Genomic DNA, 56,394 nt, shown 5'->3' with positions numbered 1-56,394 from the left:
CGGGGCCAGGCCACTGTCCCTGGCGTGGCGCAACCAGCCCCGCCAGCGGCGCCAGCCTCCCGCACGCTGGGGGCATACCAGATGTCCTTGAGCGCATCCTTGAGCACGTAGACCGTGGCCAGTGGCTGGTTGGCCTTGAGGATTTCCTGCAACTGCACGGCTTGCTCATCCTTGAGGTTTTCGCGATTGCGCAGCAGCAACCACCGACTCTGCTTGATCACCTTGCGTGCCACTTTGTCCTGGCGTAGCGCGTTGGACTGATCGACCCGGATGCGATTGATCACCTCCCTGCCATAGCGGGCCACCATGTGGAACAGGTCGTAGACCACTTCGGCACGAGGACAATGCTGTTTTACTTCCAGATCGAAGGCGGTGTTCATGTCCATCGCCACGGCCTCGATCTGCTGGCAGCGCTCACCGAGCAGTTCGAAGAACGGTCGAATCGCTTCGCGGCTGTTGCCATGCCCGACCCACAGCACGCGCGCCCGCTCCGCATCCATGATCACGGTGGCGTAGCGATGCCTTTACTCACCCATCACCAGGCGGCGAACCTCACCCGGCTCGAAAGCATCGACTGCGGCCTCTAGACGACGTTGGTCGAGCTATCTGAGCGTGTGCCAATGCAGGCCAACAAGACGACTGACGTGGCTGATGGGCAGTATTTGCAGCAAAGCCTCGAGCCAGATGCGCAAGCGCTGGGTCAAGCGCGACGCCGGCTCCAGCCAGTCGATCCGCTCGGTCACCCGACCACAGCGCAGGCAGTCGACGCGGCGTACCGGTAGTTGGAGTAGACTCGCTGGTCGAACAGATCGCGATCCCGCACCTGGCAAATCCGCCGCTCGTGGATTAATGGACTGGCCTGACCACAGCGCCCGCATATGGGGACAGAGCTGGCGTGAGGCTTGAGCTCGATCAGCAGGGTGTCGCTGGCAGATGAGCGGCAGGCGATGACGTCGTAGCCTGGCCAGAAAGCAGCAAGATCAATAGGATGCACGGCGACAGCAGGGGGTGGGGGTTGGTTCGTTTGACGACTGCCAATCTACCCGCTTCCCTGACGGTCAATCCGCTCTTCCCCTAGAGTCTGCGAAGAACCCCCAAAAAAAGCCCGCCAAGTGAAGGCGGGCTTTTTATGAAGCGTTTTGTTCACACTTCAACACCAACCGGCGCTGGTGCTTGAATATGGTGGGTCGTGTAGGATTCGAACCTACGACCAATTGGTTAAAAGCCAACTGCTCTACCGACTGAGCTAACGACCCAAAATTTGGTCGGGGTAGGGGGATTCGAACTCCCGACATCTTGCTCCCAAAGCAAGCGCGCTACCGGACTGCGCTATACCCCGTTTGAAAGTTGGCTCCGCGACCTGGACTCGAACCAGGGACCCAATGATTAACAGTCATTTGCTCTACCGACTGAGCTATCGCGGAACGACGAACCTTTCAATCTCTTCCACTTCGCTTCCGGCTTCACCGGAATCCCGTATCAGAGGCGCGCCATTTTACGTATATCGAAACGCCTGTCAACACTCTGATCCAAAAAGTTTTTCTTCGCTTTGCAGGGCCCGGGCTGATTGCTATATCTGCTTGGAAAAACACGAGTGATCCACCGCGGGTGTAAACGGAACGATCACGCACAGGATGGCCATGAGCAACAAGGACACCCCACCGCCCTCCCCGATCGCCAGCCGGGTCATCCAGCCCCGCTTCGGCGAGTTGGTCCAGGGCTGCCGCCAATTGGCGATGAATCACATCGCCGAGCTTCTGGGCAATGTCTTCGCCCAGGTGGACGACACACTCTTCGAGTGCGCGGAAAAAGCCGAGAACAATCAGGTCCAGGCGCTGTTCTTCGACGCCATGCGCGAAGTCCGTCGTGAGCGGCCGAACCTCGAACGTTTCTACCACCAGCGTATCGCCCAGAGCCTGAGCGACTTTCTCGAAGGCAAGCTACCCACCGCCGAGCCGCTGGAAGAGCTGGACATGGACCAGCTGACCCTGGTCGGTAACGACGAATATGAAGAGACGCTCCTGGTGACCAATATGGTCAACCAGGTACGCGCCCACTGTGCCCAGTTGCTGTTCGCCCTCGATCAACGCCTGGCGCTGCTCAACAACGGCAGCAAGCTGGGCGAGGACCGCAATCCCTTCGGCCCGCAGGCCGTTGCCCAGGCATTCCGCGACACCCTGGCACGCAGCGCTTTCCCACTACGCATCAAGACCATCCTGTATGTCCTGTTCGATCAGCAGGTCATGCAGCATCTTCAGCCGCTCTATGAACAGCTGAACAAGCGGCTGGCCGATGGCGGCGTCCTGCCGAACCTCAAGTACCGCCCGCAGGGGCAGCGCTCGGCGTCTGCACCGCCGCCTCGCTCCGTGATGGAGGAGAAAGACGCAGGGGCGACGAACGGCATTCCATTGGCTCCCCCCACCTATGCCACCGGCGACCTGCCGGAGATGCCGCCCGGAGACCGCAATGCGCTGTTCGGCGGCCTCGCCGTGCTGCTTGCCGAGCGCCGTCGACGCGGAGACAAGGCCACCCTGTTCGGCAACACCCAGAGCATTGTCAGCTTCGGTCCGAGCTCCGCCACGACGACCTACAGCGCCAACGAACTGCTGGAAGCATTGAATCGCCTGCAGCGCGAATCCGCCCAGGAACTGGCCCAGCGCCTGCGCCAGCCGCAACCGGTCGATGCACTGAAAGCCGACCTGCAACGCCAGCTGGAAGCCGGCAGCGCCCAGCCCAGGAACACTCGCCTGACCGACCAGGAGGCCGACGTAATCGACCTGGTGGGCATGGTCTTCGACTTCATCCTCGATGACGAGAACCTGCCTGACAGCTGCAAGACCACGCTTTCCCACCTGCACACGCCCTTCCTCAAGGTGGCGCTGCTGGACAAGCAACTGTTCACCCAGCACCACCATCCCGCTCGCAAGCTGCTCAACGCCATGGCCCAGGCCGGCGTGCTCTACGGCGGAGAGGGCGAGGAGCGCGCACTGCTGGCAAAGATGCACTGGGTGGTCGAGCGGGTGATCCAGGATTTCGTCGGCGACCTGTCGCTGTTCGACACCCTGCTGGGCGACTTCAACGAATACGTCACCAACCTGCGGCAGAAGGTCGAGTTGCGCGAGCGCCGGGCCATGGAAGCCGCGCGCGGCCGTGACCGCCTCCTGGCCGCCCGAGAACAGGCGCTGGACGCTGTTACCAAGGTGACCCACGAGCGCGAACTGCCGGAGCTGGTGCGTAATTTCCTCGAAATGAGCTGGTGTGATGCTCTTACCTTCATCGTCCTGCGTAGCGGTGAGCACAGCGACGAATGGAGGCGTGCCTGCGAGGTAGCCGAGCAGTTGGCCTGGAGCGTGACACCGCTGGATGCCGACGGTCGCGATCATCTGCAAGCGATCCGCCTGGCCCTGCTGGAAGACCTGCGCAAGGGGCTGGAGGTGCTGGGCGGCTACCACGAAGACGGAATCCGCCGGCTACTGCAGGACCTGGTCGCCTGCCAGCACGCGATTCAGGCACAGAAACCGCAGATCGCCGCGCAACTCAAGCAGGAACTGCCGGAAAGCCCGCTGGGCGCCATGCTTGGCGCCGAAGGGCACACGCTGGTCAAACCCGATAGCGAGGCACTCTCCGAGCGCGTGCGGGTATTGATGAAAGAGCTGAGCCAGCTGGAGTTCGGCACCTGGTTCGAGTTCAGCGACACCACTCCGGCTCGCCGGCTCAAGCTTTCGTGGTTCAGCCCGACCACGCGCAACTATATGTTCGTCGACCACACCGGGCAGCGAGTGGCGGTCAAACCGATAGTGCAGTTGGCCCAGGAGATGGAAGCGGGCAAGGTCCGCCTGGTACCGACGGAACAGTCCGCCCCGCTGATGGATCGCGCCTTGAATGCGATCTACCGGGTCCTGCAACGCTTTACCTCCGGGCGCAGCCCGGCACAGACCTGAGGAAGCAGTCGATGGGAGAACGTCGCCAGCACAGCCGGCAGCAGACCGGGCTGACCGTGGAAGTCTTCGACCGCCATACCGGGCGCAGCCTGGGTCGACTCGCCGACCTCTCTGCCGAAGGATTCATGCTTTGTGGCGTGGACGTCCCGGAGGCCGATTCCGTCTGGGATTGCCAGCTCGTACCGGCACCGCCGCTGGACGAGATCGGCGAAATCCATCTGGGCGCGGACTGCCTGTGGAGCCGAGCCGGCACCGACGGCCAATTGGGCTGGGCGGGTTTCCACATCATCGATATCGCCGAGGACCAGGCCGAACTGGTCGAGCAGTTGTTGCTCATGCTCGGTGGCGACCGCGAGCCTGGCTAGAAACTCACCCGTACCTGTAGGTACGAGCGTGCTCGCTATCCGTCGGCCAAGCAGCGTGGATGTTCGCGAGCACGCTCGCTCCTATAAAGAGCCATGAAAAAGCCCGCCGATGGGCGGGCTTTTTCGTGGAGCGGGGATCAGGAGAAGACTATCTCGTCGTTCTCGACCTTGGCATGGATCTTCGCGCCAGGGTTGAACCTGCCGGCCAGGATCAACTGCGCCAGCGGGTTCTCGATCCAGCGCTGGATCGCACGCTTGAGCGGCCGCGCGCCATACACCGGGTCGAAGCCGACGGCGATCAGCTTGTCCATCGCCTCGTCGCTCAGCTCCAGGCTCAGCTCGCGCTCGGCCAGGCGTTTGCGCAGGCGGCCCATCTGGATCCGCGCAATGCCGGCGATCTGCTCGCGGGCCAAGGGTTCGAAGACCACTACTTCGTCAATCCGGTTGATGAATTCCGGTCGGAAGTGTGAATTCACCGCGCCCATGACCGCAGCATGCTGGGCCTCACGATCGCCGACCAGCTCCTGGATCTGCGCCGACCCCAGGTTCGAGGTCATCACCACCACGGTGTTGCGGAAGTCCACGGTACGGCCGTGGCTGTCGGTCAGACGACCATCCTCCAGCACCTGCAGCAGCACGTTGAAGACGTCCGGATGGGCCTTCTCGACTTCGTCGAGCAGTACCACCGAGTACGGTTTGCGGCGCACAGCCTCGGTCAGGTAACCGCCTTCTTCATAACCCACGTAGCCCGGCGGTGCACCGATCAGGCGAGCCACGGAGTGCTTCTCCATGAACTCGGACATGTCGATGCGCACCAGCGCTTCCTCGGTGTCGAAGAGGAATTCGGCCAGGGCCTTGCACAGCTCGGTCTTGCCCACCCCGGTCGGGCCGAGGAAGAGGAACGAGCCGCTCGGGCGGTTCGGGTCAGCCAAGCCCGCACGGGAACGGCGCACGGCGTTGGAGACGGCCACCACGGCCTCGTGCTGGCCGATGACGCGCTTGTGCAGCTCGTCTTCCATGCGCAGCAGTTTCTCGCGCTCGCCTTCGAGCATCTTGGAGACCGGAATGCCGGTCCACTTGGCGACGACCTCGGCAATTTCCTCGTCGGTCACCTTGTTGCGCAGTAGTTGCTTCTCGGTCTGGCCGTGCTGGTCGACCATCTGCAGGCTGCGCTCCAGGTCCGGAATGGTCTGGTACTGGATGCGCGCCATGGTTTCCAGGTCGCCCTTGCGGCGGGCGGTTTCCATTTCCTGCTTGGCCTGCTCGATCTTCTGCTGGATCTGCGCGGAACCCTGAACCTCGGCTTTCTCCGATTTCCAGATTTCCTCAAGATCAGCGTACTCGCGCTCGAGCTTGGCGATGTCTTCTTCGAGCTTGGCGAGGCGCTTCTTGGTGGCCTCGTCATCCTCTTTTTTCAGTGCCTCGCGCTCGATCTTCAGCTGGATCAGGCGACGATCCAGGCGATCGAGTTCCTCCGGCTTGGAGTCGATCTCCATGCGGATGCGGCTCGCAGCCTCGTCGATCAGGTCGATAGCCTTGTCCGGCAGCTGACGGTCGGTGATGTAGCGGTGGCTGAGCTTGGCCGCGGCGATGATCGCGCCATCGGTGATGGTGACGCCGTGATGCACCTCGTAGCGCTCTTTCAGGCCACGCAGGATGGCGATGGTGTCTTCCTCGCTCGGCTCATCCACCAGCACTTTCTGGAAGCGGCGCTCCAGCGCGGCGTCCTTCTCGATGTACTGGCGGTACTCGTCCAGGGTGGTGGCGCCCACGCAGTGCAACTCGCCACGGGCCAGGGCCGGCTTGAGCATGTTGCCGGCGTCCATGGCGCCCTCGGCCTTGCCAGCGCCGACCATGGTGTGCAGTTCGTCGATGAACAGGATGATCCGGCCTTCCTGCTTGGACAGCTCGTTGAGCACGGCTTTCAGGCGCTCCTCGAACTCGCCGCGGAACTTGGCACCGGCGATCAGCGCGCCCATGTCCAGCGCAAGCAGGCGCTTGTCTTTCAGGCCGTCGGGCACTTCGCCGTTGACGATGCGCTGGGCCAGGCCTTCGACAATGGCGGTCTTGCCGACACCGGGTTCGCCGATCAGCACGGGGTTGTTCTTGGTGCGGCGCTGCAGGACCTGGATGGTCCGACGGATCTCGTCGTCACGGCCGATCACCGGGTCGAGCTTACCGTCCTCGGCGCGCTTGGTCATGTCGACGGTGTACTTGTCCAGCGCCTGACGCGACTCTTCGACGTTGGGGTCGTTCACTGCCTCGCCGCCGCGCAGGTTGGTCACGGCGTTTTCCAGGGCCTTCTTGGAGACGCCCTGGCTGGTCAGCAGCTTGCCGAGCCTGGTGCTGTCGTCCATGGCGGCCAGCAGCACGAGTTCGCTGGAGATAAACTGGTCGCCCTTCTGCTGAGCCAGGCGGTCGGCCTGGTTGAGCAGGCGCGCCAGATCCTGCGACAGGTTCACGTCGCCGGTGGGGTTCTGGATCTTCGGCAGCGTGTCCATCTCCTTATTAAGAGAGGAGCGCAGCGCGGGAATGTCGAAGCCGACCTGCATCAGCAGGGGCTTGATGGAGCCGCCCTGCTGATCGATCAGCGCGGACAGCAGGTGCACCGGCTCGATGGCCGGGTGGTCATGTCCAACAGCCAGGGACTGGGCATCGGAGAGTGCAAGCTGGAGCTTGCTGGTCAAACGGTCGATTCGCATGAGGGTCGTCCTTCCTTTCTAGAGCGGGCCGGAGCGATGGATGCCCCTGGTCACGACTAACCCGCCGGGATGCCAGATAGATAAGGTCGATTTTGGTCGGTTCAAGCCATTTGGCCATGACACCCGTCAGTTCGTGTCTTCGGAAGGCCCTCCGGAGCGGAGTTGAACCTGTAGGAGCGAGCTTGCTCGCGAACCTCGCCTGACACAAAGGTATCCAGCGGTTCGCGAGCGGGCTCGCGCCTACAAACGGGCAGTCAGGCCAGCCAGATCAGGCTGGCCAGGCGGCCGGTGCGCGAACTGCGGCGGTAGGAATAGAAGCGCTCGGTGTCGGTGAAGGTGCAGAAATCGCCGCCATAGACGGCGGTCACGCCTTTCGCTGCGAGGCGGATACGCGCCAGTTCATAGATGTCCGCCATGAACTTGCCGGCATTGGCGCTGGGCAGGAAGGCGCGCTCGGCTTCGGTATGCTCGGCCAGGAAGGCTTCGCGAACCTCCGGACCGACTTCGAAGGCCTGCGGACCGATCGACGGCCCCAACCAGACCAGCAATTGCGAAGGCTCAACGCCCATGGCATCCACGGTCACCTCCAGTACGCCACCGACCAGCCCACGCCAACCGGCATGTGCTGCGGCGACGCGAGTGCCGGCTCGGTCGCAGAACAAGGCAGGCAAACAGTCGGCGGTCATGATGGTGCAGGCGACGTCAGGGGTATAGCTCCAGCTGGCATCCGCGGTGGCGACGACGGACGGATCAGCCTCGACCACCTCGATGCCATGCACCTGGCTCAGCCAGGCCGGCTGGCAACCCAGCTCGGCAGTCAGGCGACGGCGATTCTCGGCCACGGCCGCCGGAACGTCACCGACATGGTCACCGAGGTTGAAGCTGTCGAAAGGCTCGACGCTGACACCGCCGGCGCGGGTCGTCACGCAGGCACGAACATTTGCCGGTGCCGGCCAGTCGGGCGTCAGCCATGAAGTCATACGAAGGACTCGTTGTCCTGACGCAGCAGGCTCAGCAGCCAGGTGAAATCGTCCGGCAGTGGCGACTCCCATTTCATCCGCACGCTGGTGGCCGGGTGATCCAGCTCCAGGAAACGCGCGTGCAGGGCCTGGCGCGGGAAGTCGCGCAGGGACTCGATGAGGGTCGGGCTGGCACCCGGCGGAATGCGGAAACGCCCGCCGTAGGTGGGATCCCCCACCAGCGGATGGCCGATGTGCGTCATATGGACGCGGATCTGGTGCGTACGGCCGGTTTCCAGCTTCACCCGGGTATGGGTGTGCGCGCGGAAGCGCTCCAGCACGCGGTAATGGCTGATGGCGACCTTGCCGGTCTCGATCACCGCCATCTTCTGCCGTTGCACACCATGACGACCGATGGGCGCGTCGACGGTGCCCCCGGCGACGATGACGCCGGTAACGATGGCTTCGTAGATGCGACTGACCGAGCGCGCCTGCAACTGCGCAACCAGGTTGGTATGGGCCTCCAGGGTCTTGGCTACCACCATCAGGCCGGTGGTGTCCTTGTCCAGGCGGTGCACGATGCCGGCGCGCGGCACATTGGCCAGGTGCGGCACGTGGTGCAGCAGCGCATTGAGCAAAGTGCCGTCCTGGTGGCCCGCGGCGGGGTGAACCACCAGGCCGGTCGGCTTGTCGATGACCAGGATGTGATCGTCTTCATAAACGATGTCCAGCTCGATGTCCTGGGCGACCCATTCACCCTGGGCCTCCAGCTCGACATCCAGTTCCAGGCGCGAGCCGGCATGGACAATGTCGCGCGGACGCAGCACGGCGCCGTCGACCTTGAGACGGCCGTCCTTGATCCAGCCAGCCAGGCGGGAGCGGGAGTGGTCGGAGAAGAGCTGGGCGGCGACCTGGTCGAGACGCTGACCACCGAGGTCGAACGGCACTTCTGCCGCGAGTTGGATCATATTGGACATGACTGGACACGAAGGGCGCGCGGCCTTTTGGTTCGGCTGTGCGCTGTGGTTAAATACGGGGCCTTTGTCCCAGGGGTATCCCTGGGGCGCCAATCATAACAGACGGTTGCGGCCGCGACAGCCGACCGTCCAGGGACGCAAGCCGCCATGCAAGTGAAACACCTGCTGCTGATCGCCACCCTCGCCTTCGTTACCGCCTGCTCCTCCAAGGGCGAGAAGGTGGATGAGAACCTGAGCGAAAGCCAGCTGTACCAGCAGGCCCAGGAAGACCTCAATAACAAGAGCTACACCAACGCCGTCGCCAAGCTGAAGGCGCTGGAGTCCCGCTATCCGTTCGGCCGCTATGCCGAGCAGGCCCAGTTGGAACTGATCTACGCCAACTACAAGAACATGGAGCCCGAGGCTGCCCGCGCGTCCGCCGAGCGCTTCATCCGCCTGCACCCGCAGCATCCGAACGTCGACTACGCCTACTACCTCAAGGGCCTGGCCTCCTTCGACCAGGACCGCGGCCTGCTGGCGCGCTTCCTGCCGCTGGACATGACCAAACGTGACCCGGGCGCCGCTCGCGACTCGTTCAACGAGTTCGCCCAACTGGTCAGCCGCTACCCGAACAGCCGCTACGCCCCGGACGCCAAGGCGCGCATGATCTACCTGCGCAACCTGCTGGCGGCCTACGAAGTACACGTCGGCCACTACTACCTCAAGCGCCAGGCTTACGTCGCCGCCGCCAACCGCGGCCGCTACGTGGTCGAGAACTTCCAGGAAACCCCGGCCGTCGGCGATGGCCTGGCGATCATGGTCGAGGCGTACCAGCGCCTGGGCCTGAACGACCTGGCCGATTCCAGCCTGGAAACCCTGAAGGCGAACTACCCGGACAACCCCAGCCTCAAGGATGGCCAGTTCGTTCCGCGTGAAGACGAAGCCGACAACCGCTCCTGGCTGGCCAAGGCCACCCTGGGCCTGATCGAGACCAATGATGCCCCGCCGCACATGGAAACCCAGGCATCCAAGGACGTGATCAAGCAGTACGAAGACGCCGAACAGCAGATCCCCGCGGAGCTCAAGCCCGAGAACCAGAGCGACGTGGAAGAGGAACAGCACGAGTCCGAAGGCAACTCCGGCAGCAGCAACCGTTCCTGGTTCAGCTACATGACCTTCGGTATCTTCGACTGATACCGTCAGGTTCGACGAAAAAGGGAGGCTTCGGCCTCCCTTTTTTCATCCTGGAAAGATTCAAGGGTCTTTTACCCCTGATCGGCGGAGCGCACACGGGCTCACTGTGCGGCGCCGCGAGGCTTGGATAAACTGCCGCTCTTTATGCACAAGGGATTGCCATGACCCGTCTGCTGTTCTGGATCGCCCTCTTCGCCTTTGGTTGGTGGCTGTGGCGCAAGGCCACCCGACCGGCGCGCCCCGTCGAGAAGCCCAAGGGCGACGACCCCGCCGCGCCGATGGTCCGCTGCGCACAGTGCGGCGTGCACGTGCCGCAGAGCCACGCCCTGCAGGATGAGAGCAAGTGGTACTGCAGCCGCGCGCACCTCGAACAGGACCGCACCGACCGTGGTCGCTGAAGGGATCTCCCTTACGGGCCAGGGCCTGCGTGTCCTGCGCCTGTACCACCTGTATCGCCTGACCATCGGCCTGGTACTGGTACTGCTGATCTCCAGCAGCCTGGATGATGAACTGCTCAAGCTGGCCCACCCCGAGCTTTTCCATGTCGGCTGCTGGGTCTACCTGATCCTCAACATCCTGATCGCCGTGCTGATGCCGACACCGCGCCAGCTGCTGCCGCTGTTCATCCTGGCAGCGCTGGACATACTCCTGCTCAGCGCGCTGTTCTATACCGCCGGCGGCATCCCCAGCGGCATCGGCAACCTGATGGTGGTCGCCGTGGCCATTGCCAACATCCTGCTGCGCGGGCGCATCGGCCTGCTGATCGCCGCTATCGCCGCCATCAACCTGATCTACCTGACCTTCTACCTGAGCCTCAGCCAGGTCACCGCCCTCAACCACTACGTGCAGGCCGGCGGCCTGGGCGCCCTGAGCTTCGCCTCGGCCCTGCTGATCCAGGCCCTGGCCCGGCGCCAGCAGATCGTCGAGAACATCGCCGAGCAGCGTGCCACCACGGTAGCCAACCTCGAAGAGCTCAACGCGCTGATCCTGCAGCGCATGCGCACCGGTATCCTGGTACTGGGCGATCGTCACCGCGTGCTGCTGGCCAACCAGAGCGCCACTACGCTGCTGGGCGGCCACGACCTGCCCGGCCACTCACTGGCCGAGTACAGCCCGCAGTTGGTCTCCAGCCTGCAGCAATGGCAGCAGAACCCCGCCCTGCGCCCGCCAAGCCTGCAACCCATGGAGTCCGGCCTGACCGTACAGCCCAGCTTCATCCCGCTGCGTCGGGGCAACGAACAGCACATCCTGATGTTCCTCGAGGACATTTCGCAGATCGCCCAGCAGGCCCAGCAGCTCAAGCTCGCCGCGCTTGGCCGGCTGACTGCCGGCATCGCCCATGAAATCCGCAATCCGCTGGGCGCGATCAGCCATGCCGCCCAGTTGCTGCTGGAATCGGAAGAAATGGACAAGCCCGACCGGCGCCTGGCGCAGATTATCCAGGACCAGTCGCGGCGCATGAACCTGGTCATCGAGAACGTTCTGCAGCTGTCGCGCCGACGCCAGTCCGAACCGCAGCTGCTCGACCTGAAATACTGGCTGCACCGCTACGCTGGCGAGATGCGCGAAGGCCTGCGCGAGGGACAGCAGATCCACGTGGAGACCGGCCAGGGCACCGTGCAGACGCGCATGGACCCGCATCAGTTGACGCAGGTACTGACCAACCTCGTGCAGAATGGGTTACGGTACAGCACCCAGAAGAACGGCACCGGCCAGGTCTGGCTGCGCCTGTACCGCGACAGCGAGACCGACTTGCCCGTGCTGGAAGTGCTCGACGACGGTCCCGGCATCAGCGCCGAACAGCGGGGGAAACTGTTCGAGCCGTTCTTCACCACCGAAAGCAAGGGCACAGGCCTTGGCCTGTATATCTCCCGCGAGCTGTGCGAAAGCAATCAGGCTCGACTGGACTACAAGACGCGTGACGAAGGCGGCAGCTGCTTCCGCATCACCTTCGCCCACCCGCGCAAACAAAGCTAAGAAGACGCAAAGAACATGAGCCGTCAAAAAGCCCTGATCGTCGACGACGAACCCGACATTCGCGAGCTGCTGGAAATCACCCTCGGCCGCATGAAGCTGGACACCCGCAGCGCCCGCAACGTCAAGGAAGCCCGCGATTTCCTAGCGCGCGAGCCGTTCGACTTCTGCCTCACCGACATGCGCCTGCCCGACGGCACCGGCCTGGACCTGGTGCAATACATCCAGCAACGCCATCCGCAGATGCCGGTGGCGATGATCACCGCCTTCGGCAGCCTGGATACCGCGGTGCAGGCGCTCAAGGCCGGCGCCTTCGACTTCCTGACCAAGCCTGTGGACCTCGCCCGTCTGCGTGAGCTGGTGAACTCCGCCCTGCGCCTGCGCTCGCCGGAAGCCGAGGAAGCCCCGGTGGACAGCCGCCTGCTCGGTGATTCCCCACCCATGCGCACCCTGCGTAACCAGGTGGCCAAGCTGGCCCGCAGCCAGGCGCCGGTTTATATCAGCGGCGAATCCGGCAGCGGCAAGGAACTGGTAGCCCGGTTGATCCACGAGCAAGGCCCGCGGGAGGTCCAGACCTTCGTGCCGGTCAACTGCGGCGCCATTCCGTCAGAGCTGATGGAAAGCGAGTTCTTCGGCCACAAGAAAGGCAGCTTCACCGGCGCCGTGGAAGACAAACTGGGCCTGTTCCAGGCCGCGAACGGCGGCACCCTGTTCCTCGACGAGGTGGCCGACCTGCCACTGCCGATGCAGGTCAAGCTGCTGCGCGTCATCCAGGAAAAGGCCGTGCGCGCCGTGGGCGGCCAGCAGGAAGTCGCGGTAGACGTGCGCATCCTCTGCGCGACGCACAAGGACCTGGCCGCCGAAGTGGCCGCCGGGCGCTTCCGCCAGGACCTCTACTATCGCCTGAACGTCATCGAACTGCGGGTTCCGCCCCTGCGCGAGCGTCGTGAAGACATCCCGCTGCTGACCGATCGCGTACTCAAGCGCCTCGCCGGCGACAGCGGATTGACGGCCGCCTCGGTCAGCGCCGATGCCCTGGAGAAGCTCAAGAGCTACCGTTTCCCGGGCAACGTGCGGGAGCTTGAGAACATGCTCGAGCGCGCCTACACGCTTTGCGAAGACGACGTCATCCAGCCCCACGACCTGCGTCTGGCCGAGACCAGCTCCCCGGACGGCGCTGGCGAAGCCAGCCTGGCGCAGATCGACAACCTTGAGGATTACCTCGAGGACATCGAACGCAAGCTGATCATGCAAGCCCTGGAAGAGACTCGCTGGAACCGCACTGCGGCGGCGCAACGCCTGGGCCTGACCTTCCGTTCCATGCGCTATCGCCTGAAGAAACTGGGGATCGACTGATCCCCAGCCCAGCCGCCCCTAGACGATGGGCGTCGCCACCAGGCGCCCTTCCGGCGCGTACGGCGCCGCCTCGATGATCGGCGAGCGCTTCTGCATCAGGTCCGCCAGCAACTGGCAGGACGCCGGCGCCAGCACCAGGCCATTGCGATAGTGACCGGTGTTCAGCCACAGGCCCTGATGGCCGGGCACCTCGCCAATAAAGGGAATGCCCTGCGGCGAGCCCGGACGCAGCCCGGCCCAGTGATTCACCGGCTCCCTGCCCGCCAGCGCGGGGATCAGCTCCTCAGCAGAGGCGCGCAGGCTGCTCAAGGCCTCACCCGTCGGAGTCTTGTCGAAACCGGCATGCTCGAGCGTGCTGCCCACCAGGATGTGCCCATCGCGGCGCGGAATCGCGTAGCGACCTTTGGCCAGCACCATGCTGGAGAGGAAGTCCGGGACGCAGCGGTAAAGGATCATCTGCCCCTTCACCGGCTCCACCGGCAGCTGCAGGCCCAGCTTCGCCAACAACTCGCCGCTCCAGGCACCGGCCGCCAGCACCACTGAATCGGCAATGAAATCGCCCTGCTCAGTGCGCACGCCGTTCACACGCTCGCCCTCGCGCAGGAAGCCGGTCACCTCGACCTGCTCACGCACGCTGACGTTCGGAAGTCGCAGCAGCGCCTCGCGCAGCGACTTGGCCAGGCGCGGATTGCGCACGTTGGCTACCCCAGACATGTATACGGCACGCTCGAAGCCCTGACCCAGCACTGGGACGGCGTCATGCACGGCGCCGATGTCCACTTCCGCAAGCGGGCGACCATGGGCCTTGGCCCAAGCCAGAGCTTCGGCCTGGTCATCGAGGTCCAGCCAGTAGAGGCCCGTGACATGTACTTCCGGGTCGAGCCCGGTATCGCTGAGCAGTCGGTCACTCAGCCGCGGGTAGAAGTCCTGCGACCAGTGGGCCAGGTTGGCGACTGCCGCGCTGTAGCGCCACGGATAAAGCGGCGAGACGATGCCACCGCCAGCCCAGGACGCTTCGCGCCCGGTCTCGCCCTTCTCCAGCAGCACCACCTCGGCACCTGCCTGCCCCAGAGTCCAGGCAGTCAGCATCCCGACTACCCCACCGCCCACCACGATCATGTCCGGCATACCACGCCCCACATCACTGGAAAATCAACGGCCCATCGCCGGCCGCACACTATACCGGGCCTGGAACGTTGGCGGAGCAAGACGGAAGTCGATGCGGCATCGGACCGCTCCTACACCCTTCATCCAACTCGTCGACAGGCACGCCGCCATCCGGGGCCGATACTTCCCGCATCTCAACGACCCGGAAGCAAATCATGACCAGGGAACGGGGCTTTACCCTTGTCGAACTGCTGTGCGCTCTCGCAATACTCGCCATCGTACTGTCCGTCGCCGCCCCGTCCTTGAGCGAACTCCTGCGCGACCAGCGAGTGAGCGTCGCCACCCAGGAACTCCGCAATGCCCTGGACTTTGCCCGCGAATCAGCGGTGCACCGCGGACAATCGATCAGCGTCAGCGCAGACAACGGCGACTGGGCCTCCGGCTGGGAGGTCTTCGTCGACACCGGCAACCTTGGTACGCACAACTCCCAGCAACCGCCCCTTGCCGCTCACGGCTCACTGCGCGGCATCGACATCCGCACCGACAGCACTTCACGCCGCTACATACACTTCACCCCACGCGGTAATGCGATCCAGCCCAACGGCGCCTTTCACTCCGGCACGCTGACCCTCTGCGGCGAGGGCCGAACGAGCTATCGGGTCGTCTTCAACAAGGCCGGGCGCATTCGCACCGAGCCTGGGAGCACCGAAGACTTCTGCCCTCGCTGACCGAGTTCTCAGCCCCTGAGCGACGGGGTTCACAGAACCCGGGACCGCATGACCGAACGTCCCCCTAATACGAACGGTCATCCACAGAAAACAGACATTTCCCACGCGACTAGGCAGCATTGCTGCTATCGAAAATGTGAGGAATGCGCCTATGTCGCGCCCCAAGGAGCAAGCCGGGCTTACGCTGGTGGAACTGGTCACCGTGATCGCGATCATCGCGATCCTCGCCTCAATTGCCTTCCCGAGCTTCCAGCACACGCTCGCGAGCAACCGGGTGACGACCACGTCCAACAACCTGCTCGGTCTGCTGCAACTCGCCCGCAGCGAAGCGATGACCATGGGCAGAACGGTGACTGTCTGCCCCAGCACCGACCAGAGCACCTGTACTCAGGGTGCTACCTGGAACAACGGCATGATCGCCCTGCGTAACGGCAGCAGCACGCCGGTACGGGTAGTGCCGGATATCAGCAACGGCACCGCGATCAGCGCCAGCAGTGGATCGAACAGCGTCAGCAGCCTGACCTTCAATGCCAACGGCACCATCAGCTCCGCTACATCCTTCGGCATCTGCAACAGCAGCGGAAACGTTGCGCGGCAGATCAACGTCAACCTGCTCGGCCATGCCGCCATCGTAGCGGGGCAATGCCCATGAAACGCCAATCCTCCGGTTTCACCCTGCTCGAAGTGATGATCGCGATGATGATTCTCGCCATCGGCCTGCTCGGAATGGCCAGCCTGATGGTGACCAGCCTGCAGAACAACCAGAGCGCTTACGCCCGCGCTCAGGCCACCGTACTGGCTTACGACATCGTCGAGCGCATGCGCGCCAATCGCTCCAAAGCCGAGGCAGACAGCTCCCCTTACGCACTGGCCAGCGGCAGCCCGAGCGACGCCGCCAGGGACTGCCAGCAAAACGGCTGTACGCCTGCGCAGATGGCCGCCTGGGACATGGCGCAATGGTGGGCCGACCTGCAAAGCAGCATTCCCGGAGCAACCGCCACGGTCAAACAGATCTCCGGGCGCAGCTACGAAATCAATCTGAGCTGGCAGGAAACCTCACTGACCCACAACACCAACAACACGCCCGATACGCTGAACTACAAGCTGAGAACCGACCTATGACGTATGCGTATCGACAGCCCGCAGCGCTTCGCCAGCGGGGCTTTTCGCTTGTCGAACTGATGGTGGCAATCGTCCTCGCCAGCCTACTGGTACTGGGCGTGACCCAGCTGTACTCGAACTCGGCAGCGACCGACCGCACCAACTCCGCCCTCGCTCGAGTTCAAGAGAGCGGCCGCACTGTACTGGAACTGATCCGCCAGGATACCTGGCGCGCCGGGTTCGAGGGCTGCGTCAACCCGCTCACACTGATCAAGGTCGGCAACATTACTTTCCCGGACGATGTGGTGCTCGCTCAATCAAACCCACTGGGCGTGACCCTGCGCTACGCCTCACGCGACAGCACGGCCACCAGCTTCCCGCAGAGGGACTGCGACAACTCTCAGTTGTATCTGCACGACGTCACCTATGCCAACTGCTCCGGCAGCCAGGGTGGCATCTGCGTCACCAGCAACGGCGGCACTGCCGCACAGCTCACCAGCGACGTGACCATCAGCGCCATTCGCTACGGCATTCCGAACAAGGCCGGCACTACGATCATCTGGCAGGCAAGCCCGACCCCGGACGATCTCGCCCGAGCGACCTCGCTCCAGGTGTCGGTTCGTGCGACCGATACCCAGCAGAACATCACCCGTGATTTCAGCACCACCGTCCAGATCAGGAACCGCTCGCAATGACTTCCCGCGAACCGCAACGAGGCATGGCCCTGCTGGTCAGCCTGATGCTTCTGCTGCTGTTGACGGTGATCGCCATCAGCGCCGCCAACATGTCCTCCATACAACAGCGCATGGCGATCAACAGCCAGAACCAGAACGTCGCCTTCCAGGCGTCGGAGAGCGGTCTGGCGGCATGGATCGACAAATACGTGAAGACCGGCATCACGCTGGATACGCGCACGGCCCCCGCAACGCTGAAAGATGCGGACAACAACGTTGTAGCCAAATACGCCGTGTCCTCGTCCGACCCGATCATCCTGCCTCCAGGTGCGGGCAGCTCCATCGGCACCGAAAACCCCGAGTTCCGCACCTACCCCATCACCAGCCTTGCTGTCGCCTGTGGCAGTGACGCCAATACCTGCACCCCCGCTACGGACAATGGGTATGCACGCGCGCGTCACATGCAAGGTTACGAACAACGTCGGGTCAAGTAACAGGAGCGCCCATGAACAGAATCCCGAAAATCCGCGCCCTGCTGACCGGCATGCTCGCCACCGGCCTGATGTCGTCGGCGACCCTGAGCTATGCCGACGACACTGAAATCTTCTTCGGCGGCCCGGCCATCGACAGCGGCATCCGTCCCAACGTGCTCTTCGTGCTGGATAACTCCGGCTCCATGGCCTGGCGGACCGACAGCAACGACAACCCTTCGGGCGGCCAGTCCTCACGGATGACCATCCTCAAGGGCGCTTTCTCCGACATCATCCAGAGCGTAAAAGGCATCAACGCCGGCGTGATGGTGCTGAACTCGCGTACCGAATACGACGGCACGCGCATGGTGTTTCCGGTGGAGAACATCGACGACATCATGCCCAGCTCGGTTACCCAGGTGGCCAACGCCCCTGAGCTGCTCGACAGCGTGGGGGACGGTACCGAACGCACCGACGTGAGCAGCGCACCGGTGCTGGACGACCCCAGCCTGGTGATGGGCTACGTGGGAGTCAATATCGACACCCCCGGGCTGAAGGATGTACCGCTCACCGGCTCCAACGCGTTCTTCAGCAGCACTGCGTATAACACCGCACCGGCTGCGGCGGATTACGCCTGCAACGTCGCAGCGACCGCCAATCGCACGAACTGCAAAGCGGTCACCAGCATGAACGTGCGCAACTCCACTGCGGGCATGACGGCATTGCTGCTGATCAAGGGTGTCAACTTGCCTCCGAATGCGACGATTCAGAGCGCCGTTCTGCAGTTGACCCCCACCAACAGCAACACCGGCACGCCGCCGCAGCTGAGCATTCGCGCCCAGCGCAGCAAGACGCCTGCAGACCTCAACGACGATCAGAAACTTGGCAGCAACCGAACCTTCAGCACCACTGCCTCCAGGATCACCGCAACCACCTGGCGAAATGGCACCAGCGTTCAGTTCAACGTCCTGCCGCTGATCAACGACATTTTGACGACGAACCCGGTAGCCGACCCTATCGGCGACGTACTGCTAGCCTTCCGTGCCAGCCAGAACAGCGACTACACATTCTGTGCCTCTGGCTGCCCGACCGCTTCAGCGCCGCGCCTGATCATCAACTACACCACGCCGACCACCCAGACACAGACCCGTGTCGGCGCAATGCGCTTCGAGAACGTCTCGATTCCCCAGGGCGCTAACGTCACCTCGGCGCGCCTGGACTTCGTCCCGGCCTCGTCCAGCAGCCAGGCCGTGACCTTCCAGGTCAAGGCGCAACTGAGCAGCGACGCACCGGTGCTGAGCACCGGCGAGCACTTCGCCAACCGCACCAAGACCACTGCGCTGACGAACTGGCAGGCGCCGGAATGGATCACCGAAAACCCTCCCGTGTATGTAGACGGTCCCGATGTAACCGGCCAGGTGCAGGAGGTCGTGAACCAGACAGGCTGGTGCGGCAATAACGCGATGGCCTTCTTCCTCACTCCGAGCACTGGAACGGGTTCGCGCACCGCCTACAGCTATGATGGCGGCGCCGGCCTGCAGCCGCGCCTGACCATCTCCTATACCGGTGGTACCAGCGGTTGCCTCAACCCGATTCTCGAAGCCCGTGTCACCGACCAGAAGAACGACGCCTACGAAAGCCGTACTGGCAGCATGAACCTGGCCGGTAACAGCCTCACGCTGAACCGCGCCTACGTCGGCGCGCGCTACGAGGGCCTGGCGCTCAATCGCAATGCCAACATCCTGGATGCCCAGGTGATCATGACCCCGGCCTCCTCCTCCAACTCGCCCAACGCCTCGACCACCATCAGCTTCGAGGCGGCGGACAACTCGGCGGCGTTCACCTCCGACACCAGCAACCTGAGCAACCGCAATCGCACCAGCACCGCCACCTGCACCATCAACAATGCCGGCGGCGGCTGGACTGCCAATACTCCGTACATTTGCCGCGACGCAGCGATCAAGACCTCACTGCAAGCAGTGGTAAACCGCAGCGGCTGGCAACCGGGCAATGCCGTCACTCTGTTGCTCAACCAGGGCTCGGATACCAACCTGAGCGTGCGTGCCTATGAGACCAACCCATCGCAGTCGATCAAGCTGCGCATCAAGGTGGCCAACGGTGGACTCGGGGTCAGCACCAACACAGTACGTAATCACCTCGATGCCCTGGTGCAGAACATGACGGCCAAGGACGGTACGCCGATCGTGCCGACCTACCTTGAGGCTACACAGTATCTGCGGGGCGACCGCAGCGGCTATAGCTCGCCGATGACCAGCGCCTGCCAGGCCACCCACATAGTGATACTCACCGACGGCCAGGCCAACAACAACACCAACGACGCCAAGAACGCGATTGGCAGCCTGATCGGCAAGAGCTGCACCGGCGATGCCAGCGACGATGGCGAACGCTGCGCCCGGTCCCTGGCCGGCTGGCTGTCCGCCAATGACCAGTCCGCATTCGACGGTGATAACTATTTCATCACCCACACCGTCGGTTTCGCCCTGGATGCCAGCGGAGGCACGGCCAGTACCAACATCAAGAATTTCCTGCGCGACGTAGCCAGCAACGGCAAGGGGTCGTTCTATACGGCCACCGACGCGGCCCAGCTGTCGGCGGCATTCAATGCCATCATCCAGCAGGTATTGGCCACCGACACCACCTTCGTCAGCGTCAGCGCCCCGGTGAACTCCTTCAACCGTGCGGACAACAAGGACGAGCTGTACTACTCGCTGTTCAAACCCTCGGAAAACGACCGCTGGGCGGGCAACGTCAAGCGCTACCGCTTCGCCACTCCCGAAGGCGATACCTCCGTCGCACAGATCGTCGACGCCGACGGCACTCCGGCGATCGATGCCAACACTGGCTTCTTCCGTAACACGGCACGCAGCTACTGGAGCAACCCGGCCGACGGCAACAACACCGCTGCCGGCGGTGCTGCTGCGCTGCTGACCGACCCGAGCAGCCGCAAGCTGTACACCTATACCGGCTCCACACTGACGTCCGCGGTCACCCTGAGTACCGGCAACAACAGCCTGCTCAGCACCGCGAACACCACTTTGACCGCGGACATGCTCGGTGCGGCCGATGCCACCGAACGTACCAACCTCATCAACTACATCCGCGGCACCAACCCGGCGGACAGTACCGTTCGCAAAGCCATGGGCGATCCCCTGCACTCCTCTCCCCGCCTCGCGACCTGGGGTTGCAATACCTCTGTGGCCAGCGATGGAAGCTGCAGCGATGCAGACCAGAGCGTGGTGGTTTCCTCCAACGAAGGTTACCTGCACGTCATCAATTCGAAGACCGGCGTCGAGCAGATGGCCTTCATGCCCAAGGCTCTGCTGGGCAACATCAAGGCGCTGTACAACAACGCCCGCTCCACCAGCCAGAAGCCCCGCCCCTATGGCCTCGACAACACCGTCACCCTGTGGGTCAACGACGCCAACAACAACGGCGTGATCTACGGCGGCAAGAACCTGCTAACCGGCGAAACCATCAGCGGTCTGAACGACGGCGAATTCGTCTATGCCTACGTGACCATGGGGCGCGGTGGCCGCGACATCTACGCTCTGGATATCACCGACCGGAGCGCACCGCGCCTGATGTGGCAGATCCTCGGCGGCACCACCAGCGGCTTCAGCAAGCTCGGCCAGACCTGGTCGGCCCCGGTGAAGACGCAGATCCAGGTGGGCACGGCCAGCGACAGCAATCCGCCCACGGATGTGCTGATCTTCGCTGGCGGTTATGACGTCGACCAGGACAACGCCAGCGTCCGCACTACCGACGATCAGGGCAATGCACTGTACATCGTCAATGCCAAGACCGGCGCGCTGATCTGGTCGGCCAGCAATGACAGTTCGGCCACCAAGGTCCTGAACAAGATGAACTACAGCATGCCGGGGCGCGTGCGGGTCCTCGATCTGCAGAAGAACACCCAGGGCGCACTGATCTCGGACAGCCAGCAGTTGGCCGACCAGATCTTCATCGGCGACCTCGGCGGTCAGGTCTGGCGTTTCTACATCAATAACGGCAGCAGCGGCGCCAACCTGGTCACTCCGGGCGGGAACAGCGGCGACGGCGTCTTCGCCAACATCGTCCCGGCCGACACCACCAGTGAAACGACCGCCGATCGCAAGGCCAAGCTGCGCCGCTTCTACAACGAAGTGGACGTCGCCCTGCTCAACGACAGCGGCACCCTGGCGCTCGCGGTGAACGTGGGCTCCGGCTATCGAGGCCACCCGCTGGACAAGAGCGCCCAGGACCGTTTCTACTCGTTCCGCACCCAGAACATAACCAAGCCGGCCAGTGGCAACGAAGGCACTATCACCGAGAGCGACCTGTACGACGCCACTGCGAACCTTGTGCAGAATGGCACCGAAGACGAGAAAGCCGCTCAGCTGGCCACGTTGAAGGCAGCCAAGGGCTGGTACATCAAGATGAACAGTCAGGACGGGGAAAAAGTCCTGACTCGCGCAGTGACCCTCAATGGCAAGTTGTTCTTCAACACCTACCAGCCCACGGCAGTCTCCAACTCCTGCCAGGCTGCCGTTGGGTTGAACCGCTCTTATGAGGTGAACATCCTCGATGCAACACCGACCATGGTGGACAGCAGCGACCCATCCGATCGCTTCAAGAACAGCCTGGCCAACGGTGGCCTTGCGCCCGACCCGGTAGTCTTCTGCCAGGGCTCCAGCTGCTACGTGAACGCCGCAGGCACCGGTTATTCGGTGACCGGCCAAAACGGCAGCACTGGCCAGTTCAAGCGAGTCCTGCTGGACAACGACCCCCGCTCATTCTGGATCGACCAGACCCCATGAGCCCAACAGACCAGGTTGCAAGCATGCACAAGGAACAAGGTTTCACACTGATCGAGCTGATGATCGTGGTCATCGTCATCGGCGTACTCTCGGCGATCGCTTTCCCCAGCTACCAAAGCTACGTGAGGCGCGGCGCCTGTGAAGACGGCAAAGGAGTGCTACTGGGCGCGGCCAACGTGATGGAGCGCTACCGTGCCCAGCACAATACCTACTCGTCGGCCGGCGCGACGGACCTGGGGGTCTACCAATCGGCTCCGGTAGATGGCAGCAAGAAGAACTTCACCATCGCCCTGAGCAATTTGACCGACACCGGCTACACCCTTACCGCCAGCGTTACCGCAACGGGCGTGCTGGCGGGCAAGGGCTCGCTAATCCTCAACTCCTCCGGAGCCAAGTCGGGCTCTGGCGCATTGACGAACGCCTGGGGCAGCTGCAGCGGCATCTGACCCGCGCCTAATAAAAAACCCGCTTTCGCGGGTTTTTTATTAGGCGCGGGAAACGGCCTAAAGCGCCTTGACCCGCAACTCCTTGGGCATCGAGAAGGTAATGTTCTCCTCCCGCCCATCCAACTCCACCTCGGCTTCTGCCCCCCAATCGCGCAATTGCTGGATCACGCCGCGCACCAGCACTTCCGGGGCCGAAGCGCCGGCGGTGATACCGATGCGCTGCACGCCATCGAACCACTCCTTCTGCATGTCCTCGGCGCCGTCGATCAGGTAACCAGGCGTGCCCATGCGCTCCGCCAGTTCGCGCAGGCGGTTGGAGTTGGAGCTGTTCGGGCTGCCAACCACGAGCACTAGGTCGCACTGATCGGCCAGTTCCTTGACGGCATCCTGGCGGTTCTGGGTGGCGTAGCAGATGTCGTTCTTGCGCGGGCCCTGGATGTGCGGGAATTTCGCGCGCAGGGCGTCGATCACCTTGGAGGTGTCGTCCATCGACAGGGTGGTCTGGGTAACGAAATGCAGTGCCTCCGGATTGCGCACTTGCAGCGCGGCAACATCCGCCTCGTCTTCTACCAGGTAGATGGCGCCGCCATTGGAGTCGTCATACTGGCCCATGGTGCCTTCGACTTCCGGGTGGCCTTCGTGGCCGATCAGGATGCACTCGTGGCCGTCGCGGCTGTAGCGCACGACTTCCATATGCACCTTGGTCACCAGCGGGCAGGTGGCGTCGAAGACTTTCAGGCCGCGGTTCTCGGCTTCCTTGCGCACGGCCTGGGAAACGCCGTGGGCACTGAAGATGACGATGGTGTCGTCCGGCACCTGGTCGAGCTCTTCGACGAACACGGCGCCACGGTTGCGCAGGTTCTCCACCACGAACTTGTTGTGCACCACTTCATGGCGCACGTAGATCGGCGGGCCGAAGACGTCGAGGGCGCGGTTGACGATCTCGATCGCCCGGTCGACGCCGGCACAGAAGCCGCGGGGATTGGCGAGTTTGATTTGCATGGTGGCCTCGGGTGCTACGCAAGCCGGCCCACGAGGGGCCGGTAGGAATACTTCGCCTGGCGCGAAACGGCCCGCTGAATGCGGGCCGCCCGCTCATTCAGGCTGGCTGTACATCGATGATATCGACTTCGAAGGCCAGTGTTTTGCCGGCCAGCGGATGGTTGAAGTCGATGGTGACATGCTGATCGTCGAATTCCTTGACGATGCCCGGCAGCTCGGTCTTGGCGGCATCGTTGAAGATCACCAGCAGGCCCTCGGCCAGCTCCATGTCCTGGAACTGGTCGCGCGGCATCACCTGCACATTGGCCGGGTTTGGCTGGCCGAAGCCCGCTTCCGGTTCGATGGTCAGGGTACGCTTGTCGCCGGCCTTGAGGCCGAACAGCGCCTGCTCGAAGCCCGGCAGCAGGTTGCCGTCACCGACCTTGAAGGTAGCCGGCTGCTTGTCGAAGGTGCTGTCGACGACGTTGCCGTCTTCGAGCTTCAGGGCGAAATGCAGGGTGACCTGGGAATCACCACCAATACGGACATCAACCATTGGCGGTCTCTCCGGAATTTTTCGATTTGAACATATCCAGCGCCAGCATGATGGCGCCGACGGTGATGGCGCTGTCGGCCAGGTTGAAGGCAGGGAAGCGCCAGCGGTCCTGCCAGTGGACGAGGATAAAGTCCACCACGTGGCCCAGGACCATGCGGTCGTACAGGTTGCCGAGCGCGCCGCCCAGCACAAGGGCCAGGGCGATGGCCAGCCAGGTCTCGCCGCGCTTGAGGCGTTTGAGCCAGACCACCAGCACGACGCTGACCACGATGGCGATCAGGGCAAACAGCCAACGCTGCCAGCCGGAGCTATCGGCCAGGAAGCTGAACGCGGCGCCGGTGTTGTAGGCCAGGGTCCAGCTGAACAGGTCCGGGATGACCACAATCTGCTGGTACATGGTCAGTTCAGCCTGGAAGAAGGCCTTGGTGATCTGGTCCAGGACGAACACCAGCACGGTAATCCACAGCCAGGGCAGGCGACCGAAGCGATCGGCGTTAGGCATAGTGACGAACCTCGCCGGCACCTTCGATGTTCTCGACGCAGCGGCCGCACAGTTCCGGGTGCGCGGCATTGCTGCCGACGTCCGCGCGGAAGTGCCAGCAACGGCCGCACTTGGCGTGGGACGACTTAACGACCTGCAGTTTCAGGCCCGGCAGTTCACTCGCTACCGCATCGGCGGGCGCTGCGGACAGCGGCGCGACGGTGGCAGCGGAAGTGATCAGCACGAAGCGCAGCTCGTTGCCCAGTTTCTCCAGGCGCTTGGCCAGGGAGTCTTCAGCGTAGAGGGTGATCTCGGCCTGCAGGTTGCCACCAATGGTCTTGGCGCTGCGCAGGTTCTCCAGTTCCTTGTTCACGGCGGCCTTGGCAGCCATGACCTCGTCCCAGTAGGCGCGATCCAGTTCGGCGTCGGCCGGCAGTTCCGAAAGGCCGTCGTACCAGGTGGTCAGCATCACCGACTCGGCGCGCTCGCCCGGCATGAAGCTCCAGATTTCCTCGGCGGTGAAGGCCATGATCGGCGCGATCCAGCGCACCAGGGCCTCGGCGATGTGGAACAGCGCGGTCTGGCAGGAACGGCGGGCAACGCTGTTCGCCTGGGTGGTGTACTGGCGGTCCTTGATGATGTCCAGGTAGAAGCCGCCCAGCTCCTGCACGCAGAAGTTGTGCACCTTGGAGTAGACGTTCCAGAAGCGGTAGTCGCGGTAGGCCTCTTCCAGCTCGCGTTGCAGCTGCAGCGCGCGGTCGATGGCCCAGCGGTCCAGGGCCAGCAGCTGGTCATTGGGCAGCAGGTCCTTGGCCGGGTCGAAGCCGGACAGGTTGGACAGCAGGAAGCGCGTGGTATTGCGGATACGACGGTAGGCGTCGGCGCTGCGCTGCAGGATGGTCTGCGAAACGGCGATCTCGCCGGAATAATCGGTAGACGCGACCCACAGGCGCAGGATGTCGGCGCCCATGCTGTCGATCACGGTCTGCGGCACCACGGTGTTGCCCAGAGACTTGGACATCTTGCGGCCGGACTCGTCCACGGTGAAGCCGTGGGTCAGCAACTGGCGGTACGGCGCGTGGCCGTCGATGGCGCAGCCGGTCAGCAGCGAGGAATGGAACCAGCCGCGGTGCTGGTCGGAGCCTTCCAGGTAGAGGTCGGCGGCCGGGCCGCTGGCGTGGCCCAGCTCGGCGTGGGAGCCGCGCAGCACGTGCCAGTGGGTGGTGCCGGAGTCGAACCAGACGTCCAGGGTGTCGTTGATCTTGTCGTACTGCGCGGCTTCGTCGCCCAGCAGTTCGGCGGCGTCGAGCTTGAACCAGGCTTCGATGCCTTCTTTCTCGACGCGCAGGGCAACTTCTTCCATCAGCTCGACGGTGCGTGGGTGCAGCTCGCCGGTGGCCTTGTGCAGGAAGAACGGGATCGGTACGCCCCAGTTGCGCTGACGCGAGATGCACCAGTCCGGACGGCCGGCGATCATGCCGTGCAGGCGCGCCTGACCCCAGTTGGGCACGAACTCGGTCTCGGTGATAGCTTCCAGCGCGCGCTCGCGCAGGGTGGCGCCGGTCTGCGGCTGCTTGTCCATGCCAACGAACCACTGTGCGGTGGCGCGGTAGATCAGCGGGGTCTTGTGGCGCCAGCAGTGCATGTAGCTGTGGTTGATGGCCGCGTGCTTGAGCAGCGCGCCAACTTCGTCGAGCTTGGCGACGATATTCGGGTTGGCCTTCCAGATGAACTGGCCGCCGAAGAACGGCAGGTCGGCGACGTACACGCCGTTGCTCTGCACCGGGCTGAGGATGTCGTCGTTGACCATGCCGTACTGCTTGCAGGTACGGAAGTCGTCCTCACCGTAGGCCGGCGCGGAGTGAACCACGCCGGTACCGGCGCCCAGTTCGACGTACTCGGCCAGGTAGACCGGCGAGAGGCGCTCGTAGAACGGATGACGGAAGCGGATCAGGTCCAGCGCTTCGCCTTGTGCGGTGGCGATGACCTTGCCTTCCAGGCCATAACGCTGCAGGCAGGATTCGACCAGCTCTTCGGCCAGCACCAGCAGGCGCTCGCCGGTATCGACCAGCGCGTAGGTGAATTCGGGGTGGACGTTCAGCGCCTGGTTGGCCGGGATGGTCCAGGGGGTGGTGGTCCAGATGACGATGGCGGCCGGCTTGGACAGGCTGGCCAGACCAAAAGCGGCGGCCAGTTTGCCTTCGTCTTCCACCGGGAAGGCGACGTCGATGGCGTCGGACTTCTTGTCGGCGTATTCAACCTCGGCTTCAGCCAGGGCGGAGCCGCAGTCGAAGCACCAGTTCACCGGCTTCAGGCCCTTGAACACGAAGCCCTGCTTGACCATCTCGGCGAGCGCGCGGATTTCGCCGGCCTCGTTGGAGAAGTTCATGGTCTTGTAGGGATTGTCCCAGTCACCCAGCACACCCAGGCGGATGAAGTCGGCCTTCTGCCCTTCGATCTGCTCGGCAGCATATTCGCGGCACAGCTCGCGGGTCTTGTCCGCCGGCAGGTTCTTGCCGTGGGTGGTCTCGACCTTGTGCTCGATCGGCAGGCCGTGGCAGTCCCAGCCCGGCACATAAGGGGCGTCGTAGCCGGCCAGGGTCTTGGAGCGGACGATGATGTCCTTGAGGATCTTGTTGACCGCGTGACCGATATGGATGCTGCCGTTGGCGTAGGGCGGGCCATCGTGCAGGATGAATTTCGGGCGACCTTCGCCAATCTTCCGCAGCTTCTGGTACAGGCCAATGTCGTTCCAGAGCTTCAGGGTTTGCGGCTCGCGCTGCGGCAGGCCGGCTTTCATCGGGAAGTCGGTTTCGGGAAGGTTCAGAGTGGCTTTGTAATCGGTCATCTCAGGGCCTGTTCAGGATCTTCAATCAAGCGGTTGGCCCAGCCAGTAGGCCCGGGCGGCGGCGATGTCGGCGAGGATGGCCGCCTTGAGTGCCTCAAGCGAGGCAAAACGCTGCTCATTGCGCAGCTTCTGGTGGAACGTGATATCCAGGTGCTGGCCGTACAGATCGCCGGCGAAATCCAGCAGATGCACTTCCAGATGGGGCCGACCGTCGCCATTCACGGACGGCCGGGTGCCGATGTTGGCAACCCCGTTGCGACGCTGGCCAGCCACGAGAGTGCTGACCAGGTAGACGCCATTGAGCGGCGCCTTGCGGCGCTTGAGCTGGATGTTCGCAGTGGGCGAACCCAGGGTGCGCCCCAGCTTCTGCCCGTGCAGCACGCGGCCGCTCAGGCGATACGGGCGACCCAGCAGGCGTTCGACCATGTGCAGGTCACCGTCGGCCAGGTCTTTGCGGATACGCGAGCTACTGACGCGCATGCCGTCGACTTCCACCGTGGTCGCGGCTTCGACGGTAAAGCCCTGCTCCGCACTGGCATTGACCAGGAAGGCGAAGTCGCCGGAGCGGTCACAGCCGAAGCGGAAATCATCGCCCACTTCCAGATGGAGGACCCGCAGGCCTTCCACCAGAACCTGGCGGACGAACTCGGCGGCCGACAGCTCGCGCAGGCGGCGGTTGAAGGCCAGGCAGAGCACGAAATCGACGCCGTACTGACGCAGCAATTCGAGCTTCTCGCGCAGGCGGCTCAGGCGCACCGGCGCGGCATCGGGCGCGAAATATTCGCGCGGCTGCGGCTCGAAGATCACCACGCAGCTGGGTACGCCCAGCTCCAGCGAACGCTCGCGCAGACGCCCCAGGATCGCCTGGTGACCAAGATGGACGCCGTCGAAGTTACCGATGGTGGCGACACAGCCCCCGGACAGGGGCCGCAGGTTGTGAAGGCCTCGAAGCAGCTGCATAGCGCGCGTATTGCTCAGAAAGTGGTCGATTATACCCGCACCCGCCGCGGCGCGACAGGCAAAATGCCGTCGCCGCAAACGGATGCAATGCTTTACCCGGCGAAGGCTACAGCACCGCCCGGCGGGAGAAGTCCCGCAGGCGGAAGCCCAGGAGCGCCAGCATACCGAAATAGGCGACCACACCGGCCACCACCAGCACGCCCAGGCGCACCAGGCGAATCGGCATGCCGCCCTGATCCCAGGCTGGCATGAAGTGCATCATGCCGATCAGCACGGCGCACATCACCAGTACAGCTACGACTAATTTGGCGATGAACTTGCCCCAGCCGGCCTGCGGCTCGAACAGTTGCTGTTTGCGCAGTTGCCAGAACAGCAGGCCGGCGTTCAGGCAGGCCGCGAGGCTGATCGCCAGTGCCAGACCCGCATGCTTGAGCGAGCCGATGAACACCAGGTTCATCAGCTGGGTGGAGACCAGAGTAAACAGCGCGATCTTCACCGGCGTCTTGATGTTCTGCCGCGCGTAGAAGCCCGGAGCCAGCACCTTCACCAGAATGATGCCGAGCAGGCCGACCGCGTAGGCGATCAGCGCGCGCTGGGTCATCAGGGCGTCATGGGCACTGAATTTGCCGTACTGGAACAGCGCGACGGTCAGTGGCTCGGCGATCACCGCCAGGGCCAGGGAGCACGGCAGCACCAGCAGGAAGCACAGGCGCAGCCCCCAATCCATCAGGCGCGAATACTCGTGGCGGTCATCGCTGGCGTAGGTCTTGGCCAGCGACGGCAGCAGGATGGTGCCCAACGCCACGCCGAGAACGCCAGACGGCAACTCCATCAGTCGGTCGGCGTAATACATCCACGACACCGAACCCGCCACCAGGAAGGAGGCGAAGATGGTGTTGATGATCAGCGAAATCTGACTGACCGAGACGCCAAGGATCGCCGGCCCCATCTGCTTCATCACGCGCCACACGCCGGAATCGCGCAGATTGAGGCGCGGCAGCACCAGCATGCCGATCTTCTTCAGGTGCGGCAGTTGGTAGAGCAGTTGCGCAAGACCACCGGCCAGCACCGCCCAGCCCAGCGCCATGATCGGCGGGTCGAAGTAAGGCGTCAGGAACAGCGCGAACAGGATCATGCTGACGTTCAGCAGGGTCGGCACGAAGGCCGGCACCGAGAAGCGGTTCCAGGTATTGAGGATCGCCCCTGCCAGGGACGCCAGCGAAATCAGCAGGATATAAGGAAAGGTCACCCGCAGCAGGGAACTGGTGAGCTCGAACTTCTCCGGCGAGTCGACGAAACCGGGCGCCGTCACCCAGATCACCCAGGGCGCGGCAAGGATGCCCAACGCCGTGACGACCGCCAGGATCAGGGTCAGCAAGCCGGACACATAGGCAATGAAGGTGCGCGTCGCCTCCTCGCCCTGCTGGGTTTTGTACTCCGCCAGGATCGGCACGAACGCCTGGGAGAACGCGCCCTCGGCGAAGATCCGGCGCAGCAGGTTGGGCAGCTTGAAGGCGACGAAGAAAGCGTCGGTGGCCATGCCGGCGCCAAACATGCGGGCGACTATGGTGTCGCGCACGAAGCCGAGCACCCGCGAGATCATGGTCATCGAGCTGACCGCGGCCAGCGACTTGAGTAGGTTCATAGCGTCCAGAACTGGTAGAATGGCCGCCCCTGCCGGGCACGGCACTGGCCTAGAGCGATTGCTCGACTGCCAGGCGAAGCGCAGCAGTGTAGGGCTGCGGGGCGAATAAATCACCCCATCCGCCGGAGAGCGTGCGCCTGTCGCACCGCTCGTCGGAGGCAGCTCATACCCTTGACAAGGCCTTGATGCAACGGCATTATTCGCGGCCTTAATTTATTCGCAACATCCCAAGTTTTTTTCGAGGAGCTCGACGGTGGCCAACACACCTTCCGCCAAAAAACGCGCCAAACAGGCTGAGAAGCGTCGCAGCCACAACGCCAGCCTGCGTTCCATGGTTCGTACCTACATCAAGAACGTAGTCAAAGCAGTCGACGCCAAGGACCTGCCGAAGGCCCAGGCCGCTCTGGTTGCTGCCGTACCGGTCATCGACCGCATGGCCGACAAAGGCATCATCCACAAGAACAAGGCCGCTCGCCACAAGAGCCGTCTGAACGCCCATGTGAAGGCCCTGGCCACCGCGTAAGCGTTCCGTTCTTGAAAAACCGGCCTCAGGGCCGGTTTTTTATTGCCTGCGATTTGCCTGCCTGACACTTATCCACAGGAGCGGCTTTCTGCAGGCAAAAAGAAAGGGCGGTCAATCCGCCCTTTTCCTTCTTACTTCTCAGGCCACGGCATGATCGGAATCGCCGTCACCGCGTTCTGCGGACTGCCCTCGATCACCCGGTCGCTGTAGACCAGATAGACCAGTGCATTGCGCTTCTTGTCGAAAAAACGCACCACCTGCATGGTCTTGAACACCAGCGAGGTGCGCTGCTGGAACACCACCTCACCATCCTTAAGTTCGCCGGCAAAGCGGATCGGCCCGACCTGACGACAAGAGATCGACGCCTCGGCGCGATCCTCCGCCAGCCCCAGCCCACCCTTCACACCCCCGGTCTTGGCCCGGGACAGGTAGCAACTGACACCCTCCACCTTCGGATCGTCGAAGGCCTCGACGACAATCTTGTCGTTCGGCCCGACCCACTTGAACACAGTGGATACTTCGCCAACCACATCGGCCCGCGCCAGCGCCGGCAACAACAGCAGTGCAGCGATCAATCCCTTGCGCATGCGCACACTCCTCAGACGAGAACCAGGTTGTCGCGGTGCACCAGTTCCGGCCCATCAACATAGCCCAGCAGGCCCTCGATGGCATCGGTCGGCTGGCCAATGATCTTCTGCGCCTCGAGTGCGCTGTAGTTCGCCAGTCCGCGAGCGATTTCGCGCCCCTGCTGATCCACACAGACGACCATCTCACCGCGACGGAAACTGCCCTGCACGGCCTTCACACCGACCGGCAGCAAACTCTTGTGATCCTGAGCGACAGCCTTCACCGCACCATCATCTAGCACCAGCGTGCCGCGCATTTGCAGGTGGCCGGCCAGCCACTGCTTGCGCGCCGCCTTGCGGCTCTGCTCGGGGGTCAGCAGCGTGCCGAGACGCTCACCAACACGCAGACGATCCAGCACACGCTCGATACGACCGCCAACGATGACGGTATGCGCACCGGAACGCGCCGCCAGACGTGCCGCACGCAGCTTGGTCTGCATGCCACCACGACCCAGCGCACCACCAGTACCGCCAGCGACCGCATCCAGCGCCGAATCATCGGCACGGGCTTCGAAAATCAGCTGCGCGTCGGGATTATTGCGCGGGTCGGCATCGAACATACCGTCACGATCGGTGAGGATCACCAGCAGATCAGCCTCGACCAGATTGGCCACCAGCGCCGCCAGCGTGTCGTTGTCGCCGAAGCGAATCTCATCGGTGACCACGGTGTCGTTCTCGTTGATCACCGGGATCACGCCGAGATCGACCAGCGTGCGCAGGGTATTGCGCCCGTTCAGGTAGCGCTTGCGGTCGGACAGGTCATCGTGGGTCAGCAACACTTGTGCGGTCTGCAGGCCATGCACAGCAAAGCTGGACTCCCAGGCCTGCACCAGCCCCATCTGCCCCACGGCAGCGGCAGCCTGCAGCTCATGCATGTCACTAGGTCGGGAAACCCAACCCAGGCGACTCATGCCCGCTGCGACGGCGCCCGAGGACACCAGCACCAGCTCGACGCCCGCGCAATGCAGCGCGACCATCTGCTCGACCCATACCGCCATGGCGTCGCGATCCAGACCGCGACCATCAGCGGTCAGCAACGCACTGCCAATCTTGACTACCCAGCGCTTGGCGCCAGTGACCTTCTCACGCATACCCTCAACCTTAGAAGTCAGGCTTCACACGTTTCATCCGGACCGGCGGGCGCCGCTCCGATCAAGGCACGTAGAAGATTTCCGGCCCATCGCCGTCGTCTTCGTCATCCTCGAAATCATCGTCATCCACATCGTCGGCATTCTTCAGGCCGGCGCGGCGCAGGGCACGGGCATCGTCCAGCGCCTGCAGACGGGCGCGAGCCTCGTCCTCGATGCGCTGATCCAGCGCCGCCAGGGCTTCACCGAAGGCCGGCTCCTCCTCGATGCGCAAGGTACGCTCGTCGAGGTACTTCATGATGTCCTGGCTCAGCTTCTCAGTGCCCTCGCGCTCCAGCGCAGAGATCACGTAGACCGGACCTTCCCAGCCCAGTCGCTCGACCACGGCCTGCTTGCGACGCTCCTGCTCCTCGGGCTCGAGGATCTGGTCCATCTTGTTCAGTACCAGCCAGCGGTCGCGCTCGGTCAGCGCCGGGCTGAACTTCTCCAGCTCATGGACAATGGTTTCCGCGGCATCGGCCGGGTCGCTTTCATCCAGCGGCGCCATGTCGACGATGTGCAGCAGCAGGCGGGTACGCGCTAGGTGCTTGAGGAAACGGATACCCAGGCCGGCGCCTTCAGCGGCACCTTCGATCAGGCCGGGAATGTCGGCGACCACGAAGCTCTTGAAGCGACCGACGCTGACCACGCCCAGGTTCGGCACCAGGGTGGTGAAGGGGTAGTCGGCAACCTTCGGCTTGGCAGCGGACACCGCCCGAATGAAGGTGCTCTTGCCAGCGTTCGGCAGGCCGAGCAGACCAACGTCCGCCAGCACCTTCAGCTCCAGCTTGAGATCACGCGCATCCCCAGGCTTGCCTGGAGTGGTCTGGCGCGGCGCGCGGTTGGTGCTGGACTTGAAACGGGTATTACCCAGGCCGTGCCAACCACCCTGAGCCACCATGATGCGCTGACCGGCAACGGTCAGGTCACCAATGATTTCCTGGGTATTGGCATCGATGATGGTGGTACCGACCGGCACGGGCAGGACGAGATCGTCACCCTTGGCCCCGGTGCAGTCCTTGCTGCCGCCGTTCTCGCCACGCTGGGCGTCGAAGCGACGGGTGTAGCGGTAGTCCACCAGGGTATTCAGGTTCTCGTCGGCCTCGAGGAACACCGAGCCGCCGTCACCACCGTCACCGCCGTTGGGACCGCCTTTCTCGATGAACTTCTCGCGGCGGAAGCTCATGAGGCCGTTGCCGCCGTCACCGGCTTTCACGTGGATGGATACTTCGTCGACGAATTTCATTGCGAACGCCTCCCGCCTGGCGGCGGGTTGAAAATAAGAAAAGGAGCATAGGATACAGCCAAGTCCGCGCAAACGCCCGAACCGACAGCACCTCGCCTGGAAACGCCAGAAACAAAAAAGCCCCGTCGCGAGACAGGGCTTTTTCAGTGAGAGCTCGCTTAGGCAGCGACGACGCTTACATAGCGACGGCCAAAGGCGCCTTTCACTTCGAACTTGATCACGCCGTCGACTTTAGCGAACAGAGTGTGATCCTTGCCCATGCCAACGCCGTAGCCAGCGTGGAACTGGGTGCCGCGCTGACGCACGATGATGTTGCCTGCTTTGACAGCCTGGCTACCGAACAGCTTCACGCCAAGGCGTTTGCTTTCTGAGTCGCGGCCGTTGCGGGTACTACCGCCAGCTTTTTTGTGTGCCATGAGTCAATTCTCCTGAAGAGGAATTAGGCCTGGATGCCGGTGATCTTGATTTCAGTGAACCACTGGCGGTGGCCCTGACGCTTCATGTGGTGCTTGCGGCGGCGGAACTTGATGATGCGCACTTTGTCGTGACGGCCGTGGGAAACCACTTCGGCAGTCACTTTCGCGCCTTCTACCACCGGCAGGCCGATCTTGACGTCATCGCCATTGGCAACCAGCAGGATGCGATCCAGGTTGATCGCTTCGCCGGTGGCGACGTCGAGTTTTTCGACCTTGAGGAATTCGCCTTCGGTGACTTTGTATTGCTTGCCACCAGTAACAATTACTGCGTACATCTGGATGTCTCCGTTAGACCTGCTCACCCGACGCTTTATAGAAAGAGGAATCGGTCGGCATGGCTGCATGGGGCCGGAAAGGACGCCCGTGCAATTGCGTAAGGCAGGATATGCCAGGGAAGTTCGGGGCCGCGATTCTACGCAAACACTCGGCGCGGATCAAGCCCCATGGGGCCTCGCCTTGACAGGTATTCCCCGCGGCACCTAGCATGCCGCGCAATCTACGAGGAGCGCTGTCTTTAATGCAACCCCAGGCTTTCTATCGCGTGGTGGCGGACGACTTCACCGCCGTCGACGGCATCATCCGTCGCCAACTCACTTCCCGCGTTCCCCTGGTGGAAAAGATCGGCGACTACATCATCTCCGCTGGCGGCAAGCGCCTGCGCCCGCTGCTGGTGCTCCTCTCGGGCAAGGCACTGGGCTATTCGGGCGACGACCTGAAGCTGCTGGCCGCCACCATCGAATTCCTGCACACCTCCACCCTGCTGCATGACGACGTGGTCGACGCCTCCGGCCTGCGCCGCGGCCGCGCCACCGCCAACGCCCAGTGGGGCAACGCACCGAGCGTGCTGGTGGGCGACTTCCTTTATGCGCGCTCCTTCGAAATGATGGTGGAACTGGGCTCCATGCCGGTGATGCGCATCATTTCCCAGGCCACTCGCGTGATCGCCGAAGGCGAAGTGCTGCAGCTGTCCAAGGTCCGCGACGCCAGCACCACCGAAGAAACCTACATGGAAGTCATCCGCGGCAAGACCGCGATGCTCTTCGAGGCCTCTACACACAGCGCCGCCGCGCTGGCCAACGCCCAACCGGAGCAATCCGAGGCGCTGCGCCTGTTCGGTGATGCCCTGGGGATCGCCTTCCAGCTGGTGGACGACCTGCTCGACTACCGCGGCGACGCCGCCAGCCTGGGCAAGAACGTCGGCGACGACCTCGCCGAAGGCAAGCCCACCCTGCCGCTGATCGCCACCATGCGCGATGGCACCCCGGAGCAGGCTGCGCTGGTACGCAAGGCCATCCAGCAGGGCGGCAGCCAGGACCTGGAAGGCATCCGCGCCGCCGTGGAAGCCGCCGGTGCTCTGGACTACACCGCCAACCTGGCACGCGAGTATGCCGCCCGCGCCATCGAGCACGTCAAGGCGCTGCCAGACAGCGAATACCGAGCCGCACTGATCGAACTGGCGGAATTCTCGGTCGCCCGCACGCACTGATCCGCCGTTTCACAAAGGCCCGCCCCGGTTCGCCGCGGCGGGCTTTTTGTTGCCTGTCCGTTGATCGGGAACAACAGAACGTCACCGGCGCGAAATTTTTTCCAATTCAGGCTTGCTATTGAGATAATAGGAATTATTCTCATTAAACGGTCTGCACGGAGGAACATGCCATGACCTACATGATCGACGCCTGGCTGGATCGCCCGCACCCCTATCTGCGCATCCTGCATCGGGACACCGGGGAAGTCTGCGCGGTGCTGGAAGAAGAGGCCCTGGATGAGTTGCGCGAACAGGGCGGCCTGGAGCTGTCCGAACTCAGTACCAGCGAACCGCTGGTGCTCAAGGAACTGGTGCGCAACCTATTCCTGTTCTGTTACGCCCGCGCGCTGCGCTAGTCGACCACAACCACGGCTGTAGGAGCGAGTGCAGTGTAAAGATTGCGGCGGCGCAGGACGCGTCGCCGGTGCTCCGCCGCCCGGGAGGCGGATGCACAAAGGGGCGCCGAAGCGCCCCTTTTCCTGCGGAGCGGCCAGGGATGGCACTCCGCAGTGAACCCTCGTGGGATCAGAGGATTTCCAGCAGCTCGACGTCGAACACCAGCACGCTGTGCGGCGGGATGCTGCCGACTGCCTGGCCGCCGTAGGCCAGCTCGCTCGGCACGTGCAGGCGCCATTTGCTGCCGGCGTTCATCAGTTGCAGGGCCTCGACCCAGCCGGCAATCACGCCGCCCACCGGGAATTCGGCCGGCTGGCCGCGCTCGTAGGAGCTGTCGAAGACGGTGCCGTCGACCAGGGTGCCGTGGTAGTGGGTGCGCACGGTGTCTTCGCGGGACGGCTTGGCGCCTTCGCCGCTGACCAGCACTTCGTACTGCAGGCCGGACGGCAGGACAGTGATGCCTTCGCGCTTGGCGTTTTCCACCAGGTACTCGCGGCCGACGGCGGCGGCAGCTTCGGCTTTGGCCTGGGCTTCTGCCTGCATGCGCTCGCGGATCACCTGGAAGCTGGCGGACAGGGCTTCGCCCGGAACACGGCTTTCGGCGCCGGCGTAGGCGTCGGACAGGCCAGCGAGGATGGCGTCGAGGGTCATGCCCGGGACCGGGTTCTCGCGCAGCTGGTCGCCCAGCTGACGGCCGATACCGTAGCTGACGCGGGCTTCGTCGGTGGAAAGATTGAGTTCGCTCATGGCGGCGCTCCGCTGGGGGTTCAAAAAAGGGCCGCCAGCCTAGCACAGATGCACCGCCGCCCCCACCGCGCGAGCCTCGCGCAGCGGGACGTGCCCAGCGCCCGGAACCTAATGCAGCGGGATGGTCACACCCGCGCCGATGTCGCGCTCATCGTCCATGCCGCACATCTCGTCGTGCACCACGGCATGTACCAGATGGAAGGGAACATTGGGCAACGCGCGGAGCACTTCTCGCGCATGGGCAACGGAGCGCACGCTGATGACATGCCCGGCCTCGTCCTGGACTGGATAGAAGCGCGCGCCCATGCGTGCCTCCAGCACGTAGATATCACCCTCCAGCGACACCAGGTTGATCTCGTCGATGTCGCCGGCGACGGAGCGGCTGGTCAGTTCCTGCAGATTCATGTGCTGCACCTCCTGCGGATTGATCCCCGCGGAAAGTCTTGACCAGCAGGCGCTCACCGCAAGGTGAAAACGCAACCGCCCGTCCGTTTTGCAACGGCCGGGCGGTGTGGATGGCGCAGCAGGGCGTCAGTGGTCGTGGCGCGTAGCCTTGTCCAGGTAGCCCATGGCGAAGGCCGAGAGGACGAAGGTGAGGTGCATGATCACGTACCACATCAGCTTGTTGTCTTCGATGTTCTTGGCGTCCATGAAGATGCGCAGGAGGTGAATCGAGGAAATCGCGACGATGGAGGCCGCCACCTTGTTCTTCAGCGAACTGGCGTCCATCTTGCCGAGCCAGCTGAGCTTTTCCTTGCCTTCGTCGATATCCAGCTGCGACACGAAGTTTTCGTAGCCGGAGAACATCACCATCACCAGCAGGCCGCCGACCAGGGCCATGTCGATCAGCGACAGGATCACCAGCACCAGGTCAGCTTCGGCAATGGAAAAGATGCCGGGCAGGATGTGGAAGATTTCCTGGAAGAACTTGATGGTCAGCGCCAGCAGAGCCAGCGACAGGCCGATGTAGATGGGCGCCAGCAGCCAGCGCGCGGCGTACAGGGAATTCTCGATGAATCGTTCCATGGTTCTCGTAGGAAAGGTCTTGGGAAAGGGCGGCCGCAGTATAGCGGAAGGCTTTTGCGAGTTATCCCGGCTTTCTATGGATAAATATGTCTGTGGATAAATAGCTGGGCGGCCACGGTATGAAACCGCAGCGGCCTAGCGCCCCGCGGCCTCCAGCGGATCGTGCAGGGACTACCCAATCGCTCTCTCCGCATTGGGAGCCTCAACCTTCGGGGCGGAACTGGAAGTTGCCGACATGGCGCGAACGCTCGCCGTTCAGGCGGCGCAATTCGCCTTGCAGGTGCAACTGCCAGATGGGGGGATCGTCCGCCACGATGTAGCCCTGCTGGGCCAGGCAGTCGGAGATCGCTTCCAGCACACCTTCGGCCACGAAAGGCCCGCAGAACGGGCCCTGCGCCTTGATGGCGGTGGGCTGCGCACCGGACATGCCGGCAGCGCACAACAAGGTCCAGAGTCCATTCTCTCCGGCCAGCGGCCTGATCTCGCACTCGATGCGCGTGGTCAGCCCCAGACAGGGGCGGATAAGGCAGAGGTTACGCGGCATGGCGGCACCCTCGCGGTTGTCCTGGGATTGAGACTACACCCAGGTTCTGACACGCGAAAGTGCGGATTTATCCGGCTATCTTGCGGGCAACGGCATGAAAATGGCGCCGGTGGAATGTCCCGACCGGCGCCCTGCCCTGGCCGCACTCAGTCGGCGTCTTTCTTCTTGCGGGCACGTTCCTTTTTCACCGGAGCCTGGTCGACCGGAGCTTTGTCTACTGGGGCCTTCTCCACCGGCGCCTTCGGCTTGCTGGCGGGCTTGGCGGCGGGCTCCTTGGCCGGCTTTTCCTTTTCTTCCTCGTCCATGCCCAGTTCGGAGATTTCCTTCAGGCGTTCGACGACACGGGCGTTGACGCTGCCCTTGGGGAAGTGCCCCTTGGCATCCGGCGCACCCGCCGGCTCGCCGACCAGCAGGCTCAGCGCTTCGTCGGCCTGGCGCACGGCGTAGATATGGAATTGGCCGTTGCGCACCGCCTGCAGCACGCGCTCGTCGAGCATCAGGGTGGCAACGTTGGCGCGCGGGATGATCACGCCTTGTTCGCCCGTCAGGCCACGAGCCTCGCAGAGGCGGAAGAAGCCTTCGATCTTCTCGTTGACCCCGCCGACCGCCTGCACTTCGCCGAACTGGTTGATCGACCCGGTGATGGCGAAACATTGGCGCAGCGGCGTGCGCGACAGGGCAGAGATCAGCGTGCAGACCTCACCCAGCGAGGCGCTGTCGCCGTCCACGTAACCGTAGGACTGCTCCAGCGCGATGCTCGCGGAAATCTCCAGCGGGAATTCCTGGGCGTAGCGGCTGCCGAGGTAGCCGGTGAGGATCATCACGCCCTTGGAGTGAATCGGCTGGCCGAGGTTGACCTCGCGCTCGATGTCGACGATGCCGCTGCCGCCCGGATAGACGGTGGCGGAAATGCGCGCCGGCATGCCGAAGGCCGAGTCGCCGACTTCCAGCACGGTCAGGCCGTTGCACTTGCCCACCGCAGCGCCTTCGCTGTCGATCAGGATGATGCCGGCGAGAATGTCGTCGAGAATCCGTGCGGAGACGCGGCCAGTGCGGGTTTCCTTGGCTTTCAGGGCACGCTCGATGTGGCCCAGGTCGGTCACTTCCTGGCCAGCCAACTGGCGGATGAAGTCCGCTTCGCTGACCAGCTGGAACAGATCGCCGATGCGCGCGGAAAGGCGGCCCTGGTGTTCGGCCAGGCGAGCACTGTAGGTGGCCAGGCGCGCCACGGCTTCACGGGTGAGCGGCGCCAGGCCTTCTTCCGAAGTGCGGGTCTTGAGCAACTGGGCGAACTGTTCGAGGCTGTCCTCGGCGAGCGGGATGTCCTCGTCGAAATCCACCAGCACGCGGAACATCTCCTGGAAGTCCGGATCCAGGTCCTGCAGCGTGTAGTAGATCTGCCGCGAGCCGATGATGATCACCTTGATGTGCAGGGGGATCACCTGGGGCGTCAGGCTCATGGCGGTCAGGCGACCCAGCTCGGCCAGGGGCGACTCCATCTTCAACTGGCGCGATTGCAGCGCGCGCTTGAGGGCATCCCAGACGAACGGCTCGCTGAGCAGCTTCTCTGCCTCCAGCACCAGGAAACCGCCGTTGGCGCGGTGCAGCGCACCGGGGCGCAGCTGGCGGTAGCTGGTGTAGAGCGCGCCCTGATCAGAGGCGTACTCGATACGGCCGAACAGGTTGTCGTAGGTCGGGTGCGACTCGAACACCACCGGTGCGCCACCGGTCGCGTGGTGGGCGATCGCCTGGTTAGGTGCGTACTGCTCTTCCAGGCTCTGCTTGCGCTGCGGGTCGGTACGCTCGGAGTCCACCAGCTGGTCGACCACGGTCTTCAGCAGGTTGAGCTGCATGGCCTGCAGGTAGGCGCTGACCCCGGAGTTGTTGTTGTACTTCTCCACCAGCGGCGCCAGCAACGGCTGCAGCGCCAGGGTGATGGTTTCCTCGTTGAGCTGGCGCAGTTGGTTGCTGGACTCGCGCTTCCACTGCGGCAGGCTGGAGAGCTCCTCGTTGAGGTGCTCTTCCAGGTCGGCGATATCGGCGTGGAAGCGCTCGCGCTCCTCTTCCGGCAGTTGGGCGAACTCGGCCTCATCCAGCGCCTTGCCGTCCTTCATCGGGGTGAATGCGATGTTCGCGCTGTCGCGGTACAGGGCGACTTCCTTCTCCAGCGCCAGGCGCTCGACGGTATCCAGGGCCTTGTCGTAGCGCTGGTTGAAGGCGCGATCGATGGCGCTCTTCTTCTGCTGGTAGGCCGGGTTCTCGAACACCGAGGGGAAGGTGGACAGCAGGTTGTCGATCAGGTGATCGATATCGGCGCCGAACTCGGCGGCACTGCCCGGCGGCAGCTCGATCACGCGTGGTTCGCGGGAGTCGTCGAAGTTGTTGACGTAAACCCAGTCGGCCGGAGTCGGCAGGCGTTTGCCCTCGGCCTTCAGGTAGCGCTGCACGAAGGAGAAGCGGCCCGTACCGGGCTCGCCCATGACGAACACGTTGTAACCCGGACGCGGCATCGCCACACCGAACTGCAGCGCCTCGACCGCGCGCTCCTGTCCGAGCACGCCCAGGAAAGGCTCCAGTTCTTCGGTGGTCTTGAAGGGAAACTGTTCGGGAGTGAAGGGGCGGGTCAGTTCATCGGGCGCCAGGCGCAGGCCGGCAGCAACGGAATCGGGCATTGGAGGTCCTTGCTTCGAGCGGCGCGAGGCCGCGGAGATTCGTCCGCATTCTCGCGCCGCCCGCGCGCCACTGGCAAGGCAGTATTGGTGACAGTTTCAGTCCACTGCGTCGGCGCAGCGCAGGCAGTGCTCGGCGGCCGGAAGGGCACGCAGGCGCCGCTCCTCGATGGCCTCGCCGCAGCGCGCGCACTCGCCGTAGGTGCCGTCGGCCAGGCGCAGGCGCGCCATGCCCACCAGGCGCATGCCCGCCTCCGCCTCGGCCAGCAGAGCGCGCAGGACATCGTCGTTCTGCCGCTGCTGGGCCTGCTCGGCGAAGTCCGGCGAGTGGCTGCGACCAAGGTCGCGGCGAATGGCTTCGGCACGCTTGGAATACTCGGCCGCCAACTGGTCCAGCGCTGGCCGCGGATCGAAATCGACCATGACTACATCCTCGCAAGGGGAACTGATTCAAGTGTGGTCGGTTCCAAGACTTCCGCCGCTGATGCCGATCAACAGCAAGTCATCCGGGCCCTTCAGCCGGACCCGGCCATACTGACTGCGGCAGCGGTTGCCTTGACACCCGCAAGGCATTGGAGAAAAGCTCTGGCAGGCGCTGTTTTGCTGTCAGCGACTGTTCAACGGTCCCCGACCTCAAAAAGAGAGAAAAACGATGAAAAGGATTCTGCTCGGTACCCTCCTCGCCACCGCCTCCCTGAGCGCTCTCGCCGATGCCCCCGGCAGCGACGGCTGCGGCTGGGGCAACATGCTGTTCAAGGGCCAGCGCGGCACTGCGACCCACGTCCTGGCCGCCACCACCAACGGCACCAGCGGCAACAACACCTTCGGCATGACCACCGGCACCAACGGCTGCCATACCAACGGCGCGCTGACCTATGGCGGCAAGCCGATGATCGTGCTCAGCAGCATGATGGACGAGCTGTCCGAAGACATGGCCAAGGGTGACGGCGAAGCGCTGACCACCTACGCCGTGGTACTGGGCGTGAAGCCCGAGGACCGTGCGCACTTCGCCCAGGTCACCCACGAGCATTTCGCACAGATCTTCAACAAGTCCGACGTCACCGCCGAGGACGTCTACGCCAACACCCAGGCTGTCCTGAAACAGGACAGCACCCTGGCCAAGTACGCCGAACAGGCCTGATGGCCAACGCGAGCCCGCCCGCTCCGGGCGGGCTCACCCTCCCCTTCCAGTAGCCCACTCGATGCCCAAACGCCTGTTGCCCTGGATGGCGCTGTGCGCCTGCACCCCACTGCTGGCTTCGCCGGCGATCGACCCACAACGCCTGCAGACGCTGGCTGACGAACCCTACTGGCTGGCCCTGGGTCACTACGAACACGCCAAGCTCGGTGGTTGGCGCAGCTTCGTCGACGACCCGAAGTTCTTCCTCGCCAAGGACGGTGACCGCCATCCGCAGTCGGAACTGGCCGCCACCGTGGAGGCCCTCTACGCCCCGGCCAGCCTCGGCGACAAGCATGCCCAGTGCGTCTACCCGGCGCGCACCCGCTGGCTGCGCCAGCAGTTGCAACTCGATGACCTGCCGGCGGTCGAGTGCAAGGAATTCACCACCTGGTACCACGACATCAACCCGCACAGCGCCGTGCTGGTGTTCCCGGCCGCCTACCTGAACAGCCCGTCCTCGATGTTCGGCCACACCCTGCTGCGCATCGACCAGGCCGACGTCGACTCCGACAACACCGCCCTGCTCAGCTACGCGCTCAACTTCGGCGCCTACATCGAGGGCATGGACAACAGCATCCTCTACGCCTGGAAAGGCCTGATGGGCGGCTACCCCGGCCTGTTCGCCCTGGTGCCCTACCGCGAGAAGCTCTCGGAATACAGCCGCCTGGAGAATCGCGACCTCTGGGAATACCGCCTGAACCTGACGCCGGAAGAAACCGCGCGCATGGTCGAGCACGTCTGGGAGCTGAAGCAGATCCGCTTCAAGTACTACTTCTTCGACGAGAACTGCTCCTTCCGCCTGCTGGAGCTGCTGGAGATCGCCCGTCCCGGCACCGAGCTCACCGACCACTTCCCGCTCACCGCCATCCCCACCGACACCGTGCGCGCGGTGAAGGACGCCGGGCTGATCGATCGTGTGGACTACCGCCCCTCCCGCGAACGCGAACTGCTGGCCCGCGGCGAACCGCTGAGCCACGACGAGAAAGTACTGGCGCGACACATCGCCGATGACGACAGCCAGCTGCAGAGCCCCGAATTCGCCGCCCTGCCCCCTGACCGCCAGGCCCTGGTGCAGGACACCGCCTTCCGCCTGGTGCGCTACCGCGCCACTGGCCAGGAGCGCGACCAGGCCACCGCCTCGCGCAGCTACAACCTGCTCAAGGCGATCAACCGCAACCCGCCGCCAGCGCTGGACGTGGAACGCCCCGGCCAACCGGAGAACGGCCACGAGTCGCGCACCTGGCAACTGGGCGCCGGCAGCCGTGACGGCGAAGCCTTCGCCCAGTACGGCCTGCGCATGGCCTATCACGACCTCGACGACAACGCCTATGGCTTCCCGCTGGGCGCGCAGATCGAGATCGGCCAGCTCAAGCTGCGCCAGTACGAGGGCAACCGCTGGCAACTGCAGCAACTGGACCTGGTCACCATCCGCTCCATGACACCACGCAACGAGCTGCTGCAACCGCTGTCCTGGCAGGTCGCCGGCGGCTGGGAGCGGGTGATCGGCAAGCACAGCGACAACGACCACGACACCCTGGTCGGCCACCTGAACGGCGGCGCCGGCGGTAGCTGGAAGCTGACTGACGACCTGCAGGCCTATGCCCTGGGCACCGCGCGCATCGAGAACAACTCGGACTTCGCCGCCACCATCGCCCCGGCCATGGGCTTCGACACCGGCGTGCTCTGGAGCAACCCGCTGGGCAACCTCAGCCTGGAAGGCAAGGGCGACTACTTCCACAACGGCGAAGTGCGCCGCACCCTGAGCTTCGGCCAACAGGTCGAACTGGGCCGCAACCTGGGGCTGCGCCTATCCGCCCAACGCGAGTTCAGCCACGAGGCCAGCCCGCGCAACGAGGTGATGCTGGAACTGCGCTGGTACCACTACTGAGGCGCATTGCGCCTCAGTCCCTCAACGACGCCCAATCCAGGCCGAAGCGCGCCAGGTACTTGCGCAGGCGGTCGGCGTCGTTGGGGTTCTGCTTTTCCTGGCGCGAGATGGCGAACAGCTGACGACCGGCGTCGGACAAGCTACGCGCCTGCCGACAGACGCCGATTACCGCTTCCAGTTGCAGGCGGTCGAACAAGTCCAGCGCCTCGGCGCCCTCCCCCAGCAAAGGCTGCAGCAGGCTTTCCGCCTGAGTGGCGCCCCAGGAGCGGCGTAGCCGGCCGATCTCTTCCTCGACCAGCGCCTCGTCGACCCTCCCACTGTCGGCCAGGGTCGCCATGCGCGTGATGGACGCCGACAGCTCGCGGAAGTTGCCGCTCCACAGCGCCTGCGGCGAATTGGCGAAGGCCAGGTAGCGCATGCGCGCTTCGCGGTTGAAGCGCACCAGCCGGCCCTGCTCGCGGGCGTGGCGCTCCAGCTCGAAATCGATGTTCGGCTCGATGTCCTCGCGGCGCCCGGCCAGGCCCGGCAGGTCGAAGGTCCAGAGATTGATGCGGGCAAACAGGTCCTCACGGAACAGCCCTTCAGCGACGCGCTCACGCAGGTCGCGGTGGGTACCGGCGATCAGCTGGAAATCGCTACCCACCTCGCGGTCCGATCCGAGCGGGAAGAAGCGTTTCTCCTCGATGGCCTTGAGCAGCATGGCCTGCTCGTCCAGGCCCAGCTCGCCGATCTCGTCGAGGAACAGCATGCCGCCGTCTGCCGCGCGCAGCAGGCCTTCACGGGCACTCTGCGCGCCGGTGAAGGCGCCCTTGATGTGACCGAACAGCGCGGACATGGCGCCGTCGCCACGCAACGTGGCGCAGTTCACCTCGACGAAACGCCCCTGGAACTGGTGCCGCGCACGCTTGAGTTCGTAGACACGGCGAGCGAGGAACGACTTGCCGGCGCCGGTCGGACCGATCAGCAGCATCGGCGCACGGGAGCGCCCGGCAACCCGCTCGATCTGTTCGATGGAGCGGTTGAACTCGGCGTTGCGCGTGGCGATGCCGGACTTGAGGAACGCCAGGCTCTCCTCCTGCTCACGGCGGAAGCGCGTGGCAATGCGGTCGTACCGCGACAGGTCGAGGTCGATGACCGCGACCGTCCCTTCCGGCTGCCGCGCCTCGTCCTTGCGCCGCGACGGCGAGGCCTGCACCAGCCGCGCAGGCAGGTAGCGCGCCTCGGTCAGGAGGAACCAGCAGATCTGCGCGACGTGGGTCCCGGTGGTGATGTGCACCAGGTAGTCCTCGTGCTCGGTATCGAAGGCATAGCCGCCGACGAAATCATGCAGCGCGCCGTAGACCTCCTCGAAGTCCCACGGATTGCGTAGCGCCATCGGCTGCAGGCGCACCTCGGTTTCCGGAGAGATATGCCGCACGTCGGCGGCGATGCGCTCGGCCAGGCTGACATCCCGCGCATCCAACCCGTGGATCAGTTCCAGGCGGTCGATCAGCAAGTCCTGCTGCTGGCACAGCCCGACCGTGGGCCGCCACTTCTGCCAGCGCGCCGCGCCCTTGCCGACGCGGTCCAGGGTTGAACCGAGGAAGCCGATGGCGACCGTTTTCTTGGCTTTCATCTTTTATCCATCAAGATAAATAACGATCTCAGAATATCCATAAATCTCCTTTCCGACCAACTAACGAAATCAGATATTCATGTAATAAAAATAATTAAATCGTTATTTATCAGCGATTTATAAGATCTCATCATCCACCAAAAACAAACCTGGCACGCCCCTCGCTATATCTCCCTCGACCGCATCGCTGATGCAGCCCACGGGCAGGGACTTCCACTCCCGCCGGTGCCCGAGCCCACCCCTGGTGTCGGCTTCGTGCATGCCGCTGCAGCAGTCACGGTCGATGGCGCGGTAGCTCAGCCTGGTAGAGCACTCCCTTTCGAGGGAACCGTCGCAGGTTCGAATCCTGCCCGCGCCGTTCGATAGCTCAGTCCGGTAGAGCAGCCATCGAAGGAATGGCCTGTCGCGGGTTCGACTCCCGCTCGAACACTGCCCTGTTAAGGCAGCTACTCATGAAGGCAACACCCCGCCGGTGGGCGACGGGACAGGCGCAAAGCGGCCAGGAAGGCCGGATATGCCAGGGACCCGAAGCCACTGCCGGCCCGCCCGGTACGAGGACCGGGCCTGCGACAAGACACGTGCTGGCCGATGGATTCGGCGCAATGGACAGGAAGTCCGCAGTACCTGGCTCTCGCAGGCTCCCTCCTCGCCACCCGACGGGCCGGCGAACACCGGCACCCAAGGACAAAGAGAAGAAGGAAGAGAACGAGATGAAACTGCTGAAGCGCTTTACCGTGAAGAAGAACGAACGTGGCCTGCTGTACTCCGAGGGCGATTTCCTGGCGATCCTCGAGCCGGGTATCCACCGCCACCTGGACCTGTACAACCGCCTGAGCGTGGAAACCTTCAGCCTGAACACCCCGTTGTTCGAGCACCGCCTGGCCGGCTACCTGCGCCAGTCCGAACCTGCGCTGGTCGAACGCTATTTCACCCGCATGGACCTGGCCGAGAACGAGGCCGGCCTGCGTTTCGAGGACGGCGTGCTGGTGGAGATCCTCGCACCCGGCAGCCGCCAACTGTACTGGAAGGGCCAGACCGAGCAGCGCCTGGAGCGCATCGACCTGAGCCAGGAGTACCGCGTCGCACCGTCGCTGTTGCAGCAGATGCAGGGCAACCTGCGCGGCCGCAGCGTGATCGGCGCCGAGGCGCTGCTGGTAACCCTGGTGCTGGCCTACCAGGTCGGCGTGCTGAAGGTCGACGGCGCGGTGGTCGAGTTATTGCCGGCCGGCCAGTATGGTTTCTGGCGTTACAACCGCCAGGTGAGCGTGGAGCTGATCGATACACGCATCCAGGCGCTGGAGGTCAGCGGGCAGGAAATCCTCACCCGTGACAAGGTGAGCCTGCGCCTGAACCTGGCCGCCAACTGGCGTTACAGCGATGTGCTGAAGGCGTTTTCCAGCCTGTCCAAGCCGCTGGAGCACCTCTACCGCGAGCTGCAATTCGGCCTGCGGGCGGCGGTGGGAACGCGCACGCTGGATGAACTGCTGGAAAACAAGCAGGTGATCGACGAATCGGTCGGCGCCTACTTGAAGGAGCGGCTGCAAGGCACCGGCATCGAAGTCAGCGGCCTGGGCGTGCGCGACATCATCCTGCCGGGCGAGATGAAGACCCTGCTGGCTCAGGTGGTGGAAGCGGAGAAAGCGGCGCAGGCCAACGTGATCCGTCGCCGCGAAGAAACCTCGGCGACCCGCTCGCTGCTGAACACGGCCAAGGTGATGGAAGACAACCCCACCGCCCTGCGCCTGAAGGAGTTGGAAACCCTGGAACGGGTGGCCGAACGAATCGACCGCATCTCGGTATTCGGCGGCCTGGATCAGGTATTGAATGGACTGGTAACGCTGAAGCAGGCCTGACAAGGGCCTGCTCGGCAACGAAGGAAACGGACATGAAAGAGAAAACCTTCCAACTTCTGGAAGTCGCCAACGGCAAACCGATCAAGCTCTGGACCCAGGGCGTGCCGGTGGAAGAAGACGCCAAACAGCAACTGATGAACACCGCGAAGATGCCCTTCATCTTCAAGCACATGGCGGTCATGCCGGACGTGCACCTGGGCAAGGGCTCGACCATCGGCAGCGTGATTCCCACCCAAGGCGCCATCATCCCGGCGGCCGTGGGCGTGGACATCGGCTGCGGCATGATCGCCGCGCGCACCTCGCTGGTGGCCTCGGACCTGCCGGATAACCTGCACGGGCTGCGTACCGCCATCGAGAAGGCGGTGCCCCACGGCAAGACCTTCGGCCGCCGCGACCAGGGCGCCTGGGAAGACGTGCCCGAGCACGCCGACGATGCGTGGAAAGCACTGGCCGGGCGCTTCAAGGCGATCACCGAAAAGTACCCGAAGCTGGAGAAAACCAACAACCGCAAGCACCTGGGAACCCTGGGGACCGGCAACCACTTCATCGAGGTCTGCCTCGACGAAGCCAACCGCGTCTGGTTCATGCTGCACAGCGGATCGCGCGGTGTGGGTAACGCCATCGGCAACCTGTTCATCGAACTGGCCCAGGCCGATATGCGCCAGCACATCGCCAACCTGCCCGACCGAGACCTGGCTTACTTCGAGGAAGGTAGCCAGCACTTCGACGACTACGTGGAAGCCGTCGGTTGGGCCCAGGACTTCGCCCGGCAGAACCGCGAACTGATGATGCGCGCCGTGATCGCAGCGGCGCGGCAGGTGATCCGCAAGCCGTTCGAGGCCAGCCTGGAAGCGGTGAACTGCCACCACAACTACGTGCAGAAGGAACGCCACTTCGGCGAGGAGGTACTGGTAACGCGCAAAGGCGCGGTGTCAGCGCAGAAGGGCCAGCTCGGCATCATTCCGGGGTCGATGGGCGCCAAGAGCTTCATCGTCCGCGGCCTGGGCAACGAGGAAGCCTTCTGCTCCTGCAGCCACGGCGCCGGCCGGACCATGAGCCGCACCAAGGCGAAGAAGCTGTTCAGCGTAGAAGACCAGGTGCGCGCCACCGCCCACGTCGAATGCCGCAAGGACAAGGACGTGATCGATGAGATCCCCATGGCCTACAAGGACATCGACGCCGTGATGGACGCCCAGCGCGAGCTGGTGGAAGTGCTGCACACCCTGCGTCAGGTGGTGTGCGTCAAAGGATGAGGTAAGGACATGCTGCAACCCATGGAAAACCAGCGCACGCAAGAGTTGCGCAGCCGCCTGGAACAGGCGGGCTGCGTCTTCGACTTCCGCGCGCTGGCACTGGACCCGACCGCCACGCCCGGCGAAGCGGAACATCGCCTGGCGTTGCAGATGCTGTTCGAGACGATCAACGAGCGCGCGCGCCTGTGGCGCCTGGAGCTGATCGAAAAGGACTCCCGCTATGCCAAGCAGCACTGGCCGGACCTGACGCCGAACCTGGCCCAGGCCCGCCCGCAGGCCCTCGATCTCGAGGCCGTGCGTGAACTGGCACACGACGACGGCTCACTGTGCCGCGCCTTCTGCGATCCGCCCTACGGCACCCAACTGCAGGTAGCGGACTTCCGTGAATGGCTGCAGGCGCTGCGGTTGTACCCGGCCGAGGAGCTGCACGTACTCGACTGGGTCGGCGACTGCGATACCGAGCCCCATCGCAGTAACTGGAGCAGCTACTTCGACGACGGCAAGGAGTGGTGGGGCATCTGGTGTCTCACCCTGTACAACCCGCGGCGCCGGAAATTGTCCGCGCTGGCCGCCAGCGCGACAGATTGACAACAGACGTCGCCGACGACAATGGACTGCAAATGCGCGCCTGACCATTGAGCGCGCACAGAGAGGGAAATATGAAACAACTCAAACTCTGGCTGGAGCGCAGGCGCTCGCCGGACAACCCCACGGACGAGACGGCGCAAGCGCTGCGCAATTGGCTGGGCCAGCAGCGCCCTGGCTACGATGTCAACGAAGCACTGACCGTACTGGCGAACGCCAACCCTGAAACGGACTGGCCAGGCTGGAGCCGCAGCTACAACGGATATGTCCGCGAACTGGCCGTGCGCATGCTGGCCCATCGGCGTTCCGCAGAAGCACTCGGCGTACTGCTCACCCGCGCTAACGACTGGGTGCCGGCCATACGCGTACAGGCTCTGCAGGGCATCGAAGATTACCTGGCCGATGAGCAGGTTTCGCTGGTCCTGCAGAACCTGCCACAACTGCTTGTGCTGAGCCGTCAGCAACGCGGCGATCATCGCTCCCTGCTGCAAAAAGTGCAGTCATTGCTGGCCCGACCGGAGCATGCGGCGGAGGTCAAGGCAGCCTGGTTTGGTTTGCGCGGACAGGCGTCGCGCTTGCTTTTCCGCGTACTGGCCGAGGGCGATGGCTCCGCTGCGCTGCTGGAGCAGGCGCTGCGTCATCCCGACCCGGTGGTGCGTACACTGGCAGTGGATGCTGCCCGAAAGCAGCCGATCGCGACCCGGCAAGCACTGCTGCAAACGGCCATGACCAACGCTTCGGCAACAGTGCGCGGCAAGGCGCTCAGGCTCCTGATGAAAGAGTCGATGGCGCCGCTCGAGGCACTTGAACGTGGACTGCTGGATAGTTCGGCGAGCGTGCGCTCGATAGCGCTGTGGCACGCGCCACGGGAAGGAATCGAGCCGGCACAGGTACTGCTGCAAAGCGTATCCGGGGCAATGCCAGCGACCACCGCTCAATGGCTGGGTGTGCTGAGCCTGAGTGCGGCCCTTGGCAAGCCGGTGCCGACGGCCTGGCTCGACGTCGCATTGCGCTCGGCCAGCACGCGGACCCGACTGGTAGCCATCGCCCAGTTGGACGACGAGGCACTACCGGCCTTCATCGAGCAATTGGAGCATCCTTCGCCCAAGGTGTTTCGCGGCGCCCTCGCACGGTTGCGCAAACTCTCCTGGGAGAGCCTTCAGGGACCGATCAGCCATTACCTGGATCAACGCTGGCGGGAGCTGGATGAGACTCGCCGCGAAGCGCTCTTCGGCCTACTGGCGTATTGGCAACGCCTCGCCTACCTGCTGCGGCAGATCGACGAAACGTCCGATTCGACCTACTGGGTGAAAGCACTGCGCTCATGGAGCTATCAACGCTACGCGGGCCAGGACCCACTGACACCGAATGAAGAGCGGCAAGTGCTGGCAGAACGAATCCGCCAGATGGTCGCGACCGGTCAGCTGCCCAATGGCAGCCTGACCTGCATTGATTGAATTCGCCGCCTCGAGCCGACTGAGCGAGCACACAAGGACTACACAAAATGAACAAGGATTTGATCGAACTCGACGGCGCCGAAGGCGGCGGGCAGATCCTGCGCAGCGCGCTGAGCCTGTCGATGATCACCGGCAAGGCGCTGCGCATCGTCAATATCCGTGGCCGGCGCTCGCGGCCGGGACTGCTGCGCCAGCACCTGACGGCGGTGCGCGCAGCGGCGGAAATCTGCGGCGCGGCGGTAGAAGGCGACGAGCTGGGCTCGCGCAGCCTGATCTTCCGCCCTGGCGCAATTCGCGGCGGCGACTACCGCTTCGCCATCGGCAGCGCGGGCAGTGCCGTGCTGGTACTGCAGACGCTGCTGCCCGCCCTGCTGTTCGCCGATGGCCCGAGCAGCCTGGCGATCAGCGGCGGCACGCACAACCCGCTGGCACCGCCGGCGGATTTCATCGAGCGCAGTTGGTTGCCGTTGCTGCGGCGCATGGGGGCGAAGGTGGACTTCGAACTGCTGCGCCATGGTTTCATGCCGGCGGGCGGTGGTGAACTGGCGGTCCGCGTGATGCCAGGTGAACTGCAACCGCTGCATCTGCCGGATGCGGGGGCCGAACGCTCACGCTCGGCCCATGCAGTGCTGGCCGCCATCCCCGGCCACGTGGCGGATCGCGAACTGGAGAAGGTGAAGCGGCATCAGGATTGGCACGCCGCATCCGTTCAGGTCGTCCGCCTGCCGGAGGACCAGGGGCCGGGCAATGCGCTGCTGCTGGAAATCGAGTGCGAGCAACTGAGCCTGGTGTTCTGCGCCTTCGGCCAGTCCGGCGTCAGCGCCGAGCGCGTCGCCAGCCAGGCGCTGCGCCAGGCCGATGACTGGCGCCGCAGCGGCACCAGCGTCGAGGAACATCTCGCCGACCAGTTGCTGCTGCCCATGGCATTGGCCGGCGGTGGCAGTTTCACCACGCCGGCGCTGAGCGATCACCTGCTGAGCAACCGCGCAGTGGTCGAAGCCTTCCTGCCGGTGCGCATCGACTGCACGGCACGGGCGACAACCGGCCAGCACATCCGTATCACGCCAGCTTGACGCTTTCCTCACCAAACGCCGGATAGAGTGCCGCCCAATCACCCTACCCGGCGCGTGTGCCCGCCTCCCCGGCACACGGGAGTCTCCATGGCGCCACGCGCCGCCCTCGTCCTGCTCTGCGCCGCGCTGCTCGCCGGCTGCGAAACCACCCACGAATCCCTGATCGCCCAGGGCTATCCGCCAGCCTATGCCGATGGCTTCGACGATGGCTGCGGCAGTGGCCGCCAGGCCGCGGGCGCCATCACCGGTGAGTTTCGCAAGAACGTGCCGCGCTACCTCGGTGAGGCGAAGTACGCCCTGGGCTGGAACGACGGCTTCCAGCAATGCCAGGCGATGCGCGTGAGCCAGGAGCGCCAGCAGTACGAAGAGCAGCGCAACAGCGACCGGGACCGTGACTGGGAACAGCAGAAGGACCGTGCGCTGTCCCACGCCCTGCGCGGCAACTGACCGCTGCGGCAACCTCCCGCACCTGCAAGGCTCCGCCGGTTGATTTCAGTCAAGCCGGACCATCCCGTAGTGGCCTCTTCTTGAACTCAGAAAAAACCAATAAAGCCTGAGACAAGGAGACTCCACATGCAGCCCTTCAAACTGGCCCTGGGCAGCCTGTTGCTGGCGGTGAGCACGGCGGCGGCCCACGCCAATGCCGACGCCCTGCGCGACCAGGCCAACAGCATCTTCAAGCCAATCCCCGAGCAGCCCAGCGACAAGCTCGACCCGAACCAGATCGAGCTGGGCCGGCAGCTGTTCTTCGAGCCGCGCCTGTCCGCCAGCCACGTGATCAGCTGCAACACCTGCCACAACATCGGCACCGGCGGCGCGGACAACGTACCGGCGTCCAGCGGCCACGCGTGGCAAAAGGGGGCACGCAACTCGCCCACCGTGTTCAACGCGGTGTTCAATATCGCACAGTTCTGGGATGGCCGCGCCAAGGACCTGGAAGAACAGGCCAAGGGCCCGGTGCAGAACCCGGTAGAGATGCACAACACGCCGAAGAACGTCGAGGCCACGCTGCAGAGCATGCCGGAATACGTCGCCGCCTTCGGCAAGGCCTTCCCTGGCGACAAGCAGGCAGTCAGCTTCGACAATATGGCCCGTGCACTGCAGGCCTTCGAATCGACCCTGATCACCCCGGACTCGCGCTTCGACCTCTACCTCAAGGGCGACGAAACCGCCCTCGACGCGAAGGAGAAGAAAGGCCTGCAGACTTTCATGAGCGCCGGCTGCATCAGCTGCCACAACGGCGTGAACCTGGGCGGCCAGGCGTACTTCCCGTTCGGGCTGGTGAAGAAGCCGGACGGCAAGATCCTGCCCACCGGCGACCTGGGTCGCTTCGAGGTGACCAAGACGCAGAATGACCAATACGTGTTCCGCGCTGCACCGCTGCGCAACATCGCCCTGACCGCGCCGTACTTCCACAGCGGGCAGGTCTGGAATCTGGAGGAAGCCGTAGCGATCATGGGTACCGCACAGCTCGGCAAGCAGCTCAACGCGGAAGAAGTCGGCGACATCGTCGCCTTCCTCAAGACCGCCACCGGCAAGCAGCCGAAGGTGGAGTACCCGCTGCTGCCGCCAAGCACGGCGACTACGCCCAAACCGGTGGACTGAGCGGTTCGACGACGAACCTGCAGGAGCAAGCCAGCTCGCGAACAGCCCCCCAGCTTCGAGAGGTTCGCGAGCAAGTTCGCTCCTACAAGGGCAACCGATACGACCGCTGAAATGAAAAACGGGCCCATCGGGCCCGTTCTTCATGCTCGCGGAGCGGTCAGACGACGCCCTGGGCCAGCATGGCGTCGGCAACCTTGACGAAGCCGGCGATGTTGGCGCCCTTCACGTAGTTGACCCGGCCATTCTCCTCGCCGTAGGCAACGCAGGCATGGTGGATGTTCTGCATGATGCCGTGCAGGCGCTGGTCCACTTCACCAGCGGTCCAGGCCAGGCGCATGGCGTTCTGGCTCATCTCCAGACCGCTGGTGGCGACGCCGCCGGCGTTGGAAGCCTTGCCCGGCGCGTAGAGGATGCCGGCCTCGAGGAAGATATCCACAGCCTCCAGGGTCGACGGCATGTTCGCGCCTTCGGCCACGCAGATGCAGCCGTTGGCCAGCAGGGTGCGCGCGTCGTTGGCGTCCAGCTCGTTCTGGGTGGCGCAAGGCAGCGCGATGTCGCAGGCGAGCGACCACGGACGTTCACCGGCAATGAAGCGCAGGCCGGGGCCGGTCATCTCGCTGAGGCGGCCGCGACGGACGTTCTTCAGCGCCATGACTTCTTCCCACTGCTCCAGGGTCAGGCCAGCTTCAAAGAACAGCGTGCCTTCGGAATCAGACAGCGAGATCACCTTGCCGCCCAGCTCCATGACCTTCTGCGCGGCGTACTGGGCCACGTTGCCGGAACCGGAGATGGCCACGCGCTGGCCGTCGAAGCCGCTCTCGCGGGCCTTCAGCATTTCCTGGGCGAAGTACACGCAGCCGTAGCCGGTGGCTTCCGGGCGGATCAGGCTGCCGCCGTAGGACATACCCTTACCGGTCAGCACCGAGGTGAACTCGTTGGACAGGCGCTTGTACTGGCCGAACAGGTAGCCGATTTCGCGGGCGCCGACGCCAATGTCTCCGGCCGGCACGTCGAGGTCCGCGCCGACGTGGCGGAACAGCTCACTCATGAACGACTGGCAGAAGCGCATGACTTCGGCGTCGCTCTTGCCCTTGGGGTCGAAGTCCGAACCGCCCTTGCCGCCGCCCATGGGCAGCGAGGTCAGGGAGTTCTTGAACACCTGTTCGAAGGCCAGGAACTTCAGCACGCCGAGATTGACCGAAGGGTGGAAACGCAGGCCGCCCTTGTATGGGCCGATGGCGCTGCTCATCTGGATGCGGAAACCGCGGTTGACCCGTACTCGCCCGGCGTCGTCCACCCACGGCACGCGGAACAGGATCGCGCGTTCGGGCTCGACGATGCGTTCGACGATGCCGGCCTGCAGGTAGTGCGGGTTGGCTTCGAGGAAGGGCCAGAGGGAGCGCAGCACCTCTTCCACCGCCTGGTGGAATTCGGGCTGATCGGGGTCGCGCAGCTTGAGGCGCTCGAGGAACGAGTCAACGGATTGCGTCATGTCTACACCGGTACTTTTCTGGTTATGTGATGCTTTTTGCCGGCAGACTCTAACAACCCACGTCGCACTCAGATAGTGCAGCGTGACGCTTTTATGAATCTTTATGGTGCAAAAATATAAATCCCACTTCTGCCGGACCAGCAGAAAACCAGATTTTTGTATACAAAATCAATAGACAGTTGCATTCAAACAACGCAGCCCTCTCAGGATGCTCCCGATGCACATACGCTCGATCGTGCTCCTCGCCGCTCTCACCTGTGCCCTCGCCCTGCCCGCCCAGGCGGCCATGAAACTGGGCAACTTCACCGAGTCCGGTGCCCTGGTGGTCGCGGATACATTCGATAGCGAAGTGATCCACAAGTCGAACTTCAGCACCGACGACCTGCAACGCATGTCGCGGCAGCTGGAAGAACAGCAGCGCACGCTGCAGGACCAGGCGCGGCAAATCGACACACTGCAGCGCCAACTGGAGGAGCAGCGGCGCACCCTGGACGATCTCAAGCGCAGCCGCTGAACAAGGCACAGAAATGAAAACGGGGCCCGAAGGCCCCGTTTTCATCGCGAAGAGGCTTACGCCAGCTTCTTGTAGCGCACGCGGTGCGGCTGCGAGGCAGCGTCGCCCAGGCGCTTCTTGCGATCGGCTTCGAACTCGGTGTAGTTGCCTTCGAAGAAGGTCACCTTGCCGTCGTCCTCGTAGGAGAGGATGTGGGTCGCGATGCGGTCCAGGAACCAGCGATCGTGGGAAATCACGATGGCGGCGCCGGGGAAGTCCAGCAGCGCTTCTTCCAGCGCACGCAGGGTTTCCACGTCGAGGTCGTTGGACGGTTCGTCGAGCAGCAGCACGTTGCCGCCCTGCTTCAGGGTCAGGGCCAGGTGCAGGCGGCCGCGCTCACCACCGGAGAGGTCCTTGACGAACTTCTGCTGGTCGCCGCCCTTGAAGTTGAAGCGGCCGACGTAGCTGCGCGACGGGACTTCGTAGTTGCCGATCTTGATTTGCTCGAAGCCGTCGGACACCTGTTCCCACACGGTCTTGTTGCCTTCGAGAATTTCACGGCTCTGGTCAACGCTGGCGATCTGCACGGTTTCGCCGATCTCGATGGTGCCCGAGTCCGGTTGCTCCTTGCCGGTCAGCATGCGGAACAGGGTGGATTTACCCGCGCCGTTGCCGCCGATCACGCCGACGATGGCGCCCTTGGGAATGGCCAGCGACAGGTTGTCGATCAGTAC

The 56,394-nt window shown here is 63.9% G+C and carries 50 protein-coding genes, 4 tRNA genes and 1 pseudogene (2 of these 55 running past the window's edge); 27 read left to right on the top strand and 28 right to left on the bottom strand.

All coding sequences use genetic code 11. The annotated features are described in order from the left end of the window. The 4 genes and pseudogenes from RS899_RS01060 to RS899_RS01045 all read right to left on the bottom strand — a co-directional run. A pseudogene (locus RS899_RS01060) lies at nucleotides 1-994 on the bottom strand (ISL3 family transposase) (it extends 195 nt beyond the left edge of the window). Between the two features lie 186 nt (nucleotides 995-1,180). Next, nucleotides 1,181-1,256, bottom strand: a tRNA-Lys gene (locus tag RS899_RS01055). Between the two features lie 6 nt (nucleotides 1,257-1,262). Then, a tRNA-Pro gene (locus RS899_RS01050) sits at nucleotides 1,263-1,339 on the bottom strand. Nucleotides 1,340-1,348: 9 nt separating this feature from the next. Continuing rightward, nucleotides 1,349-1,424: transfer RNA gene (locus tag RS899_RS01045), tRNA-Asn, on the bottom strand. A gap of 216 nt (nucleotides 1,425-1,640) precedes the next feature. Between RS899_RS01045 and RS899_RS01040 the strand changes: the two genes are divergently transcribed. Then, on the top strand, nucleotides 1,641-3,941 hold the full coding sequence (locus RS899_RS01040) for a DUF1631 domain-containing protein (protein WP_315808878.1): 2,301 nt from the start codon (nucleotides 1,641-1,643) through the stop codon (nucleotides 3,939-3,941). 11 nt (nucleotides 3,942-3,952) lie between these two features. Next, nucleotides 3,953-4,306 (top strand): PilZ domain-containing protein, encoded by a 354-nt coding sequence (locus RS899_RS01035; RefSeq protein ID WP_054909950.1) that lies wholly within the window; start codon nucleotides 3,953-3,955, stop codon nucleotides 4,304-4,306. 137 nt (nucleotides 4,307-4,443) lie between these two features. Here the strand turns inward: RS899_RS01035 and clpB are convergent, their stop codons facing one another. The 3 genes from clpB to rluD all read right to left on the bottom strand — a co-directional run bounded on the left by clpB (nucleotide 4,444) and on the right by rluD (nucleotide 8,944). Further along, the gene (gene clpB, locus RS899_RS01030) at nucleotides 4,444-7,008 is read right to left on the bottom strand and encodes an ATP-dependent chaperone ClpB (RefSeq protein ID WP_315808877.1); all 2,565 of its coding nucleotides are present in this window, start codon (nucleotides 7,006-7,008) and stop codon (nucleotides 4,444-4,446) included. A 254-nt stretch (nucleotides 7,009-7,262) separates the two neighbouring features. Then, complete coding sequence (gene pgeF / locus RS899_RS01025; RefSeq protein WP_315808876.1) at nucleotides 7,263-7,988, bottom strand: peptidoglycan editing factor PgeF; 726 nt, start codon at nucleotides 7,986-7,988, stop codon at nucleotides 7,263-7,265. Continuing rightward, nucleotides 7,985-8,944, bottom strand: a complete 960-nt coding sequence (gene rluD / locus RS899_RS01020; RefSeq protein WP_233300034.1) for a 23S rRNA pseudouridine(1911/1915/1917) synthase RluD — start codon at nucleotides 8,942-8,944, stop codon at nucleotides 7,985-7,987. Before rluD ends, pgeF begins: the two co-directional genes overlap by 4 nt. A gap of 147 nt (nucleotides 8,945-9,091) precedes the next feature. On the opposite strand from rluD, the gene RS899_RS01015 reads away from it, so the two are divergent. The 4 genes from RS899_RS01015 (at nucleotide 9,092) to RS899_RS01000 (ending at nucleotide 13,447) form a co-directional block, all read left to right on the top strand. Then, nucleotides 9,092-10,117 carry an outer membrane protein assembly factor BamD gene (locus RS899_RS01015; RefSeq protein WP_024763098.1) on the top strand — a complete coding sequence of 342 codons (1,026 nt, stop codon included), beginning with the start codon at nucleotides 9,092-9,094 and terminating at the stop codon, nucleotides 10,115-10,117. Between the two features lie 155 nt (nucleotides 10,118-10,272). Beyond that, nucleotides 10,273-10,515, top strand: a complete 243-nt coding sequence (locus tag RS899_RS01010) for a PP0621 family protein (protein WP_024763097.1) — start codon at nucleotides 10,273-10,275, stop codon at nucleotides 10,513-10,515. Further along, nucleotides 10,505-12,094, top strand: coding sequence for a sensor histidine kinase (locus tag RS899_RS01005; RefSeq protein ID WP_315808875.1), 1,590 nt, complete (start codon nucleotides 10,505-10,507; stop codon nucleotides 12,092-12,094). The genes RS899_RS01010 and RS899_RS01005 overlap by 11 nt, the downstream gene beginning before the upstream one ends. Nucleotides 12,095-12,109: 15 nt before the next feature. Further along, on the top strand, nucleotides 12,110-13,447 hold the full coding sequence (locus RS899_RS01000) for a sigma-54 dependent transcriptional regulator (RefSeq protein ID WP_315808874.1): 1,338 nt from the start codon (nucleotides 12,110-12,112) through the stop codon (nucleotides 13,445-13,447). Between the two features lie 18 nt (nucleotides 13,448-13,465). Here RS899_RS01000 and thiO read toward each other — a convergent pair whose 3' ends face one another. Then, a complete protein-coding gene (gene thiO / locus RS899_RS00995; RefSeq protein ID WP_315808873.1) occupies nucleotides 13,466-14,575 on the bottom strand; it encodes a glycine oxidase ThiO in 1,110 nt (369 codons plus the stop codon). 194 nt (nucleotides 14,576-14,769) lie between these two features. Here thiO and RS899_RS00990 point away from each other — a divergent pair, with 194 nt between their 5' ends. The 7 genes from RS899_RS00990 to RS899_RS00960 all read left to right on the top strand — a co-directional run bounded on the left by RS899_RS00990 (nucleotide 14,770) and on the right by RS899_RS00960 (nucleotide 22,790). Further along, nucleotides 14,770-15,282 carry a GspH/FimT family pseudopilin gene (locus RS899_RS00990; RefSeq protein WP_233300031.1) on the top strand — a complete coding sequence of 171 codons (513 nt, stop codon included), beginning with the start codon at nucleotides 14,770-14,772 and terminating at the stop codon, nucleotides 15,280-15,282. Nucleotides 15,283-15,433: 151 nt separating this feature from the next. Further along, nucleotides 15,434-15,934, top strand: coding sequence for a GspH/FimT family pseudopilin (locus RS899_RS00985; RefSeq protein ID WP_170859285.1), 501 nt, complete (start codon nucleotides 15,434-15,436; stop codon nucleotides 15,932-15,934). After that, nucleotides 15,931-16,404: a type IV pilus modification protein PilV gene (pilV, locus tag RS899_RS00980; protein WP_170859268.1), complete on the top strand. Its 474-nt coding sequence runs from the start codon at nucleotides 15,931-15,933 to the stop codon at nucleotides 16,402-16,404. The genes RS899_RS00985 and pilV overlap by 4 nt, the downstream gene beginning before the upstream one ends. Before the next feature lie 59 nt (nucleotides 16,405-16,463). Then, entirely contained in the window at nucleotides 16,464-17,078 is a 615-nt protein-coding gene (locus tag RS899_RS00975; protein ID WP_315808872.1) for a hypothetical protein, read from the top strand. Further along, nucleotides 17,075-17,551 carry a PilX N-terminal domain-containing pilus assembly protein gene (locus RS899_RS00970; RefSeq protein WP_233300029.1) on the top strand — a complete coding sequence of 159 codons (477 nt, stop codon included), beginning with the start codon at nucleotides 17,075-17,077 and terminating at the stop codon, nucleotides 17,549-17,551. Before RS899_RS00975 ends, RS899_RS00970 begins: the two co-directional genes overlap by 4 nt. A gap of 11 nt (nucleotides 17,552-17,562) precedes the next feature. Next, on the top strand, nucleotides 17,563-22,344 hold the full coding sequence (locus RS899_RS00965; RefSeq protein ID WP_315808871.1) for a pilus assembly protein PilY: 4,782 nt from the start codon (nucleotides 17,563-17,565) through the stop codon (nucleotides 22,342-22,344). 23 nt (nucleotides 22,345-22,367) lie between these two features. Further along, on the top strand, nucleotides 22,368-22,790 hold the full coding sequence (locus tag RS899_RS00960; protein ID WP_315808870.1) for a type IV pilin protein: 423 nt from the start codon (nucleotides 22,368-22,370) through the stop codon (nucleotides 22,788-22,790). A gap of 57 nt (nucleotides 22,791-22,847) precedes the next feature. Here RS899_RS00960 and ispH read toward each other — a convergent pair whose 3' ends face one another. From ispH to murJ, 6 genes are all read right to left on the bottom strand, one after another. After that, nucleotides 22,848-23,792 carry a 4-hydroxy-3-methylbut-2-enyl diphosphate reductase gene (gene ispH, locus RS899_RS00955; protein WP_233300027.1) on the bottom strand — a complete coding sequence of 315 codons (945 nt, stop codon included), beginning with the start codon at nucleotides 23,790-23,792 and terminating at the stop codon, nucleotides 22,848-22,850. A gap of 97 nt (nucleotides 23,793-23,889) precedes the next feature. Then, complete coding sequence (gene fkpB / locus RS899_RS00950; RefSeq protein WP_315808869.1) at nucleotides 23,890-24,327, bottom strand: FKBP-type peptidyl-prolyl cis-trans isomerase; 438 nt, start codon at nucleotides 24,325-24,327, stop codon at nucleotides 23,890-23,892. Further along, nucleotides 24,320-24,829: a signal peptidase II gene (gene lspA, locus RS899_RS00945; protein ID WP_315808868.1), complete on the bottom strand. Its 510-nt coding sequence runs from the start codon at nucleotides 24,827-24,829 to the stop codon at nucleotides 24,320-24,322. Before lspA ends, fkpB begins: the two co-directional genes overlap by 8 nt. Then, nucleotides 24,822-27,656: an isoleucine--tRNA ligase gene (gene ileS / locus RS899_RS00940; RefSeq protein WP_315808867.1), complete on the bottom strand. Its 2,835-nt coding sequence runs from the start codon at nucleotides 27,654-27,656 to the stop codon at nucleotides 24,822-24,824. Before ileS ends, lspA begins: the two co-directional genes overlap by 8 nt. Nucleotides 27,657-27,677: 21 nt before the next feature. Next, nucleotides 27,678-28,616 carry a bifunctional riboflavin kinase/FAD synthetase gene (gene ribF, locus RS899_RS00935; RefSeq protein ID WP_315808866.1) on the bottom strand — a complete coding sequence of 313 codons (939 nt, stop codon included), beginning with the start codon at nucleotides 28,614-28,616 and terminating at the stop codon, nucleotides 27,678-27,680. Between the two features lie 106 nt (nucleotides 28,617-28,722). Then, a complete protein-coding gene (gene murJ / locus RS899_RS00930) occupies nucleotides 28,723-30,261 on the bottom strand; it encodes a murein biosynthesis integral membrane protein MurJ (RefSeq protein WP_315808865.1) in 1,539 nt (512 codons plus the stop codon). 253 nt (nucleotides 30,262-30,514) lie between these two features. Here murJ and rpsT point away from each other — a divergent pair, with 253 nt between their 5' ends. After that, nucleotides 30,515-30,784: a 30S ribosomal protein S20 gene (gene rpsT / locus RS899_RS00925; protein WP_009617555.1), complete on the top strand. Its 270-nt coding sequence runs from the start codon at nucleotides 30,515-30,517 to the stop codon at nucleotides 30,782-30,784. Between the two features lie 131 nt (nucleotides 30,785-30,915). Here the strand turns inward: rpsT and RS899_RS00920 are convergent, their stop codons facing one another. The 5 genes from RS899_RS00920 to rplU form a co-directional block, all read right to left on the bottom strand. After that, on the bottom strand, nucleotides 30,916-31,371 hold the full coding sequence (locus RS899_RS00920; protein ID WP_226045986.1) for a CreA family protein: 456 nt from the start codon (nucleotides 31,369-31,371) through the stop codon (nucleotides 30,916-30,918). An 11-nt stretch (nucleotides 31,372-31,382) separates the two neighbouring features. Next, nucleotides 31,383-32,501 carry a glutamate 5-kinase gene (proB, locus tag RS899_RS00915; protein WP_233300024.1) on the bottom strand — a complete coding sequence of 373 codons (1,119 nt, stop codon included), beginning with the start codon at nucleotides 32,499-32,501 and terminating at the stop codon, nucleotides 31,383-31,385. Between the two features lie 61 nt (nucleotides 32,502-32,562). Then, nucleotides 32,563-33,783 (bottom strand): Obg family GTPase CgtA, encoded by a 1,221-nt coding sequence (cgtA, locus tag RS899_RS00910; protein WP_054909926.1) that lies wholly within the window; start codon nucleotides 33,781-33,783, stop codon nucleotides 32,563-32,565. A 158-nt stretch (nucleotides 33,784-33,941) separates the two neighbouring features. Continuing rightward, nucleotides 33,942-34,199, bottom strand: a complete 258-nt coding sequence (gene rpmA, locus RS899_RS00905) for a 50S ribosomal protein L27 (protein ID WP_017521622.1) — start codon at nucleotides 34,197-34,199, stop codon at nucleotides 33,942-33,944. Nucleotides 34,200-34,222: 23 nt separating this feature from the next. Next, the gene (gene rplU, locus RS899_RS00900) at nucleotides 34,223-34,534 is read right to left on the bottom strand and encodes a 50S ribosomal protein L21 (protein ID WP_015475683.1); all 312 of its coding nucleotides are present in this window, start codon (nucleotides 34,532-34,534) and stop codon (nucleotides 34,223-34,225) included. A gap of 242 nt (nucleotides 34,535-34,776) precedes the next feature. Between rplU and RS899_RS00895 the strand changes: the two genes are divergently transcribed. After that, nucleotides 34,777-35,745, top strand: a complete 969-nt coding sequence (locus tag RS899_RS00895; RefSeq protein WP_315808864.1) for a polyprenyl synthetase family protein — start codon at nucleotides 34,777-34,779, stop codon at nucleotides 35,743-35,745. A 170-nt stretch (nucleotides 35,746-35,915) separates the two neighbouring features. Continuing rightward, on the top strand, nucleotides 35,916-36,140 hold the full coding sequence (locus tag RS899_RS00890) for a hypothetical protein (RefSeq protein ID WP_024763077.1): 225 nt from the start codon (nucleotides 35,916-35,918) through the stop codon (nucleotides 36,138-36,140). Between the two features lie 169 nt (nucleotides 36,141-36,309). On the opposite strand, the gene RS899_RS00885 is transcribed toward RS899_RS00890, so the two are convergent. From RS899_RS00885 to RS899_RS00860, 6 genes are all read right to left on the bottom strand, one after another. Beyond that, nucleotides 36,310-36,927 carry an FKBP-type peptidyl-prolyl cis-trans isomerase gene (locus RS899_RS00885; RefSeq protein ID WP_054909924.1) on the bottom strand — a complete coding sequence of 206 codons (618 nt, stop codon included), beginning with the start codon at nucleotides 36,925-36,927 and terminating at the stop codon, nucleotides 36,310-36,312. Between the two features lie 108 nt (nucleotides 36,928-37,035). After that, entirely contained in the window at nucleotides 37,036-37,332 is a 297-nt protein-coding gene (locus tag RS899_RS00880) for a DUF6482 family protein (RefSeq protein ID WP_037014909.1), read from the bottom strand. A 126-nt stretch (nucleotides 37,333-37,458) separates the two neighbouring features. Then, complete coding sequence (locus tag RS899_RS00875; protein ID WP_054909923.1) at nucleotides 37,459-37,953, bottom strand: TIGR00645 family protein; 495 nt, start codon at nucleotides 37,951-37,953, stop codon at nucleotides 37,459-37,461. A 202-nt stretch (nucleotides 37,954-38,155) separates the two neighbouring features. Further along, nucleotides 38,156-38,497 (bottom strand): hypothetical protein, encoded by a 342-nt coding sequence (locus RS899_RS00870; protein WP_024763074.1) that lies wholly within the window; start codon nucleotides 38,495-38,497, stop codon nucleotides 38,156-38,158. Nucleotides 38,498-38,643: 146 nt separating this feature from the next. Further along, entirely contained in the window at nucleotides 38,644-41,169 is a 2,526-nt protein-coding gene (locus RS899_RS00865) for a Lon protease family protein (RefSeq protein WP_054909921.1), read from the bottom strand. A 96-nt stretch (nucleotides 41,170-41,265) separates the two neighbouring features. Next, nucleotides 41,266-41,589 carry a TraR/DksA family transcriptional regulator gene (locus tag RS899_RS00860; protein WP_024763072.1) on the bottom strand — a complete coding sequence of 108 codons (324 nt, stop codon included), beginning with the start codon at nucleotides 41,587-41,589 and terminating at the stop codon, nucleotides 41,266-41,268. Between the two features lie 229 nt (nucleotides 41,590-41,818). On the opposite strand from RS899_RS00860, the gene RS899_RS00855 reads away from it, so the two are divergent. Together RS899_RS00855 and RS899_RS00850 are read left to right on the top strand one after the other, a co-directional pair. Then, nucleotides 41,819-42,307: a DUF3015 domain-containing protein gene (locus RS899_RS00855; RefSeq protein ID WP_038803701.1), complete on the top strand. Its 489-nt coding sequence runs from the start codon at nucleotides 41,819-41,821 to the stop codon at nucleotides 42,305-42,307. A gap of 61 nt (nucleotides 42,308-42,368) precedes the next feature. Continuing rightward, entirely contained in the window at nucleotides 42,369-44,234 is a 1,866-nt protein-coding gene (locus RS899_RS00850) for a DUF4105 domain-containing protein (protein WP_315808863.1), read from the top strand. A 13-nt stretch (nucleotides 44,235-44,247) separates the two neighbouring features. Here the strand turns inward: RS899_RS00850 and rtcR are convergent, their stop codons facing one another. Further along, complete coding sequence (gene rtcR, locus RS899_RS00845; protein ID WP_315808862.1) at nucleotides 44,248-45,849, bottom strand: RNA repair transcriptional activator RtcR; 1,602 nt, start codon at nucleotides 45,847-45,849, stop codon at nucleotides 44,248-44,250. A gap of 285 nt (nucleotides 45,850-46,134) precedes the next feature. On the opposite strand from rtcR, the gene RS899_RS00840 reads away from it, so the two are divergent. The 8 genes from RS899_RS00840 to RS899_RS00805 all read left to right on the top strand — a co-directional run bounded on the left by RS899_RS00840 (nucleotide 46,135) and on the right by RS899_RS00805 (nucleotide 53,675). Further along, nucleotides 46,135-46,207, top strand: a tRNA-OTHER gene (locus RS899_RS00840). A gap of 352 nt (nucleotides 46,208-46,559) precedes the next feature. Next, entirely contained in the window at nucleotides 46,560-47,702 is a 1,143-nt protein-coding gene (locus RS899_RS00835; protein WP_315808861.1) for a slipin family protein, read from the top strand. A 32-nt stretch (nucleotides 47,703-47,734) separates the two neighbouring features. Beyond that, nucleotides 47,735-48,955: an RtcB family protein gene (locus RS899_RS00830; RefSeq protein ID WP_315808860.1), complete on the top strand. Its 1,221-nt coding sequence runs from the start codon at nucleotides 47,735-47,737 to the stop codon at nucleotides 48,953-48,955. Nucleotides 48,956-48,964: 9 nt separating this feature from the next. After that, complete coding sequence (locus RS899_RS00825) at nucleotides 48,965-49,543, top strand: hypothetical protein (RefSeq protein WP_315808859.1); 579 nt, start codon at nucleotides 48,965-48,967, stop codon at nucleotides 49,541-49,543. Nucleotides 49,544-49,614: 71 nt separating this feature from the next. Then, entirely contained in the window at nucleotides 49,615-50,997 is a 1,383-nt protein-coding gene (locus tag RS899_RS00820; protein ID WP_315808858.1) for a hypothetical protein, read from the top strand. Between the two features lie 47 nt (nucleotides 50,998-51,044). Beyond that, complete coding sequence (gene rtcA, locus RS899_RS00815) at nucleotides 51,045-52,070, top strand: RNA 3'-terminal phosphate cyclase (RefSeq protein ID WP_315808857.1); 1,026 nt, start codon at nucleotides 51,045-51,047, stop codon at nucleotides 52,068-52,070. 87 nt (nucleotides 52,071-52,157) lie between these two features. Beyond that, nucleotides 52,158-52,517, top strand: coding sequence for a hypothetical protein (locus tag RS899_RS00810; RefSeq protein ID WP_064979909.1), 360 nt, complete (start codon nucleotides 52,158-52,160; stop codon nucleotides 52,515-52,517). A 126-nt stretch (nucleotides 52,518-52,643) separates the two neighbouring features. Then, on the top strand, nucleotides 52,644-53,675 hold the full coding sequence (locus tag RS899_RS00805; protein ID WP_315808856.1) for a cytochrome-c peroxidase: 1,032 nt from the start codon (nucleotides 52,644-52,646) through the stop codon (nucleotides 53,673-53,675). A gap of 157 nt (nucleotides 53,676-53,832) precedes the next feature. Here RS899_RS00805 and gdhA read toward each other — a convergent pair whose 3' ends face one another. Beyond that, on the bottom strand, nucleotides 53,833-55,167 hold the full coding sequence (gdhA, locus tag RS899_RS00800; RefSeq protein ID WP_315808855.1) for an NADP-specific glutamate dehydrogenase: 1,335 nt from the start codon (nucleotides 55,165-55,167) through the stop codon (nucleotides 53,833-53,835). A gap of 217 nt (nucleotides 55,168-55,384) precedes the next feature. On the opposite strand from gdhA, the gene RS899_RS00795 reads away from it, so the two are divergent. Beyond that, entirely contained in the window at nucleotides 55,385-55,681 is a 297-nt protein-coding gene (locus tag RS899_RS00795; RefSeq protein WP_315808854.1) for a hypothetical protein, read from the top strand. 56 nt (nucleotides 55,682-55,737) lie between these two features. Here the strand turns inward: RS899_RS00795 and ettA are convergent, their stop codons facing one another. Beyond that, nucleotides 55,738-56,394 carry the 3' portion of an energy-dependent translational throttle protein EttA gene (gene ettA / locus RS899_RS00790; protein ID WP_054908406.1) on the bottom strand. Its footprint extends 1,008 nt past the window's final position, so the window shows 657 of its 1,665 coding nt (coding positions 1,009-1,665); the start codon falls outside the window, past its right edge; the stop codon is at nucleotides 55,738-55,740.

The sequence above is a fragment of the Pseudomonas sp. C9-3 genome, assembly GCF_032392015.1.
Lineage (GTDB): Bacteria > Pseudomonadota > Gammaproteobacteria > Pseudomonadales > Pseudomonadaceae > Pseudomonas > Pseudomonas nitroreducens.
Note: the sequence above shows the minus strand (reverse complement) of the source record. Positions and strands in the feature narration are given on the sequence as shown.

What these genes read in the sequence shown, in the direction of transcription:
- RS899_RS01040 (WP_315808878.1), top strand. Translation starts at nt 1,641, where the DNA reads ATGAGCAACAAGGACACCCCACCGCCCTCCCCGATCGCCAGCCGGGTC.
- RS899_RS01035 (WP_054909950.1), top strand. Translation starts at nt 3,953, where the DNA reads ATGGGAGAACGTCGCCAGCACAGCCGGCAGCAGACCGGGCTGACCGTG.
- clpB (WP_315808877.1), bottom strand. Translation starts at nt 7,008, where the DNA reads ATGCGAATCGACCGTTTGACCAGCAAGCTCCAGCTTGCACTCTCCGAT.
- pgeF (WP_315808876.1), bottom strand. Translation starts at nt 7,988, where the DNA reads ATGACTTCATGGCTGACGCCCGACTGGCCGGCACCGGCAAATGTTCGT.
- rluD (WP_233300034.1), bottom strand. Translation starts at nt 8,944, where the DNA reads ATGTCCAATATGATCCAACTCGCGGCAGAAGTGCCGTTCGACCTCGGT.
- RS899_RS01015 (WP_024763098.1), top strand. Translation starts at nt 9,092, where the DNA reads ATGCAAGTGAAACACCTGCTGCTGATCGCCACCCTCGCCTTCGTTACC.
- RS899_RS01000 (WP_315808874.1), top strand. Translation starts at nt 12,110, where the DNA reads ATGAGCCGTCAAAAAGCCCTGATCGTCGACGACGAACCCGACATTCGC.
- thiO (WP_315808873.1), bottom strand. Translation starts at nt 14,575, where the DNA reads ATGCCGGACATGATCGTGGTGGGCGGTGGGGTAGTCGGGATGCTGACT.
- RS899_RS00990 (WP_233300031.1), top strand. Translation starts at nt 14,770, where the DNA reads ATGACCAGGGAACGGGGCTTTACCCTTGTCGAACTGCTGTGCGCTCTC.
- RS899_RS00985 (WP_170859285.1), top strand. Translation starts at nt 15,434, where the DNA reads ATGTCGCGCCCCAAGGAGCAAGCCGGGCTTACGCTGGTGGAACTGGTC.
- pilV (WP_170859268.1), top strand. Translation starts at nt 15,931, where the DNA reads ATGAAACGCCAATCCTCCGGTTTCACCCTGCTCGAAGTGATGATCGCG.
- RS899_RS00975 (WP_315808872.1), top strand. Translation starts at nt 16,464, where the DNA reads ATGGTGGCAATCGTCCTCGCCAGCCTACTGGTACTGGGCGTGACCCAG.
- RS899_RS00970 (WP_233300029.1), top strand. Translation starts at nt 17,075, where the DNA reads ATGACTTCCCGCGAACCGCAACGAGGCATGGCCCTGCTGGTCAGCCTG.
- RS899_RS00965 (WP_315808871.1), top strand. Translation starts at nt 17,563, where the DNA reads ATGAACAGAATCCCGAAAATCCGCGCCCTGCTGACCGGCATGCTCGCC.
- RS899_RS00960 (WP_315808870.1), top strand. Translation starts at nt 22,368, where the DNA reads ATGCACAAGGAACAAGGTTTCACACTGATCGAGCTGATGATCGTGGTC.
- ispH (WP_233300027.1), bottom strand. Translation starts at nt 23,792, where the DNA reads ATGCAAATCAAACTCGCCAATCCCCGCGGCTTCTGTGCCGGCGTCGAC.
- fkpB (WP_315808869.1), bottom strand. Translation starts at nt 24,327, where the DNA reads ATGGTTGATGTCCGTATTGGTGGTGATTCCCAGGTCACCCTGCATTTC.
- lspA (WP_315808868.1), bottom strand. Translation starts at nt 24,829, where the DNA reads ATGCCTAACGCCGATCGCTTCGGTCGCCTGCCCTGGCTGTGGATTACC.
- ileS (WP_315808867.1), bottom strand. Translation starts at nt 27,656, where the DNA reads ATGACCGATTACAAAGCCACTCTGAACCTTCCCGAAACCGACTTCCCG.
- ribF (WP_315808866.1), bottom strand. Translation starts at nt 28,616, where the DNA reads ATGCAGCTGCTTCGAGGCCTTCACAACCTGCGGCCCCTGTCCGGGGGC.
- murJ (WP_315808865.1), bottom strand. Translation starts at nt 30,261, where the DNA reads ATGAACCTACTCAAGTCGCTGGCCGCGGTCAGCTCGATGACCATGATC.
- RS899_RS00920 (WP_226045986.1), bottom strand. Translation starts at nt 31,371, where the DNA reads ATGCGCAAGGGATTGATCGCTGCACTGCTGTTGTTGCCGGCGCTGGCG.
- proB (WP_233300024.1), bottom strand. Translation starts at nt 32,501, where the DNA reads ATGCGTGAGAAGGTCACTGGCGCCAAGCGCTGGGTAGTCAAGATTGGC.
- cgtA (WP_054909926.1), bottom strand. Translation starts at nt 33,783, where the DNA reads ATGAAATTCGTCGACGAAGTATCCATCCACGTGAAAGCCGGTGACGGC.
- rpmA (WP_017521622.1), bottom strand. Translation starts at nt 34,199, where the DNA reads ATGGCACACAAAAAAGCTGGCGGTAGTACCCGCAACGGCCGCGACTCA.
- rplU (WP_015475683.1), bottom strand. Translation starts at nt 34,534, where the DNA reads ATGTACGCAGTAATTGTTACTGGTGGCAAGCAATACAAAGTCACCGAA.
- RS899_RS00895 (WP_315808864.1), top strand. Translation starts at nt 34,777, where the DNA reads ATGCAACCCCAGGCTTTCTATCGCGTGGTGGCGGACGACTTCACCGCC.
- RS899_RS00890 (WP_024763077.1), top strand. Translation starts at nt 35,916, where the DNA reads ATGACCTACATGATCGACGCCTGGCTGGATCGCCCGCACCCCTATCTG.
- RS899_RS00885 (WP_054909924.1), bottom strand. Translation starts at nt 36,927, where the DNA reads ATGAGCGAACTCAATCTTTCCACCGACGAAGCCCGCGTCAGCTACGGT.
- RS899_RS00880 (WP_037014909.1), bottom strand. Translation starts at nt 37,332, where the DNA reads ATGAATCTGCAGGAACTGACCAGCCGCTCCGTCGCCGGCGACATCGAC.
- RS899_RS00875 (WP_054909923.1), bottom strand. Translation starts at nt 37,953, where the DNA reads ATGGAACGATTCATCGAGAATTCCCTGTACGCCGCGCGCTGGCTGCTG.
- RS899_RS00870 (WP_024763074.1), bottom strand. Translation starts at nt 38,497, where the DNA reads ATGCCGCGTAACCTCTGCCTTATCCGCCCCTGTCTGGGGCTGACCACG.
- RS899_RS00865 (WP_054909921.1), bottom strand. Translation starts at nt 41,169, where the DNA reads ATGCCCGATTCCGTTGCTGCCGGCCTGCGCCTGGCGCCCGATGAACTG.
- RS899_RS00860 (WP_024763072.1), bottom strand. Translation starts at nt 41,589, where the DNA reads ATGGTCGATTTCGATCCGCGGCCAGCGCTGGACCAGTTGGCGGCCGAG.
- RS899_RS00855 (WP_038803701.1), top strand. Translation starts at nt 41,819, where the DNA reads ATGAAAAGGATTCTGCTCGGTACCCTCCTCGCCACCGCCTCCCTGAGC.
- RS899_RS00850 (WP_315808863.1), top strand. Translation starts at nt 42,369, where the DNA reads ATGCCCAAACGCCTGTTGCCCTGGATGGCGCTGTGCGCCTGCACCCCA.
- rtcR (WP_315808862.1), bottom strand. Translation starts at nt 45,849, where the DNA reads ATGAAAGCCAAGAAAACGGTCGCCATCGGCTTCCTCGGTTCAACCCTG.
- RS899_RS00835 (WP_315808861.1), top strand. Translation starts at nt 46,560, where the DNA reads ATGAAACTGCTGAAGCGCTTTACCGTGAAGAAGAACGAACGTGGCCTG.
- RS899_RS00830 (WP_315808860.1), top strand. Translation starts at nt 47,735, where the DNA reads ATGAAAGAGAAAACCTTCCAACTTCTGGAAGTCGCCAACGGCAAACCG.
- RS899_RS00825 (WP_315808859.1), top strand. Translation starts at nt 48,965, where the DNA reads ATGCTGCAACCCATGGAAAACCAGCGCACGCAAGAGTTGCGCAGCCGC.
- RS899_RS00820 (WP_315808858.1), top strand. Translation starts at nt 49,615, where the DNA reads ATGAAACAACTCAAACTCTGGCTGGAGCGCAGGCGCTCGCCGGACAAC.
- rtcA (WP_315808857.1), top strand. Translation starts at nt 51,045, where the DNA reads ATGAACAAGGATTTGATCGAACTCGACGGCGCCGAAGGCGGCGGGCAG.
- RS899_RS00810 (WP_064979909.1), top strand. Translation starts at nt 52,158, where the DNA reads ATGGCGCCACGCGCCGCCCTCGTCCTGCTCTGCGCCGCGCTGCTCGCC.
- RS899_RS00805 (WP_315808856.1), top strand. Translation starts at nt 52,644, where the DNA reads ATGCAGCCCTTCAAACTGGCCCTGGGCAGCCTGTTGCTGGCGGTGAGC.
- gdhA (WP_315808855.1), bottom strand. Translation starts at nt 55,167, where the DNA reads ATGACGCAATCCGTTGACTCGTTCCTCGAGCGCCTCAAGCTGCGCGAC.
- RS899_RS00795 (WP_315808854.1), top strand. Translation starts at nt 55,385, where the DNA reads ATGCACATACGCTCGATCGTGCTCCTCGCCGCTCTCACCTGTGCCCTC.